General features: G+C 53.3%; 53 protein-coding genes, 1 pseudogene and 1 riboswitch (2 of these 55 only partly in view). Of the genes and pseudogenes, 26 read left to right on the forward strand and 28 right to left on the reverse strand.

Annotation, left to right across the window (positions count from 1 at the left end):
• Positions 1-469 carry the 5' portion of an ABC transporter substrate-binding protein gene (locus DT73_RS14845; RefSeq protein WP_036110438.1) on the reverse strand. The gene continues 344 nt to the left of window position 1, outside the view, so the window shows 469 of its 813 coding nt (coding positions 1-469); the start codon lies at positions 467-469; its stop codon lies beyond the left edge, outside the window.
• Positions 470-658: 189 nt separating this feature from the next.
• On the opposite strand from DT73_RS14845, the gene DT73_RS14850 reads away from it, so the two are divergent.
• From DT73_RS14850 to DT73_RS14860, 3 genes are all read left to right on the forward strand, one after another.
• Positions 659-1,555 carry a GntR family transcriptional regulator gene (locus DT73_RS14850; protein WP_036110441.1) on the forward strand — a complete coding sequence of 299 codons (897 nt, stop codon included), beginning with the start codon at positions 659-661 and terminating at the stop codon, positions 1,553-1,555.
• Positions 1,556-1,626: 71 nt separating this feature from the next.
• Positions 1,627-2,412 carry an SDR family oxidoreductase gene (locus tag DT73_RS14855; protein ID WP_036110445.1) on the forward strand — a complete coding sequence of 262 codons (786 nt, stop codon included), beginning with the start codon at positions 1,627-1,629 and terminating at the stop codon, positions 2,410-2,412.
• 362 nt (positions 2,413-2,774) lie between these two features.
• Positions 2,775-3,857, forward strand: coding sequence for a GGDEF domain-containing protein (locus DT73_RS14860; protein WP_200874791.1), 1,083 nt, complete (start codon positions 2,775-2,777; stop codon positions 3,855-3,857).
• A 17-nt stretch (positions 3,858-3,874) separates the two neighbouring features.
• Here the strand turns inward: DT73_RS14860 and DT73_RS14865 are convergent, their stop codons facing one another.
• From DT73_RS14865 to DT73_RS14880, 4 genes are all read right to left on the reverse strand, one after another.
• Positions 3,875-4,957 (reverse strand): MBL fold metallo-hydrolase, encoded by a 1,083-nt coding sequence (locus DT73_RS14865; RefSeq protein ID WP_036110453.1) that lies wholly within the window; start codon positions 4,955-4,957, stop codon positions 3,875-3,877.
• Positions 4,958-5,090: 133 nt separating this feature from the next.
• Positions 5,091-6,107 carry an ABC transporter substrate-binding protein gene (locus DT73_RS14870; protein WP_036110456.1) on the reverse strand — a complete coding sequence of 339 codons (1,017 nt, stop codon included), beginning with the start codon at positions 6,105-6,107 and terminating at the stop codon, positions 5,091-5,093.
• Positions 6,108-6,115: 8 nt separating this feature from the next.
• Complete coding sequence (locus tag DT73_RS14875) at positions 6,116-8,248, reverse strand: TonB-dependent siderophore receptor (RefSeq protein WP_036110458.1); 2,133 nt, start codon at positions 8,246-8,248, stop codon at positions 6,116-6,118.
• A gap of 224 nt (positions 8,249-8,472) precedes the next feature.
• A complete protein-coding gene (locus DT73_RS14880; protein WP_036110479.1) occupies positions 8,473-9,327 on the reverse strand; it encodes a helix-turn-helix transcriptional regulator in 855 nt (284 codons plus the stop codon).
• Between the two features lie 107 nt (positions 9,328-9,434).
• Here DT73_RS14880 and DT73_RS14885 point away from each other — a divergent pair, with 107 nt between their 5' ends.
• The 3 genes and pseudogenes from DT73_RS14885 to DT73_RS14895 all read left to right on the forward strand — a co-directional run bounded on the left by DT73_RS14885 (position 9,435) and on the right by DT73_RS14895 (position 11,629).
• Positions 9,435-10,877 (forward strand): MFS transporter, encoded by a 1,443-nt coding sequence (locus DT73_RS14885; RefSeq protein ID WP_036110864.1) that lies wholly within the window; start codon positions 9,435-9,437, stop codon positions 10,875-10,877.
• 87 nt (positions 10,878-10,964) lie between these two features.
• Positions 10,965-11,213, forward strand: a pseudogene (locus DT73_RS14890) (type II toxin-antitoxin system HigB family toxin); the annotation flags it as partial.
• The gene (locus tag DT73_RS14895; protein ID WP_036110482.1) at positions 11,210-11,629 is read left to right on the forward strand and encodes a type II toxin-antitoxin system HigA family antitoxin; all 420 of its coding nucleotides are present in this window, start codon (positions 11,210-11,212) and stop codon (positions 11,627-11,629) included. The pseudogene DT73_RS14890 and the gene DT73_RS14895, both read left to right, overlap by 4 nt.
• Positions 11,630-11,705: 76 nt before the next feature.
• Here the strand turns inward: DT73_RS14895 and DT73_RS14900 are convergent, their stop codons facing one another.
• Both DT73_RS14900 and DT73_RS14905 read right to left on the reverse strand, forming a co-directional pair.
• On the reverse strand, positions 11,706-12,980 hold the full coding sequence (locus DT73_RS14900; protein ID WP_036110485.1) for an MFS transporter: 1,275 nt from the start codon (positions 12,978-12,980) through the stop codon (positions 11,706-11,708).
• A complete protein-coding gene (locus tag DT73_RS14905) occupies positions 12,977-14,401 on the reverse strand; it encodes a M20 family metallopeptidase (protein WP_036110487.1) in 1,425 nt (474 codons plus the stop codon). The genes DT73_RS14900 and DT73_RS14905 overlap by 4 nt, the downstream gene beginning before the upstream one ends.
• Before the next feature lie 169 nt (positions 14,402-14,570).
• Here DT73_RS14905 and DT73_RS14910 point away from each other — a divergent pair, with 169 nt between their 5' ends.
• From DT73_RS14910 to uca, 7 genes are all read left to right on the forward strand, one after another.
• Positions 14,571-15,506 carry a LysR family transcriptional regulator gene (locus DT73_RS14910; RefSeq protein ID WP_036110871.1) on the forward strand — a complete coding sequence of 312 codons (936 nt, stop codon included), beginning with the start codon at positions 14,571-14,573 and terminating at the stop codon, positions 15,504-15,506.
• Positions 15,507-15,709: 203 nt separating this feature from the next.
• A riboswitch (guanidine-I (ykkC/yxkD leader) is annotated at positions 15,710-15,804 on the forward strand.
• Between the two features lie 60 nt (positions 15,805-15,864).
• The gene (locus tag DT73_RS14915) at positions 15,865-16,920 is read left to right on the forward strand and encodes a putative urea ABC transporter substrate-binding protein (RefSeq protein WP_036110490.1); all 1,056 of its coding nucleotides are present in this window, start codon (positions 15,865-15,867) and stop codon (positions 16,918-16,920) included.
• A gap of 14 nt (positions 16,921-16,934) precedes the next feature.
• Positions 16,935-17,747 carry an ABC transporter permease gene (locus tag DT73_RS14920; protein WP_036110493.1) on the forward strand — a complete coding sequence of 271 codons (813 nt, stop codon included), beginning with the start codon at positions 16,935-16,937 and terminating at the stop codon, positions 17,745-17,747.
• A gap of 24 nt (positions 17,748-17,771) precedes the next feature.
• Entirely contained in the window at positions 17,772-18,545 is a 774-nt protein-coding gene (locus DT73_RS14925) for an ATP-binding cassette domain-containing protein (RefSeq protein ID WP_036110514.1), read from the forward strand.
• Positions 18,546-18,566: 21 nt separating this feature from the next.
• A complete protein-coding gene (locus DT73_RS14930; protein WP_235234510.1) occupies positions 18,567-19,280 on the forward strand; it encodes an urea amidolyase associated protein UAAP1 in 714 nt (237 codons plus the stop codon).
• A 2-nt stretch (positions 19,281-19,282) separates the two neighbouring features.
• Positions 19,283-19,918 (forward strand): urea amidolyase associated protein UAAP2, encoded by a 636-nt coding sequence (locus tag DT73_RS14935; protein WP_036110519.1) that lies wholly within the window; start codon positions 19,283-19,285, stop codon positions 19,916-19,918.
• A gap of 80 nt (positions 19,919-19,998) precedes the next feature.
• Positions 19,999-23,580, forward strand: a complete 3,582-nt coding sequence (gene uca / locus DT73_RS14940) for an urea carboxylase (RefSeq protein ID WP_036110523.1) — start codon at positions 19,999-20,001, stop codon at positions 23,578-23,580.
• 57 nt (positions 23,581-23,637) lie between these two features.
• Here the strand turns inward: uca and DT73_RS14945 are convergent, their stop codons facing one another.
• Genes DT73_RS14945 through DT73_RS14960 form a run of 4 tightly spaced genes read right to left on the reverse strand, consistent with a single transcriptional unit; the run spans position 23,638 to position 28,462 of the window.
• Positions 23,638-25,185, reverse strand: a complete 1,548-nt coding sequence (locus DT73_RS14945; RefSeq protein ID WP_369792624.1) for an FGGY family carbohydrate kinase — start codon at positions 25,183-25,185, stop codon at positions 23,638-23,640.
• Positions 25,186-25,220: 35 nt separating this feature from the next.
• Positions 25,221-26,639, reverse strand: a complete 1,419-nt coding sequence (locus DT73_RS14950; protein WP_036110525.1) for an L-fucose/L-arabinose isomerase family protein — start codon at positions 26,637-26,639, stop codon at positions 25,221-25,223.
• A gap of 52 nt (positions 26,640-26,691) precedes the next feature.
• Positions 26,692-27,639 carry a transketolase family protein gene (locus DT73_RS14955; RefSeq protein ID WP_036110528.1) on the reverse strand — a complete coding sequence of 316 codons (948 nt, stop codon included), beginning with the start codon at positions 27,637-27,639 and terminating at the stop codon, positions 26,692-26,694.
• Positions 27,632-28,462, reverse strand: a complete 831-nt coding sequence (locus DT73_RS14960) for a transketolase (RefSeq protein WP_036110531.1) — start codon at positions 28,460-28,462, stop codon at positions 27,632-27,634. Before DT73_RS14960 ends, DT73_RS14955 begins: the two co-directional genes overlap by 8 nt.
• Positions 28,463-28,764: 302 nt before the next feature.
• On the opposite strand from DT73_RS14960, the gene DT73_RS14965 reads away from it, so the two are divergent.
• The 6 genes from DT73_RS14965 to lpxC all read left to right on the forward strand — a co-directional run bounded on the left by DT73_RS14965 (position 28,765) and on the right by lpxC (position 35,485).
• Positions 28,765-29,715, forward strand: coding sequence for a sugar-binding transcriptional regulator (locus DT73_RS14965; RefSeq protein WP_036110534.1), 951 nt, complete (start codon positions 28,765-28,767; stop codon positions 29,713-29,715).
• Positions 29,716-29,972: 257 nt separating this feature from the next.
• Positions 29,973-30,914: a D-ribose ABC transporter substrate-binding protein gene (locus DT73_RS14970; RefSeq protein ID WP_036110537.1), complete on the forward strand. Its 942-nt coding sequence runs from the start codon at positions 29,973-29,975 to the stop codon at positions 30,912-30,914.
• Positions 30,915-30,929: 15 nt separating this feature from the next.
• A complete protein-coding gene (locus DT73_RS14975; RefSeq protein WP_036110539.1) occupies positions 30,930-31,541 on the forward strand; it encodes a DUF2291 family protein in 612 nt (203 codons plus the stop codon).
• Positions 31,538-33,064, forward strand: a complete 1,527-nt coding sequence (locus tag DT73_RS14980) for a sugar ABC transporter ATP-binding protein (protein WP_036110541.1) — start codon at positions 31,538-31,540, stop codon at positions 33,062-33,064. Before DT73_RS14975 ends, DT73_RS14980 begins: the two co-directional genes overlap by 4 nt.
• A 1-nt stretch (position 33,065) precedes the next feature.
• Complete coding sequence (locus DT73_RS14985) at positions 33,066-34,157, forward strand: ABC transporter permease (protein ID WP_036110544.1); 1,092 nt, start codon at positions 33,066-33,068, stop codon at positions 34,155-34,157.
• Between the two features lie 371 nt (positions 34,158-34,528).
• Positions 34,529-35,485, forward strand: a complete 957-nt coding sequence (lpxC, locus tag DT73_RS14990) for a UDP-3-O-acyl-N-acetylglucosamine deacetylase (RefSeq protein WP_051691415.1) — start codon at positions 34,529-34,531, stop codon at positions 35,483-35,485.
• Positions 35,486-35,539: 54 nt separating this feature from the next.
• Here lpxC and DT73_RS14995 read toward each other — a convergent pair whose 3' ends face one another.
• Complete coding sequence (locus DT73_RS14995) at positions 35,540-36,406, reverse strand: NAD(P)-dependent oxidoreductase (protein ID WP_036110545.1); 867 nt, start codon at positions 36,404-36,406, stop codon at positions 35,540-35,542.
• 808 nt (positions 36,407-37,214) lie between these two features.
• Here DT73_RS14995 and DT73_RS15000 point away from each other — a divergent pair.
• The 4 genes from DT73_RS15000 to DT73_RS15015 all read left to right on the forward strand — a co-directional run bounded on the left by DT73_RS15000 (position 37,215) and on the right by DT73_RS15015 (position 41,470).
• Entirely contained in the window at positions 37,215-38,870 is a 1,656-nt protein-coding gene (locus tag DT73_RS15000; protein ID WP_036110547.1) for a methyl-accepting chemotaxis protein, read from the forward strand.
• Between the two features lie 201 nt (positions 38,871-39,071).
• Positions 39,072-39,530 carry a MarR family winged helix-turn-helix transcriptional regulator gene (locus tag DT73_RS15005; RefSeq protein WP_036110550.1) on the forward strand — a complete coding sequence of 153 codons (459 nt, stop codon included), beginning with the start codon at positions 39,072-39,074 and terminating at the stop codon, positions 39,528-39,530.
• Positions 39,531-39,577: 47 nt separating this feature from the next.
• On the forward strand, positions 39,578-40,819 hold the full coding sequence (locus DT73_RS15010; protein WP_036110554.1) for an MFS transporter: 1,242 nt from the start codon (positions 39,578-39,580) through the stop codon (positions 40,817-40,819).
• A gap of 102 nt (positions 40,820-40,921) precedes the next feature.
• Positions 40,922-41,470 carry a GNAT family N-acetyltransferase gene (locus DT73_RS15015; RefSeq protein ID WP_160173972.1) on the forward strand — a complete coding sequence of 183 codons (549 nt, stop codon included), beginning with the start codon at positions 40,922-40,924 and terminating at the stop codon, positions 41,468-41,470.
• Here DT73_RS15015 and DT73_RS15020 read toward each other — a convergent pair.
• Genes DT73_RS15020 through speB (DT73_RS15035) form a run of 4 tightly spaced genes read right to left on the reverse strand, consistent with a single transcriptional unit; the run spans position 41,439 to position 45,781 of the window.
• Positions 41,439-42,974, reverse strand: a complete 1,536-nt coding sequence (locus tag DT73_RS15020) for an amino acid ABC transporter permease/ATP-binding protein (RefSeq protein WP_036110557.1) — start codon at positions 42,972-42,974, stop codon at positions 41,439-41,441. The two genes, DT73_RS15015 and DT73_RS15020, sit on opposite strands and share 32 nt — an antisense overlap.
• 37 nt (positions 42,975-43,011) lie before the next feature.
• Positions 43,012-43,836, reverse strand: coding sequence for an ABC transporter substrate-binding protein (locus DT73_RS15025; protein WP_036110568.1), 825 nt, complete (start codon positions 43,834-43,836; stop codon positions 43,012-43,014).
• On the reverse strand, positions 43,833-44,819 hold the full coding sequence (gene speB, locus DT73_RS15030; protein WP_036110571.1) for an agmatinase: 987 nt from the start codon (positions 44,817-44,819) through the stop codon (positions 43,833-43,835). The genes DT73_RS15025 and speB (DT73_RS15030) overlap by 4 nt, the downstream gene beginning before the upstream one ends.
• A complete protein-coding gene (gene speB / locus DT73_RS15035; RefSeq protein ID WP_036110574.1) occupies positions 44,816-45,781 on the reverse strand; it encodes an agmatinase in 966 nt (321 codons plus the stop codon). The genes speB (DT73_RS15030) and speB (DT73_RS15035) overlap by 4 nt, the downstream gene beginning before the upstream one ends.
• Positions 45,782-45,936: 155 nt before the next feature.
• On the opposite strand from speB (DT73_RS15035), the gene DT73_RS15040 reads away from it, so the two are divergent.
• Positions 45,937-46,845, forward strand: a complete 909-nt coding sequence (locus DT73_RS15040) for a LysR family transcriptional regulator (RefSeq protein WP_036110577.1) — start codon at positions 45,937-45,939, stop codon at positions 46,843-46,845.
• A 30-nt stretch (positions 46,846-46,875) separates the two neighbouring features.
• On the opposite strand, the gene gap is transcribed toward DT73_RS15040, so the two are convergent.
• The 3 genes from gap to cfa all read right to left on the reverse strand — a co-directional run bounded on the left by gap (position 46,876) and on the right by cfa (position 50,192).
• Positions 46,876-47,886 (reverse strand): type I glyceraldehyde-3-phosphate dehydrogenase, encoded by a 1,011-nt coding sequence (gene gap, locus DT73_RS15045; protein ID WP_036110580.1) that lies wholly within the window; start codon positions 47,884-47,886, stop codon positions 46,876-46,878.
• A 65-nt stretch (positions 47,887-47,951) separates the two neighbouring features.
• Positions 47,952-48,947 carry a GlxA family transcriptional regulator gene (locus DT73_RS15050; protein WP_036110582.1) on the reverse strand — a complete coding sequence of 332 codons (996 nt, stop codon included), beginning with the start codon at positions 48,945-48,947 and terminating at the stop codon, positions 47,952-47,954.
• Positions 48,948-49,040: 93 nt separating this feature from the next.
• Positions 49,041-50,192 (reverse strand): cyclopropane fatty acyl phospholipid synthase, encoded by a 1,152-nt coding sequence (gene cfa, locus DT73_RS15055; protein WP_036110584.1) that lies wholly within the window; start codon positions 50,190-50,192, stop codon positions 49,041-49,043.
• 113 nt (positions 50,193-50,305) lie between these two features.
• Here cfa and DT73_RS15060 point away from each other — a divergent pair, with 113 nt between their 5' ends.
• Positions 50,306-51,094, forward strand: a complete 789-nt coding sequence (locus DT73_RS15060) for a helix-turn-helix domain-containing protein (protein WP_084172290.1) — start codon at positions 50,306-50,308, stop codon at positions 51,092-51,094.
• Here DT73_RS15060 and DT73_RS15065 read toward each other — a convergent pair.
• Positions 51,088-51,447: a hypothetical protein gene (locus tag DT73_RS15065; RefSeq protein ID WP_036110587.1), complete on the reverse strand. Its 360-nt coding sequence runs from the start codon at positions 51,445-51,447 to the stop codon at positions 51,088-51,090. The genes DT73_RS15060 and DT73_RS15065 overlap by 7 nt on opposite strands.
• Before the next feature lie 346 nt (positions 51,448-51,793).
• Between DT73_RS15065 and gspS the strand changes: the two genes are divergently transcribed.
• Complete coding sequence (gene gspS, locus DT73_RS15070; RefSeq protein WP_084172291.1) at positions 51,794-52,210, forward strand: type II secretion system pilot lipoprotein GspS; 417 nt, start codon at positions 51,794-51,796, stop codon at positions 52,208-52,210.
• 27 nt (positions 52,211-52,237) lie between these two features.
• On the opposite strand, the gene DT73_RS15075 is transcribed toward gspS, so the two are convergent.
• The 8 genes in view from DT73_RS15075 to gspG are tightly spaced (at most 6 nt apart) and all read right to left on the reverse strand, a layout consistent with a single transcriptional unit that may run on beyond the window.
• Positions 52,238-53,026: an A24 family peptidase gene (locus DT73_RS15075; RefSeq protein WP_036110588.1), complete on the reverse strand. Its 789-nt coding sequence runs from the start codon at positions 53,024-53,026 to the stop codon at positions 52,238-52,240.
• Positions 53,016-53,468 (reverse strand): hypothetical protein, encoded by a 453-nt coding sequence (locus DT73_RS15080; RefSeq protein ID WP_036110589.1) that lies wholly within the window; start codon positions 53,466-53,468, stop codon positions 53,016-53,018. The genes DT73_RS15075 and DT73_RS15080 overlap by 11 nt, the downstream gene beginning before the upstream one ends.
• Positions 53,465-54,583, reverse strand: a complete 1,119-nt coding sequence (gene gspL, locus DT73_RS15085) for a type II secretion system protein GspL (protein ID WP_036110590.1) — start codon at positions 54,581-54,583, stop codon at positions 53,465-53,467. Before gspL ends, DT73_RS15080 begins: the two co-directional genes overlap by 4 nt.
• 6 nt (positions 54,584-54,589) lie before the next feature.
• Positions 54,590-55,501: a general secretion pathway protein GspK gene (locus tag DT73_RS15090; protein ID WP_036110592.1), complete on the reverse strand. Its 912-nt coding sequence runs from the start codon at positions 55,499-55,501 to the stop codon at positions 54,590-54,592.
• Entirely contained in the window at positions 55,501-56,109 is a 609-nt protein-coding gene (gspJ, locus tag DT73_RS15095; RefSeq protein WP_036110594.1) for a type II secretion system minor pseudopilin GspJ, read from the reverse strand. Before gspJ ends, DT73_RS15090 begins: the two co-directional genes overlap by 1 nt.
• Positions 56,106-56,465 carry a type II secretion system minor pseudopilin GspI gene (gene gspI / locus DT73_RS25165; protein WP_051691403.1) on the reverse strand — a complete coding sequence of 120 codons (360 nt, stop codon included), beginning with the start codon at positions 56,463-56,465 and terminating at the stop codon, positions 56,106-56,108. The genes gspJ and gspI overlap by 4 nt, the downstream gene beginning before the upstream one ends.
• Positions 56,462-57,001: a prepilin-type N-terminal cleavage/methylation domain-containing protein gene (locus tag DT73_RS15105; RefSeq protein ID WP_036110595.1), complete on the reverse strand. Its 540-nt coding sequence runs from the start codon at positions 56,999-57,001 to the stop codon at positions 56,462-56,464. Before DT73_RS15105 ends, gspI begins: the two co-directional genes overlap by 4 nt.
• Positions 56,994-57,098, reverse strand: partial view of a type II secretion system major pseudopilin GspG gene (gene gspG / locus DT73_RS15110; RefSeq protein ID WP_036110596.1) — the 3' end only. 321 nt of this gene lie beyond the right edge of the window; the window shows 105 of its 426 coding nt (coding positions 322-426); the start codon falls outside the window, past its right edge; its stop codon occupies positions 56,994-56,996. Before gspG ends, DT73_RS15105 begins: the two co-directional genes overlap by 8 nt.

Here is a 57,098-nt window from a genome sequence, read left to right on the forward strand (position 1 = left end):
CCTGGCTCTCTTCAATGCCGCCCAACGTCACGGCGATATTTTTGCCGCACAGTGAGAGGTCGCGCCCGGTAATACCTGCCGGGTTGCCTTTACGCACAATGACCTGGCTGCCGATTTTCAGGTAGGGAACAAAATCCACCTGGGCGGCACGCGTGGGGTTGACGTACATCGCGGAGTTAATGATGTCGAGGCGCTTGCCCTGGAGTGCGGGGATAAGCCCTTTAAACTCCATCGGCATCGCCACCGGGGTGAGTTTTATCTCTTTGCTCAGGGCGTTAATCATGTCGATATCAAACCCGGTGAGCTTGCCATCTTTCATAAATTCAAATGGCATAAATGTGGCGGCTGTGCCGTAAGTCAGTTTGCCTGGTGTAACAAATTCACTGGCCGCCTGGCTGCACAAAGGCAGTGAAGCATTGAGTGCAACCAGAACTGCGGCAAGGCGAATACGTGGATTGTGTCTGGACATACGCGTCTCCTGAATCTTTCAACGATTGGATTTGTTGTGTCAATAAATACAATTAAAAGCGCAAAACAAAGTGATCATTTTGGTGCGCCCGCCCTCAAAAAGTGCGCTAATTGCTTTATTTCGTTCCGTCTGGCTTCCTGTGATATTGTATATTACGACCACAATAATGCATTTCAGGAAGCCACCAGCATGCAATCTCCTTCTACAGCAAGCAGTCGCCGGATAGCCCGACAAATACTTGACCTGATAACTGAAGCAAGATTCGATCCAGGTCATCATTTGCGCGAGCAACATTTAGCCGATGCACTGGGTGTATCACGCACGCCAGTGCGCGCCGGGCTAAAAGAGCTGACCCAGCTTGGCGCGGTGGAAGCCCGGCCAAATCAAGGGTTTTACTTGCTTAAGAACGTAGAAGAGTTGCAGGCGTTAACCATTGAACAACCCAAAACCACCGACCAGAATCTTTACGAACAATTAGTCCATGACCGCATAGCCGGGTTGCTGCCCGCCTCTTTTACCCAAACCGAGATTGCCCAACGCTACGAAGCAGACCGGGGCGTTCTGACCCGCACTTTACTGGGGCTCGCGGAAGATGGCCTGATTGCCCGCAACCCAGGCCATGGCTGGCGTTTTCTGCAAACACTGAATACTGATGTTGCCCTGAGAAATGGCTACGGCTTTCGCCTGATGATTGAGCCAGGCGCCCTGCTTTCTCCGCATTTTCACCTCGACCGCCATGCCTTAAAACGGATGCGCGCCCGCCATTTATGGCTGATTGCTCACCCGGATATCACCCAGGTTCCCCCTAAAGATATTTTTGAAACCGATGCCTCTTTCCATGAAATGCTGGCGGAAGCCAGCGGCAACCTGTTTGTATTACAGGCTATCCAGCAACAAAACCGCCTGCGCCGCCTGATGGAGTTTGGCAGTTATCACAATAAACGGCGGGTTAAAGAGTGGTGTGAAGAACATGTCGCTATCCTTGATGCCATTCGGCTGAACAACCGGGAAGAAGCCGCCAGCCTGATGACCAGCCACCTGCAATATGCTTACGATCAAGTTGCCAGCAAAGTACCCAAAGCCTGAACGGCATCATTTTTGCATTTATTGAACCTGAAAATACAAATCAGCAACAGCAATACAATCAGGAGAAGTGAATGCATTTGCAGATAGAAAACCGTGTCGCACTGGTAACAGGCGCCGGAAGTGGTTTGGGGCGCGCAATGGCGCAGGCGCTGGCACAAGAAGGGGTAAAAGTGGCTGTTACCGGGCGTAACCTGGAAAAACTGGCGCAAACCGTAGCATTAATTGAAGAAGCAGGCGGCAAAGCACGCGCCTGGCAACTCGACCTGGCCGCGCCAGAACAATTCGACACCACGCTCAATGCTATTCGCCAGCACTGGGGTGATATTGACATCCTGGTCAACAACTCGGGTGGCCCGCCGCCTGCACAGGCACAGGGCGTGGCAGAGGAAACCTGGCACAAGCAGTTTTCATTAATGGTTGGCTCACTGATTCAACTGACAGATAAGCTGCTGCCCGCCATGCGCGCACGGGGCTGGGGGCGGATTATTACCAGTACGTCTTCTGGTGTTATCACGCCAATTCCGGGTCTGGCACTTTCCAATGCACTGCGCATGAGCTTACTGGGCTGGTCCAAAACACTGGCCAGTGAAGTGGCGGCAGATGGCGTTACCGTGAATGTGCTGGTTCCGGGGCGTATCGCAACTGACCGGGTCGCGCAACTGGATGCTGCGAAAGCGGGCCGGGAAAACAGCACACCGGAAGCAATTGCCGAGAAAAGCCGCCTGAGTATTCCGGCACGGCGTTATGGTAAACCCACAGAATATGGCGCGGCGGCGGCTTTCCTGGCAAGCCAGCAGGCCAGTTATATTACCGGCACCGTGATGCGTGTTGATGGCGGGCTGATTCCGTCCATTTGATATTAAGTTTATTGCGGGCAGGCCTGATTCCTGCCCACAATACTTTCCCTCGATACTTTCCCGCAATACTTCCCAGACAAACATCACAGCCAGCCAATAACCGCCTGTGTGAATAAAGGGTATTCCCGGATATATTTTCATTGTATTTTTACTCTGTACTGTTAGCCTGAATAAAAAACACACAGCAGAATACCAACAGGATACCTGGGTCTGATGACAAACCTCATGGTCACACAGAACGAGAGAATGTCGCCTAATAAAAAACCTGGAAAATCAATTTATTGATTTTCGGCTGCTAACTAAAAAGAAGGAAAAACCACGCTTTTTCCTTCTTTTTCATCAATCTGAGGATACCTGCAACCTTGTTAAGTGTATCGCCTGAGAGTATTGCTCTGCGTGAACCCTGGCAGCAAGGGTTCCAGCAGTGGCATTTACGCAGCAAAGTGCCACAAATTCGTTATATGGCATTTCTTACTGCCATGCTGTATTTCCTTTATGCATCAATTGAATACAACATGGCGCTAAACTTCAGCGAAATACGCTTGCTGGTACATGGTTTCATTGTACCTGGCACGTTGCTGGTAATCAGCGCAATGAGCTATTACCCCAGGCTATATACCTGGATGCGCCTGCTGCTGACTATTGCGCCAGTCTGTGCCATGGCGACTAATTTATGGCTGAATCTGGGCAAACCCGATTTTGCTTTTTTTGCCCCAGAAATATATTTATGTATTTTTTGGACCTTTACGGTTTCCGGCCTGACGCTTAAATACGCAATCAGTGCAGCATCAGTCAATGTGTTGATGGCATTATTGATGACAGTAAACCGCGGTGTTAACGCTGTTTTTATCGACCTGCACCTGTTATGGATAACATCCGCTTTCTTATTTGGGCTGTTAGGCGGGATGGTCATGGAGAAAGCGCAAAAAACGCTGTACCTCCAGCAAATGGACCTGGCCTGGAGTGCCTCGCGCGACAGCCTGACAGGGTTGTGGAACCGGGCAAAAATGGCAGCGTTATTCGAACAGGAAAAAGCACAGGCCCTTGACAGCCCGGCACCGTTATCTCTGATTATGCTGGATATTGACCACTTCAAACAGGTTAACGATACCTTCGGCCATGCCACAGGCGACGAGGTGTTGATTCAGTTTGCCCGCCTGCTGCGCAACGTTACACGCCCGCAGGATAACGTGGGCCGCATGGGCGGCGAAGAGTTTGTTATTTTGCTGCCACACACCCGCCTTGCCGAAGCCTGTAACCTGGCCCGGCAATTACAGGCGAAGATCCACGCCTGCAACTTTGGAGCATCGGGTAGCGTCACAGCCAGTTTTGGCATTACGCAGTTTCGCCCGGCAGAAACCTTTTGCGATATCCTGGAGCGCGCAGACCGTGCGTTATATGAGGCAAAAAAACAAGGCAGAGACTGCCTTGTTTCCCTTACGTAGCACCGGCCAACAGGGTTTTACTGGTTACGCCACCAGTCTGTAAACACTTGTTGTGGGTCATCAATGTTTATGCGCTCACCAATGCGTGGTGTTTTTAGCTGCCAGTTGTGGTGCCGGCTTGCGGCAGAAATACGCTCCAGTGGTTCATACCAGGCATGGTGCGCCAGCTTAAACTTACTATTGTGAGATGGCAGCAACGCTGTACTGTGCAAATCAGATGCTGCCCGTGCCGTTTGCTCCGGTGTCATATGAATACGCGGCCAGTCGTCGTCGTATTGCCCACACTCCAGCACGCTGATATCAAACGCGCCCACCCGTTGGCTGATTTCCTGAAAATGCGGGCCATAACCACTGTCGCCCCCAAAATAGAGGCGATGATGCGGCGTAATAATGGCAAATGATCCCCACAGGGTTGGGTTACGTTTAAATAAACGCCCGGAAAAATGTTGGCTGGGCAGAATATGCAGTGTTAAATCGCCCTGTTCAACGGTGCTGAACCACTCCCCTTGTGTAATAACGCTTTCAGGAAAACCCCATTTTCTAAAATAAGATCCCACGCCAGTCGGTGTTACTACATGGCGAATTTTGTCGCGCAGTTGGGAAACAGTGGGGTAATCCAGGTGATCCCAGTGATCATGAGTGATAAGCAGGTAATCAATCTCCGGGATATCAATGGCGTGGTAAACATTGCTGCCTTTAAAGGCCCGGTTGGTTCCCGGCACAGGAGATGCCTCATCACTGAACACCGGGTCAACCAAAAACCGCCGCCCGTCCACCTGGCAAAAATAGCTGGAATGCCCCATCCAGATAATCACGTTATCGGTAATGGGCAGCGCATGCAGGTCTACTTTAACCGAAGGCAATGCCTGCTGCGGTATGGCGTCTTTTGGTTTGTAAAACAAAAAACGGTACCAGATAGCCAGCACACCTCTGGAGCCACCCGAATTAACCGGCGCGGCCGCAACAGGGTTACTGAACTGGCCGTCACGGTACAGCACGCTTTCGCTTCCGGCATCACGCTCGGGTGCAACATACTGGGGCTGTTTTAGCCAGACAAACACACCAAATACAACGATTGCCACCACCAGCAAAACATACATAAGCCACCCACTTTAGCTGAGAAAAGAGAGGCGGCAGAAGCCCGGACAGCCACTGCCACCTTTCCATTTACTGGTGGCAATGTAACCACTTTCAAGCCTGAAAAGATGTAACAATCTGTGCGGGACTGGCGTGTTATTTCTCTGGCGGTTGTGCATGCAGAATGCGTTGTGCCTGCGCGGTTGTCAGTGTGTAGTCAAAGAAGCGCTGGTAAAAATCCTGCGTTATCTGAGCCATATTGGTGGCAGTAAATAACTCAGGATGCAGCTTGTGAGCAGCCCACTGGATTTGCAGTGCGCTTTCCGTGCCGTAACGGTCCCAGGGGAAAACCCCCGCCGGGTTTTGCCACACGCGCCCTTGTTTCACTGCATTTAACCCGGCAAACAGGCTGGCATAGCGTGAATGGGCAAAATCACCGCACCCCTGGCCAAGAATGATGACATCCGGTTGCCAGTACAACACCATTTCCGGCGAGACTTCTTTCATATTGCCCTTCACTTCCGCCGCCGCATTTCTCCCTCCTGCGAGGTGAATCCAGGTATCAATCAACGTACCGCTGCCATCCACCTTGAGTGGGTTAAGGGACTGTATATGCAGAACCCGCGGGCGTTGTGCATCAGTCAGTGTGGCAGTTTTGGCAGAAATGCTGGCAACCGTTTGGTGCAGGTAATCAACCCAGGCCTGCGCCCGGGCTCGTGCTGTGGCCGTACCAATAACATTAGCCGTGGTGGTTATTGAACGCGCCATCGACGGGTAATCGGTGAAGGCCATTTCCAGGGTAGGGATCCCCGCCTGGCGGTACCCGGCAACATCCGGGTTGCCTTTTGCCACAAACAGCACATCTGTATGGCGTGTCACCAGGCTTTCACTGTTAAAGGTAATGCCATGAACCTGCAATGCCTGGTTAAGTGCCGGGTCAATTTTAAACATCCACGGGTGGCTGTCGGGGTGATTTACCGTTGCCACGATGTCATTTCCCACCCCCAGCGTCATCAGCATGGAGTGATGGGCAAACCACCCATCCGCAATATGAGTAACGGTATCCGGTACTGTCACGGTATTACCGGCGTCATCCACTACCTGCCTGCTGGCGTGGGCTGCCCCGGCAAGCCAGGTGAGACACAAAAGAAAGGCTGCCACCCGCTGTTTCATCATATCTCCTAGAAATCAATTTGCATGGAAAGCTCGGCCTCACGCGGAGCACCCAACTGCGCACTGGCATAGCCAGCGCCGGAATACCCGTTTAGCCCACCTGGCACAATATTGGTCCAGTAATGGCGGTTGGCCAGGTTAGTGATATCGAACCGGAAAGTAGTTTTGGTGCCAAACAGGCGGGTACGGTAACTACTGCCTACATCCATGGTGGTGTAACTGCCAACCCAGGAGTCATTCGCGTTGTCTGTAGGGCGGCGGCCAACATAGTGCAGATTGGCGTCCACATCGATATTTTGAAATTGCGGGAGGGTATAAACGGCCAGTAAGTTGGCGGTAAAACGGGCCAGGCCAACGACCTGCTTACCTTGCGCACTTTCACTGGCGGTATTGTGCAAACGCGGGTCAAGCCAGGTTGCGCCACCAAATAAACGCAGGTTCTGCGTGACATGCCCATCGGCCATCAGTTCTAACCCACGGTTTTTCTGTTTACCATCTTCGACATAATCACCACTGTCGTTAGTCCAGGCAAAAGGTCGTTTTGCCTGAAACAGCGCGGCAGAAAGTAATATATCTTTGCCGGGCGCATATTTGACACCGGCCTCAATCTGGTGGCTGCGGTAAGGGGAAAGGATCTGCCCGGCATTATTGGCATCGCTCGGTGCGGTATCACCCTGTTGCAGGCTGTCGGCCCAGGTAGTGTAGAGCGTAATGTTGTCGACGGGCTTGTACATCAGGCTGGCGGAACCACTGGCACCACTGTCATCGCTGTTACTGGTCTGGCTCCCTGTCTTGCTGTAGTTACTGACTGTAAACAGGTTTTCACTACCAGACAGCAACAAACTCCACTGGGGTGAAAAATGCAGCGTGTCACTCATCAGAAACGCATGTTGTGTGGCGGTGGCTGAATGGTAACGGTTTTCGAAGTCCGGGTAATCCGGCTCATCGAACGCCTGTGGGTTATCCAGCGAAGCACTGCCCAGGGTTAACCTGCTGCCATGGCGTGGGTTGTAATTTTTCCAGACAAAACCGCGCACGCCAAAGGTGAGGTCCTGCTGTAGCCACCCGGTTTGTACATTACCACTCAGGTTTGCCAGGTAACTGTTAATGGTAAAACGGCTGGCTGTGGTATTTGATGAGGTGGTGGTGTAGTCGCCTTTATTATCGGTGAAGGTGTTGGTCACAGCGGTAGACTCACGGTCGGCAATTTGGCGCAACACGCCGACATCCAGCAACCAGTTACCGTCGAAGTCATGTTTCAGGTGCATACTGGCGGTCGTGGTGTGGTCATCATGCCCGGCATAATACTGGCCGTATTTGCTGTCTGTGGGGTTCATCGCCGAAGGGAAATGGGTTCCCTGTGCCAGAGCAAAGGTACCCGGCAGGCCTTTATCGTAATAGTGGTAATAGCTGAAGTTCGTTTCCAGAACTGTTTTATCCGTTAACTGGAAATCCAGCCCTAACCCGGCATACTGGCGGCGAACCCGGCTCCCGGCGGTGTAACCACGCCCTTCATCATTCATCAAATTGAGGCGGTATTTCACCCGGTCTGCGCTGTCCAGTGGGCCACTGAGATCCAGTGCGCCTTTCACGCCACTGGCCGTTCCACCACTGACTGTCACACGGTGTAATGGGGTATCTGTTGGGCGTTTAGACACCAGGTTAAACATGCCTGCCGGGTTAGCCGGGCCATATAATGCACTTGCCAGCCCATTAAGCACTTCAATGCGCTGGAATTGCTCAATGGGGTATTCCGTGGTCGATACCGCATTCAGGCCATCAATCAGGTTGTTTTGCACCACACTGCCCTGCATGCCCCGGGTTTGCGGCCTTGCGCCATCACCCTGTACAGAAGGCATATACCGGTACACATCTTTTATACTGCTCAGTTGCTGGTGCGTCATCAGGTCACTGGACATGCTTTGTACCGACCAGGGAACATCAATCAGTTCGCGTTTACCCAGGTTACCGGCGGTTACTTTTTTTTGCGCTGCGGGAGTGGATTCATCGAGGCTCGCGGGAGCTGGTGTGGCAGTGACCACCACGGTATCTTCCGCATGGCTGCCTGGCACAATGAAAAAAAACGATGAAAACGTCAGAACTCCCAGTGTGAAAGGCACACGTTGGTTATCCAATAGCATCATTCTGTCTCAATAAGTCATTAAAGTGATGGCGGGAGAAGGGCTCCGCCGCAATGAAGGGAACAGCTTATTTTTGTATGACAAATATGCTCGCAGATTCGCTATATAAATCAATATATATCGCCTGGCAATTTGTGCTATTTAACTGCGAGAGGGGGAAAGTCAGACAAGTTAGAGACAGAAATGGAAGTGCTCCGGCGGATTAACGCCGGAGCAAAAGAGGCTCAGACAACTACCTGTGGGTGCGTCATGGCAGCCTGCAGGCGGGCTTTATCCGTATCGTTTTCTGGCAGAAAGACCTGTAAATCACCAGAAATATTCCCGCTGGCATTCGCCCAGGATTGTTTCACCAGCCGCACCTGGCCTGCCCGGCAATGGCGGTAGTGGCGCACAATCTGTTCTTTTGCCTTAACCCGGTGGTTGGCCCACACTTCACGGAATATTGGCCCTGCGGCCATGAGTTGATCCAGGCGAAGCTGCCACTCTTCTTCACTCACTCTGCTGGCGAGTGCTGCGCGCACCCGCGCGGAAGCGTTGAGCATACAATTGGTCAGTTCTTCTGGTGAGCTGACATTCAGCCAGTGTTGCCACTGTGGGTGGTGCTCCAGCAGCCAGAACGTATTGCGCTGGTGCACAGGCAGCGCGTTCACATCGAACCCCACCATATATTCAAAAGCCTGGTTAACCTGCAGGATGTCGTAAAAGTCATTACAAAACAGTGCCGGAACCGGGTTGAGCGCTTCAAGCAAATTTATACTGGCTACAGACAATTTGTTGCAGGTTTCAATACGCCCCACACCATCCTGGTAACCGGCCAGTTGCAGCAAATAGCGGGTTTCGCTGTCGTCACACCGCATCGCGCGCGCAATACCCAGCAATACCTGGCGGGAAACGCGCTCTGCTTTTCCTCGTTCCAGCTTGGCATACCAGACAGTGCTAATCTGGGCCAGCTCCGCCACATCTTCCCGGCGCAAACCGGGAGTACGAGACCGCAAAGCTTTACCTAACCCCACGCTTTCCGGGGCAATAGTGTTACGTTTCAGGCGGAGAAATTCGCCCAGCCGTTCCGGGTTTGTCATTGCAGGTTTTCCTGTAACAGATACTGCCAGTACACGTCTTAGTGGTTTCTGGTACACCTTTTGTTAAGCGCTAATATAGCATGACCTGTTACTTTTCGGAGCACTTCATGAACCAAACGTCCCCGGGGCGCCACACATTGACCATGGCTGGTCTGCTGTTGTTGGTTGCGGGGCAATTGATGCCACAAATGGATTTTTCAATTGTTAACGTTGCGCTGGAATCAGTGAGTATTTCGCTGCATGCCAGTAAAACTCAGTTAGGCTTAATTGTTTCATTATATGGGCTGGCATTTGCTGTAAGCCTGGCGTTAAGTGGGCGGCTGGGCGACCGCTACGGGCGGCGGCGGCTCTTTATGCTGGGCATTGCGCTGTTTGCCATTGCATCGTTTTTTTGTGGGCTGGCAACCACCATTCACCAGCTAATTGTGGCCCGCATTGCTCAGGGTGTGGCTGCGGCACTGTTGATGCCACAAATTCTCGCCACTATTCACGTTTCACTTTCCGGTACCCGCCACTCGCAGGCAATTGGCATTTATGGCTCAGTTGGCGGGTTGTCATTTGTTATTGGCCAGGCGCTGGGTGGCTGGCTGGTGTCGGCAGATTTATTTGGCCTGTCATGGCGCGCCGTGTTCTATATTAATCTGCCTGTCTGCCTGGTGATTCTCTATTTCGCCCGCAAATTTATTCCAGAAACCCAACAAGACGGGCAAACCATATTTGACTGGTACGGCACCGCACTCCTGGCGCTGGTGATCACGCTGATTTTAACCGCCATATCCTGGGGCCCGGACTGGCAATGGGGCTGGCCGGTTTGGCTATGTGCAGCAGCAGTTATCGCACTGTTGCCCGGGCTGGTACGGGTAGAAAAAAGACTGGCAGGGCTCGGCAAAACACCGCTGCTTCCACCAGCGCTATTGCAGCGCCGCACTTATCTGGCTGGCGTGAGCAGTTTAGTGCTCCAGGTGGCGTCTTATGGTGGTTTTATGTTTGTGGTTGCCCTGACACTGCAGTCGGGGTTTCAGTGGTCATCTGTTGAATCTGGTAATGCGTTTATTGCGCTGGGTGTTACGTACTTCATTACCTCGTTGTATGCCGACCGGGTGGCTAAATGGTTTGGGCGGCTGTCTTACTCTGGTCTGGTCATGTGTGCCAGCCTGATTAACCTGTCCGGTTACTGGTTGTTATTTGATCTGATTACAGCGCAGCAAGGGGCGCTAACCCCCTGGGATCTGATTGCGCCAATGGGAATTACGGGGATTGGCAACGCCTTTTCCGTTAACTGTTCGGTGCGTATTGGGTTAACCGACTTGCCAGCCCAGTTTGCTGGTGCCGGAAGTGCCCTGATGACCACCATGCAGCAAACCGCTATTGCTCTGGGTACAGCAATGGCGGGAGCGATGTATATTCAGCACCTCGCCAGTGATGATATTCACCAGTTAAGTGCGCTGAAAGCTGGCCTGCTGGTACTGGGATTCATGATGTTGCTGCAATTCGCGTTGCATGCCGCAAGTGTGGTTCGCCTGTTGCGGGCAGCACCGGCACGCACCTGAGCAGGGTTATCACCCGGGTTGTACTGCTCTGGCCGCAGTGCGCACGTAGCCGGTCAGGGCATCCAGCGCCTGTGAATAGAGATTCCGGCAATACTGGCACTGTACCGCTTAGTGCGTGAAATAGATTTCTCTTCTCCGGCTGAGATGAGAACACTGATTCCAGGCCTGGACACTTTTAAGTACCGGAACAAATGGTGGGTTTTGGACGTGGGAGGCAACAACCTGCGGGTTGTCGCTTACATTAACTTTGTGAATAAACGCTTTTACGTCAAGCGTATTACAACCCACGCTGAATACGACAAGTTGACCCGCTATTACAGGGAGAACAAAGAATGATAACCAACGCCGCAAAAGCCATTGAAGCTACCAGGCAACTCGTAGACGCAGTCCCTTTTCTGGGAAATAACGCTTCAGAGAGCGATTACCGGGAAGCACTGTCATTGGTAGATTATTTGATCGAGAACGATGATGAGAACCCGCTTATTGACTTCCTGGCGAGCAAAATAGCTGACTATGAGGATAACAGCGACCGTTTCGCCAGGTTCAATAAAGCCCAGGCTGAGATGCCGGTCGGCGTAGCGCTGCTGCGAACACTTATTGACCAGCACAAACTCACCTATTCAGACCTGAAAGAAGAGATCGGTTCAAAATCGCTGGTAAGCCAGATTTTATCCGGCCAGCGCTCTCTGACCATTACGCACATTAAAGCGTTATCCGCCCGCTTTGGCGTAAAACCTGAGTGGTTTCTTTAAACCGCATTTACATTAGGCCAACCACTTTAATGGCAGGCAAGGCACCGGGAAACACCAGGTGCCTTGCCTGTTATTATCAGCGTTGTTTTTTCTGCGCCTGCCACAGAGCCAGCACACTCAGGAACACTGTTGCCATCAGGTAAAAACCAGGGGCAAAGTGAGACCCAGTAGTGCGAATCAGCAGCGTACAAATGAACGGCGCAAACCCACCAAAGACCGTGACGGCAACGTTATAGCTTACCGCCATGCCGCTGGCCCGCGTGCTGATGGGGAAAATATCCGCCATCATTGAGGGAATCGTCGAGAAGTAGACCGATTTCAGCAGTGCCATCCAGCCCACTAATAATATCAACGACCAGGCAGTGACATCCCGGCTCATTAACCAGAATGCCGGAAGAATGGTGAAGCCCAGAAGCCCCAATGCACTCCATAACAGGCGTACACGCCCAAAACGCTCGGCTGCCAGCCCGGCAATCGGCGTAACTACGGTGAGGATAATCCCGGCGACCAGTGTGGCGGTATACGCAGTTGACGCTGGCAGCCCCAAAGTGCGGGTTGCCCATGTTGGCACATAGTTGAGCATGTAGTTAATGGCGGTAGAGACCACCATCAGCCCAATAGCCACTGCGATAAGGCGTTTTTGCCTGCCAAAGAGCGCCCGCACCGGGTGTGCGCTTTTCTCCGCCTGGGCATAACGTTGCGGTTCATGCACATGGCGGCGAATGTATAACCCAATCGGGCCAATGATTAACCCAAATGCGAAAGGAATACGCCAGCCCCACGCCATAAGCTGGTCCGTGGACAGGCACTGAGCCAGCCCCAAACCAAATGCCGAGGCCAGTAACGTGCTTGCGCCCTGGGTGGCAAACTGCCAGCTGGCAATAAACGCTTTGCGCTCCGGGAAGTGCTCAACCAGAAATGCCGTAGAACTGCCGAATTCACCACCGGCAGAAAAGCCCTGAATCAGCCGGGCGACCAAAATCAGCAGAGGTGCTGCCAGGCCAATGGTCTGGTAGCCGGGCATAAAAGTAATTATCGCCCCGCCCAGCATCATCAGGTTGATGGACAACAAAAGCGAGGCTTTGCGGCCATGTTTGTCTGCATACGCACCCAGCACAATGGCCCCTAATGGGCGGATTAAGAACGCCACACCAAAGCTGCCAAATGTCAGTAACAATGACACTGACGGGTCGGTTACCGGGAAAAAAGCATGAGCAATATAACTGGCAAAAAAGCCGTATACCGCAATATCAAACCACTCCAGCGCATTACCAATACAGGTGGCAAATAAGGTTTTGTACAGGCTGGGGCGCACGCTAATAGTGCCGTTCTCACGGGCAATACTGGTCATCGCGCACCTCCGGCCTGGTACTGGCGGTGAGCATCAAGCAGAGCATTGCCGTTTTCGCCCAGCTCCCAGAACAGATGCGTCATAATCGCCAGGCCTTCACGGGCGACAGAAACCGGCAAATGTTCGTCTGGCGCATGCTGCCCACAAGCCGGGTAAGAGTGAGGAACCCACAAGGTGGGCAACCCGAGGATCCCGGCGAACACATCGTTTGGCAGGGATCCGCCCAGGTTGGGCAATAACGCCGGTTTTTTCCCCGTGGTGTGTTCCATCGCACTCAGCGCCCAGTTCACCAGAGGGTCACAGGGGTCGAAGCGGGTTGCCGGGGTTCCCCGCACCTCACTGATTTCCACCATGGAAAAACCGCAGGCGTCCAGGTAAGCACGCACATGGGAGGCCAGATTTTCCCAGTCCGTTCCCACCACAAAGCGTAACTGGCAAACTGCAGTGGCCTGGCCGGGAATCGCGTTCATGGGTTGTGCCGGGTTCCCGGTCAGAAAAGCCAGCACTTCAAGAGTATTCCAGCCGAACAGTTTTTCTGCCGCGCTTAAACCGGGTTCGCCCCAGTTAGCGTCGGTCTGCGGGTCGCCCGGGTTACCGGCAGGAGTGACATCCGCAAGAATAGCTTTGAGCGAATCCGTTAAAGCGGGTGGTTTCAGGCCTGCAACCTGAATCGCCCCCTGGCCGTTCACCAGGCAGGAAATAGCATTAGCCAGTTGGGTGCCCGGGTTGCTGAGCAGCCCACCCCAGTTGCCAGAATGGTAGTCTTTCGCACGGGCGTTAATACTCAGACGAAAGTTGATACACCCGCGGGACCCTAAAAAAAGTGTCGGCCGTTCTGCGTTAAGGCGAGGGCCATCGGACGCGATAAACAAGTCGGCGTTAATGCGGTCTTTCAACTGACTGCACACTTGCGCCAGCCCCGGGGAGCTAATCTCTTCCCCCATTTCACACAACCACACGCAGTTAAAACCAAGTCGCCCTTCACGGGCACGCCACACCTGTTCCAGTGCAGCCAGGTTAACGCTGTGCTGGCCTTTGTTATCTGCACTCCCGCGCCCGTACCATTTACCGTCTTTTTCGACTAACTGCCAGGGCGACAACCCTTCACTCCACCGGGCATCATCACCAAAAACCACATCACCATGGCCGTAACACATTACGCTGGGGAGTGACGGGTCTTCCTCGCGTACCGCCAGTAAAAATGGCCGGGCCGGGTTAACCGGGTTAGGGATGATTTCTGTAGTGAAGCCCATCTGCGTGAAAGCAGGAATAAAAGCGTCATCATAATAACGGCGCAGTTGCTCATCGCGGTCTGTTCGCTGGCTCTCACTAGCAATTGCCACACGCTCTGCCAGCAGTGCTTTGAAATGCCCGCTGTCGAACCAGTCCAGTGCCTGGTTAACCACCTGTTGTGTTTTCATGTTGTGTACCCTGTCCGGTATCAGCCCACTGCATTTGCGCAGGCTGTTGTTGTTGTCTTTTCGTTCTAAACCAGACCAGAGCATTGCCACAATAATAATAATTGCAATTATGCATTGCCTTTTTTATAACGCTAATATGCACACTTTTGGCGCACTGGCAGGAACCACGATGTTAAATAATGAGTTACGCTACTTTTTGGCTGTTGCCACCACGGGTTCATTGAGCCAGGCCAGCCAGCAACTGTATGTGGCGAGCTCGGCAATCAGCCGCCAGATCCACAAGCTGGAAAGCCGTATGGGCGTCACACTGTTTCAGCGCCATGCGCGGGGAATGGTCCTGACGGATGCCGGGCAAATACTGGCGAACCATGTACGCAAAAGCCTGCGCGATATGGATAACGCGGTGGCAGAAATTCAGGGCCTGAAAGCCGTGCGCAAGGCGCTGGTCCGCCTGGCCTGTACCGATGGCATGGCGTTTGATTTATTTCCCGGGTTGATAGCCCGTTTTCGCCGCCACTACCCCAGTGTGAGTTTTGATTTACAGGTGGGCACAGCGCAGGCTGTTGCCGAATGGGTGCGTAAAGGCACCTGTGATGCGGCCTGCCAGTTCAGCCTGGCGCCAGAACGTGATGTGGATATTGTGACGACCTGGCCGGCACCGGTATTGTTGCTGTTACACCCGGGTCACCCCCTGGCGCAGCAGGACAAAATTGCCATCAGTGACTTACAGGATTACCCCGTAGCATTGCCAGAACCCGGCACGACCATTCGCCAACTGTTTGACCTTTCCTGCCGCCTGGCCGGAACATTTCTGGAACCGGCACTGAGCTGCAATAATTTCGCGACACTTTATGGTGCGACACGCCAGTTACCCGGTGCAGTAACGGTATGCAGCCATTTCAGTGTGTTGTGGCGTGCAGAACAAGATGGAATGGTGTTAAAACCCATCGACAGCCCCACATTAAGCCAGCGCACCCTGCAGTTACAAACCCCGGCAAGCCAGAACCGCTCAGCCGCCCTGAATCTGTTTTTAGAAGAGACGGTGGCAACACTTACTCAGGCACATCACAGCCATTTTCCTCCGGCAAGCCATGCCCCGAAATAACTCAGAATTGCGCCAGCTCAGTGCACCCGTTGCGGGCATTGCACCAAAATCACTCACAGAATACAGGGGAAATAATGCTCAAAGGCGAGCGTTATCCATCTGTTTTTAAAGGTTTTTAAAAATATCAGCCAGACTGGCACCATTCTTGCCTTGCTAAGCAGGCAGGGGTGACAAGCGGGTAACCGGTGTCGCCAGACAATCTGGAAATGGATCACTAGGGTTCCGGTCTTTTGACGCAGGTCCGAGAGTGATCGACCGCCCTCTGGCGGTTACACGGCGGGATAAAAGCCCGGGAGGATAAGCGACCATTACGCGCCGCCCTCCTGCTTTTATTTACTCCAACGTCAGAGGAAATTTCATGCTCACAGCCTGTAAACGCGCCCTGCTCCTGGTCACGCTCGCCCTGTTCACCACAGGCGCACTCGCCGCCACACCAACCTTTAAACTGTGCTGGTCCATTTACGCGGGCTGGATGCCGTGGGATTACGCTCAACAAAGCGGCATCCTGAAAAAATGGGCAGATAAATACCATATCAATATCAAATTCGTGCAGGTCAACGACTACATTGAATCCGTTAACCAGTACACCGCTGGCGGGTTTGATGGCTGCACCATGACCAATATGGATGCCCTGACTATTCCGGCCGCAGGCGGTGTGGACAGCACTGCACTGATTGTCGGGGATTACTCCAACGGTAACGATGGCATTCTGTCGAAAACCGCTAAATCCATTAAAGACCTGAAAGGCCAGGACATTAACCTGGTGCAGTTGTCGGTTTCCCATTACTTGCTGGCCCGTGCCCTGCAACAATCCGGCATGAGTGAAAAAGACATCAAAGTCGTGAACACTTCTGATGCCGATATCGTCTCTGCATTCACCACGCCAGAAGTTAAGTCTATTGTCACCTGGAACCCGTTACTGGCAGAAGCCGCCAAACAACCGGGCGCCAAATCACTGTTCACCTCAGCCCAGATCCCGGGCGAAATTCTCGACTTGTTGGTGGTGAATTCTGCCACCCTGAAAAAACACCCTGAGCTGGGTAAAGCGCTGGTGGGGGCCTGGTTTGAAACGCTGAAAACCATGGAAGGCGACAGTGCCACGGCGAAAGCGGCTCGTACCCAAATGGCAACGGCTTCCGGTACTGATCTGGCCGGGTTTGATGCCCAACTGGCCGATACCTGGTTGTTCGACACACCGAAAAAAGCACTGGACTTCACCACCAGCCCGCAGTTGAAAACCACCATGCAAAAAGTGGCCGAGTTCTCTTTCGCCCACGGCCTGTTAGGCGATGCAGCGCCTTCTGCAGATGTGGTGGGTGTTGCGACACCGGCTGGCAACTGGGGTAACCCGGGCAACATCAAACTGCGCTTTGACGATGAATTTATTCGCATGGCTGCCAGTAACCAACTGTAACCCGGAGGTGCCCAATGCAAAAGATCATTAACTACCAACCCCAGCCGATGAATCGCCTGCTGCTGGGCACCCTGCCACTACTGGTGGTGCTGGTTGTCTACCTGGTCGCGTCTGATGCGCGGCTGGCCGCCAACAGCGCCGACAAGTTACTCCCCGGTTTTAATGCCATGGGTGACGCCATTATGCGCATGGCGTTTACCCCCAGCCCACGCACCGGGGAATACCTGTTATGGGCCGACACCAGTGCCAGCCTGGCTCGCCTGCTGATGGGCACAGCGCTCAGCGCCCTGCTCGCGCTGGTCTTTGGGTTGTTCTGTGGCGCGCTGCCAGTGGTTCGTGCGTTTCTTTCACCGTTAATCACCGTGATTGCGCTGGTGCCACCACTGGCAATTCTGCCCATTCTGTTTATTTGTTTCGGCCTGGGGGAGCTGGCAAAAGTCGTGCTGATTATTATCGGCATCACGCCGTTTATTGTGCGTGACCTGCAACTGCACGTGATGTCGATTCCTGAGGAACAGTTAGTGAAAGCCCAAACACTCGGCGGGCATTCCGGGCAGATTTTGTTGCGCGTGGTATTGCCGCAATTACTACCACGGCTGATGGATTCTGTGCGCCTGTCACTGAGTTCAGCCTGGTTATTTTTGATTGCCGCAGAAGCCATTTCCGCAACAGACGGTTTGGGTTACCGCATCTTCCTGATGCGCCGTTATATGGCAATGGATGTGATTTTGCCTTATGTCGCCTGGATAACACTGCTGGCGTTTGCGCTCGACTTCGCCCTGCGCTTTATCAACCGCCGCTGTTTCCCCTGGTACTACGCAAAATAACCCCCGGCCACTTAAGGAACTGTTATGCCGTTAATTGAACTGAAAAACCTTGAGAAACACTACGACGGGCAGGTCGTGCTGGAACGGCTGAATGTCAGTGTTGATGAAGGCGAGTTTGTGTCCATTGTCGGGGCATCTGGTTGCGGTAAAACCACCTTTTTAAAAATGCTGTTGGGCACGGAATCCCCAAGCAAAGGCGAATTACTGCTGGCAGGGAAACCGCTGGCGAAAGAGCCGGATGCCAACCGTGGCGTGGTTTTTCAGCGCTACTCGGTATTCCCGCACCTGACCGTTCTGGGCAATGTCATGCTGGGGGAAGAATTCAGTGAATCCCGCTGGCTTGGCAAAGTCTTTGGCCGCCGCCGTGCTGCCATTCGTGAACGGGCGCGCAACATGCTCAACCAGGTTGGGTTACTGGCGGCACAAGACAAATACCCTCACCAGCTTTCTGGTGGGATGCAGCAACGCCTGGCTCTGGCACAGGCGCTTATCAAACAACCGCGTATTTTATTGCTTGATGAACCTTTTGGGGCGCTGGACCCGGGCATTCGGGCAGAAATGCACACGCTGATAAGCGAGCTATGGACCCGGCATCAGCTCACCATTTTCATGATAACCCACGACCTCAAAGAGGGGTTCTCACTGGGTTCACGCCTGTGGGTGTTCGATAAAGTGCGCCACGACCCACACGCCCCCGATGCCTTTGGCGCAAGCATTACTTACGACATCCCGCTGGATCGTTCTCCGGCGGGCTCTCCTGCTGCCGGGCCAGCTCCGCTGGTTAACCGTGCAGCCTGATACACCTGGATGGAGATAACCATGACAACCCTGAACTACCACACGGTTTTGCCTGCGGGCAGCCACTGGTCACTGGTGATGCGCCGTGGTACGGCACTCACCCTGACCGACATCGACGGCGGGGCAAACGCAGCCGTGCTGTTTTACAACCCGGAGAACTTACTGGAGCGGTATAACGCACCAGATACGCTGAAATGCCAGCATACGTTCCGCCTTGGCCGCGGCCACTGCCTCTATTCCGATATGGGGAGAATCTTCTGCGCCATAGAAGAAGACAGTTTTGGCTGGCACGACACAGTCTGCGGCAACAGCAACGCCGCCCTGGTTGCTGAGCGCTTCGGTGCGCTGAATTACCAGACCGCCCACAATGAACGCCACCAGAATGGCTACGACAGCTTCCTGGTTGAGCTGGCGAAATACGGCCTGGGGAAACGCGATATGGCCGCCAATATCAACTTTTTCACCCAGGTAACGGCGGGCGCAGACGGCACTTTACACCAGGGGCCGCACAGCAAGCCGGGTAGCGAAGTACGCCTGCGTTTTGCCATGGACACACTGGTACTGCTGCATACCTGCCCACACCCGTTGCATGCAGGCGGCGATTACCCGCGCGCTTCTCTGGGGATCACCCTTGATGGTGAGCGCAAACCACTGGCAGAGCACTGCCTGGTACGGGAAGAGAACCAGCGCGGCCTGCGCAATAACCAACTCTATTACCTGAGCGAAGGAGTCTGAACATGTTGCAAACCAGCCCACGAGTAACCAGCGATGCACTGTACCGCATGGCTGTACCGGCCGGTGATTACTGGCTGTACCGGATGGAAGCCGGGCAAGTTTTACGGATTACGGACCTGGAAGGCAACCAGGCCGCCGACACCCTGTTTTTTAACGCCGACGACACTGCCGAACGCTACAGCGTAACCGACACACTGCGCGGCCAGGGGAACCTGTTTCTGACAACTGCCAGTGTGTTGCGATCCAATGAAGACCGCCCGATGCTGACCATTGTTGCTGATACCTGCGGCCGCCATGACACCCTGGGTGGCGCCTGTGCTACCGAAAGTAACACTGTGCGTTACGACCTGGAAAAACGCCATATGCACGCCTGCCGTGATTCCTGGATGCTGGCGGTTGCCGAACACCCGGAATACGGGCTGACCCGGCGAGACATCACCCATAACATCAACTTTTTTATGAATGTCCCCGTTACTGAACAGGGTGACCTGACGTTTGCCGATGGCATTTCCGCACCCGGAAAATACGTTGAACTGGAAGCACACATGAATGTACTGGTGCTGATTTCCAACTGCCCACAACTTAACAACCCCTGCAACGGTTATCACCCCACTCCTGTTGAAGTCGCGGTCTGGTAAGGTTGGGCGCTGCGGGACGACCCGCAAGGACGCGCCAGGATTGAAGCAGGACGACCTGCATAGCCTGAGGCCAGTGATTTATGTTAACCCGAATTCTTATTGCCAACCGTGGCGCAATCGCGGTGCGAATTATCCGTACCCTGAAACAGATGGGTATTACCGCCATCGCGGTGTATGCCGAAGCAGATAAGCATGCAGGCCATGTGCGCCTGGCCGATGAAGCCTGGTCGCTGGGTGATGGCAACGTCCGTGAAACTTACCTTAACCAGGAAAAGCTCTTTGCCATTATCCGTGAAAGTGGCGCCCAGGCGGTGCATCCGGGTTATGGTTTTTTAAGTGAAAATGCCGAATTTGTTGCCGCCTGCGCAGCCTCCGGTGTGCAGTTCCTTGGCCCCACCACCGAGCAAATGGCCGCCTTTGGCCTGAAACACCGGGCGCGCGAACTGGCGCAACAGCAGCAGGTTCCGCTGTTGCCCGGCAGTGCATTGCTGACGAACTGTGACGCCGCACTCCAGTCAGCGCTGGAAATTGGCTACCCGGTTATGCTGAAAAGCACCGCTGGTGGTGGTGGTATCGGTATGCAGCGCTGCAATGACGCCAGTGAACTGCAGGCCGCCTTTGAACGGGTAAAACGCCTGGCAGGCAATAACTTTGCCGATGACGGTGTTTTCCTGGAGAAATTTATTGCCCGGGCGCGCCATATTGAAGTACAGGTATTTGGCGATGGCCAGGGCAATGTACTGGCGCTGGGTGAGCGTGACTGTTCCGCACAACGGCGTAACCAGAAAGTTATTGAAGAAACCCCGGCGCCGCACCTGAGCGAACCAACACGCCAGGCACTCCAGCAGACCGCCATCCGCCTGTGCCAGGCCGTGAAATACCGCAGTGCCGGTACTGTAGAATATGTCTACGACGCCGAAGCAGACCGTTTCTATTTTCTGGAAGTGAACACCCGCCTGCAGGTAGAACATGGCGTGACTGAAATGGTGTTTGGCGTGGATATTGTGCGCTGGATGGTGGAACTGGCACAGGGAACACTCGCGCCATTAAGCAGCCTGAAAACCCAACCCCATGGTCATGCCATCCAGGTGCGCCTGTATGCCGAAAACCCGGCAAAAGATTACCAGCCCGTTGCCGGGTTATTAAGCGATGTCAGCTTCCCCACTTCGGTTTCTGGCGCAACGCTACGCATCGACCACGGGATTGCGACCGGCACCGAGGTTTCTCCGCTGTACGACCCAATGCTGGCAAAAGTCATTACCCATGCGCCAGACCGCGACACTGCGCTGAACGCTCTGAACACCGCCCTGGCGGATACCCGGTTATATGGCATTGAAACCAATCTGGCGTGGTTGCAGCATATTCTTCAGCAGCCTGCCGTGCGTGACGGGCGCATGCTGACTTCCACGCTGAGCCAAATCCACTGGCAACCCAACACGCTGGATGTACTAAGTGGCGGAACGTTGACCACAATTCAGGATATGCCGGGCCGGACAGGCTACTGGCATGTGGGCGTTCCCCCATCCGGCCCTTACGATTCACGTTCATTTCGCCTGGCAAATACCTTACTGGGGAATGCCCCGGATGCCGCCGGGCTGGAAATCACCCTGCGCGGACCGGTGTTGAAATTTAACCAGCCCTGCTCCGTTGTACTGACAGGGGCAACTCTCGATGCCACACTGGACGGCACCCCCGTGTTGATGGGTGAAGTAACCCGCGTCGGACGTGGCCAAACCCTGAGCCTGGGGGCAATTAACGGCGCGGGTTGCCGCAGTTACCTGGCGGTTGCCGGTGGCCTGGATTGCCCGTATTACCTGGGTAGCCGCAGCACGTTTACCTTAGGTAAATTTGGCGGGCACGCCGGGCGGGCACTCCGTACCGGAGATGTGCTGCACCTGGCCGCCCCCGCAGTGCGAAGTAACGCGACACCAACAGATATTGCCATGCCAGAACTCAGCAACAACTGGCAATTAAGGGTGATTTATGGCCCGCATGGCGCGCCCGAATTCTTTACCCCGGACGACATTGCCGCGTTTTTTGCCGCACGCTGGCAGGTGCACTATAACTCCAGCCGTACCGGTATTCGCCTGATTGGCCCGAAACCAAACTGGGCAAGACCGGATGGCGGTGAAGCGGGTATGCACCCGTCAAACATTCATGACAATGCTTATGCTTTTGGCTCCGTCGATTTCACCGGTGATATGCCGGTTATCCTTGGCCCGGACGGCCCTTCATTAGGTGGGTTTGTCTGCCCGGCAACGGTTATAGATGCAGATTTATGGATGCTCGGGCAACTTAAAGCCGGGGACAGCGTGCAGTTTGTACCGGTGACACTGAGCACGGCAGATGCACTGAGCGGAGTTGGCGCAATGCCCACCGGGCAAGAAGCCAGCCCCGACGCACTGCCTTCCCCCATATTGCTGCAGGACCCGGCACGCGACGGTATGCCAGAATTAACCCTGCGGGCAGCAGGTGACCGCTTTTTACTGGTGGAATATGGTGAGCAACGCCTGGACATTACCCTGCGTTTTCGTGTCCATGCCCTGATGCAGGAACTGGAAAATGCGCCACTTGCCGGGCAACTGGAGTTAACACCGGGTATTCGCTCGTTGCAGATTCACTTCGACCCGCACAAGTTACCGCGCGACAGGCTGATCAACGCCATTACAGCCGCAGACGCAAAACTGGGCGACCTGCGCGACGGGCGCGTACCTTCGCGCACCCTGTGGTTACCTTTAAGCTGGAATGACGAAGCCTGCCAGAAGGCCATCGATCACTACACCCAGTCTGTTCGCCCAGGTGCCCCCTGGTGCCCAAGCAATATTGAGTTTATCCGGCGCATCAACGGCCTGAAGCATATTGATGAGGTGAAAGACATTGTGTTCAACGCCCGTTACCTGGTGATGGGGCTGGGGGATGTGTATCTCGGTGCTCCGGTTGCCACCCCACTGGATCCACGCCACCGCCTGGTGACCACTAAATATAACCCTGCCCGCACCTGGACGGCGGAAAACTCGGTGGGTATCGGCGGCGCTTATATGTGTGTGTACGGCATGGAAGGCCCGGGGGGCTACCAGTTTGTTGGCCGCACAATTCAAATGTGGAACCGCGACCGGCAAACACGCGAGTTTACCCAACCCTGGCTGCTGCGCTTCTTTGACCAAATCCGTTTTTACCCGGTCAGCCACGATGAACTGATGCAGTTGCGCGAACGCTTCCCCTGGGGGGAAGTACCGCTGCGTATCGAAGAAGGTGAATTCAGCCTGGCGGAATACCAGCAATGGCTGGCAAGTGAAGCCCAGAGCATTGAAGACTTCCAGGCGGTACGTCAGGCCGCTTTCGATGACGAACTGGCTCGCTGGCGGGCTGACGGACAGTTCACCTATGTTGCCGAAGAAGCTCCAGCGATGGCAGACGATGATGCAATACCGGAAGCCTGTTATGGCGTGGAAAGCCAGGTGGCAGGCAGCATCTGGCAGTGGATGGTTAGCGAAGGCGACAGCATTGAGACCGGCCAGGTGATTGGCCTGCTGGAATCCATGAAGATGGAGATCCCGGTGGTTTCCCCGGTACAGGGTAAGGTTCGTAAAGTGCAGCGCCAACAGGGCCAGCGGGTGGATGCCGGGCAATTACTTGCCATTATTGAACCTGAGGACTGTTAACTGGAAGGTGTTCCCGCCAGGCTGCAACAGCGCAAACCTGGTGGGAACATACAGCAACTACCGCGGGCAGGATGCAGCCGGCGTATTCTGCGGCTGGCGGCATGCCCACAGCGTGCTCTCTACGGCCTGGTGCCATTCCTGCCAGCGCACCTGCAGGCGCTCATGGCGCGCCATATCTGGCTGGAACGCAATGTGCTCCGGCAAAAATGCCCGCAGTTCCTGGGTTGCCAGGTTAAGCAGGGCTTTCCTTGCCATCAAGGACACACCCATTGCCGATAACTCCGCAATATTGCTGCGCATAACCGGGCACCCGAGTAAATCCGCCTGGTATTGCATTAACCAGTCATTTTTAGTCGGCCCGCCATCCACCATCAACGTATGCAGTTGGAAGCCCGGGCACTGTTGCATGGCATCAATCACATCTGCCACCTGGTAAGCGATAGATTCCAGGGCCGCCCGAATCAGGTGTGCTCGTTTAACCCCGCGGGATAAACCCTGAATCAACCCACGCGCCCGGTCATTCCACCAGGGTGCGCCCAGGCCCGTCAGCGCTGGCACAAAATAAACACCGAGCGTTGAATCCACCGTTGAAGGTAAGTGGTTTAATGCGTCGCGCACCTCCTCTGCCGGTAACTCACTTAACCCGGTACTTTCGGCCATCCAGGTCACCGCATCCCCGGTATGGGGAATATTCCCTTCCAGGGCATAAACCCGCTGGCTGCCATCATGCCAGGCAACAGTGGTTGCCAGGCAGGCCACATCTGCACCGGGCTGGTTAACCGGCGCCATCACGGATGAACCCGTACCGTAGGTGGCTTTCACACGCCCGGGCTCGCCCAGAGTATGAGCAAACAGTGCAGCATGGGAATCACCCGCCATAGCCAGAATGGGAATGCCGTCAGGTAATACACCCGGACAGAGGGTATAACCAAACAGCCCACTGGAAGGCTTCACTTCCGGTAAAGCGCCACGCGGAATCGAAAAAATACTCAGTAACTCGTCATCCCACGCTGCGGTATGCACATTGAAAAGCTGGGTACGGGAAGCATTGGACTCATCGCAACAAAATGCCTGCCCGCCAGTAAAATGCCACAACAGCCAGCTATCTACTGTGCCCAGACAAATCTCTCCCCGGGCTGCACGCTGTTCGCCATCCGGTACTGACTGGAGCAACCAACGCATTTTAGAACCAGAGAACAGTGGGGCGACAGGCAGCCCGGTCAGTTCCCTGATTCGCGCTTCCAGCCCGTTATCCCGCAGGCTGTGGCAAAACCCGGCACTGCGCGAACACTGCCAGGTAATCGCCGGGCCAATGGCTTTGCCGGTTGCCCGCTCCCAGCCCAGTGCAGTTTCTCGCTGGTTGCTGATAGCCAGAGCTGCAACATTCTCACTACCGACCGCCTGGCAAACCTGGGATACAACATCGAACGATGCCTCAATCAATAATGCACCTGATTGTTGTACCCAGCCTTCATGGGGGGTTTCGATGCTCAGCGCGCGCGACGCGCTGGCAACAATCTTCCCCTGTGCATCAATCGCAATTGCTTTGGTATTGGTGGTCCCTTCATCCAGTGCAATGATGACACCCTTATTCACCGACATGATGCGTCTCCAAATCAAATGAATACCGGCACGCCTGGTTATTGATGCAGGTAAGTATTCACACCCAGATAGCGGGTGAACGCCTCCACCAGTACTGCACTGCTTGATGAGTGGTTCATCGCAACATGGTGTTCAAAGCCCTGGCGGCAAATCCAGGCCAGCAACGTTTCAAGGTGAGGAACCTGAATAACTGCGCGGCACCCTGGGGTATCAAGTGGGTCATTCACTGATTGCGCTTCACCCACATAGGCTTTCACTTCACCAGTCAGGTCATCGGTGCTCAACCGGAAGTAGGTCAGTGGGCCCGCTTTCAGGCGGCCATGAACGGCACCGCAGGTATTCTCCTTCCCTACAGTGGTGCCAATGATATCGGCGGTGCCCATTTTGGGTGATTCCAGGCTGGCTGCAGCGAAATTGCCGCAGTGAAACAGGACACATTTATCCCGGTCTTCGCCGAAGTTGTTATTCCAGTCTGCAATAGAAGCCGGGTTGAGGTTACAACTGGCAAGGGCATACATAGACAACGCGCCCATCACATCCACTTCGCAGGCTGAGGGCATCAGTTGCCCGGACATCACACTCATAATAGAACATACGTTGATGCCGAGATTTTCCTGGAGTGATGTCCAGCACTGAATGGCGGTGGTATCAATATCGTTTGCTGTGGTCCATTCGCTGATCACGACAAACAGTTTTGCCATGGTGAGCATTTTATCTGCCGGGATGGCACTGGCATCGGCGTTATCAAGCAGGATACGGCGTTTTTCATCAACGCGAATATCGTCATCACGCAGTTGCCCAATACGGGTGAAGACTTCTGACAAATCGAGGGTTTCAACCGCGATCCCCATACGTTCCAGTAATTTTTCACTATAACGCACGGTGTTAAAGCCAGCCGGGCGGGCGCCAATCGCGCCGACGCGCACATTACGCATTGCCGAAACTACCCGGCAGACCTGTTCAAACTGGCGCAGGTCACGGGCGAATACCTCACCATCCAGCGCGCAGACATGCTGCGTAGTCAGCGTAAAGGGAATGTTGTACTGGCGCAGGTTATTACAGAGTGAGATTTTCCCGCAGAAGCTGTCACGGCGGGTTGCCAGCCCCATTTTATCCAGATTATCTTCCTGCGCCTGGACAAGCACCGGTACATTCAGGCCCGACAAACGAATAGCTTCAGCGATTGCTTTTTCATCACCGAAGTTAGGCAACAACACGACTATGCCCTGAATCGTGTCTTTGTGCGCTTTAAGTAATTCAGCGCACACTTTCGCATCCTGGCGGGTTTCAACGCCGCCTAATTCAGTTTGCGTGTCGTCCAGCATCACGGTGCTGATACCGAGGCGCGCAAACAGCGCCACCGCCTGTTCGCGAGCTTCTGCCACCAGGTAGCTGGGGAAAAACCCCCGGTTACCAATGATAACGCCCATCGTAATTTGTTGTGCAATTCGGGACATAGCTTTCTCCAGTAAGAGTTCTGTTCGGGGCATGCGCCCACTTGTTATTGTTTTAGCGCTGCTGTGCCAGCAGAGCGGTGGCATGGCGCACGATACCCGCCGCGTCAATTTCATGGTAGGCACGCGTGGCTTTGCGGTCTGCCGCAATCGCGTACTGGCCATCTTTAATTCCCAGGCGGCGCAGCGGTATTGCACAACCACCTTCGGCCAGTACTTCAGCCACCAGGCTGCCCACGCCGCCATTGATGTTGTGCTCTTCAGCACTGACAACAGCCTTGCAGGAACGCAGTATCTTCAGTAATTGTTGTGTATCACATGGGCGAACAGACGGAATACTGACGACACAGGCATGAATCCCCTGTTCCGCCAGGTGCGCTGCCGCCTCAACGATTTCATAGACTGTGGAACCCATAGCAACCAGCGCGATATCGGTGCCTTCCTGCAGCACATCAATGCGTCCTGGCTCGAACTGGTAGCTGTCATCGTGTAATTCCGGCAATGCCTTACCATCCAGGCGAATATAAACCGGGCCTACATGCGCCAGCGCATAATCGATAATCTGCCTGCATTCCCGTGGGCTTGATGGTGCATAAATCTCAATATTTCCGAAACCCCGCAGAACAGCGATATCATCAATACTGTGATGTGTGCTGGCTAATGGCCCGTAACTTGCCCCGGCATTCAGGCCGAACAGTTTCACATTGGTGTTGTTGTAACAAACATCCACCTTTATTTGTTCGTTAGCGCGCGAGATAAGAAATGGTGCAGCATTGCAGGTGGCGGCAACTTTCCCCCCCAGTGCCAGCCCTGCGGCGGCACCCACCAGCGTTTGTTCTGCGATGCCAACATTCACCAGGCGCCCCGGGAATTTTTGAATAAAAGGCGCAATTTTTGCCGTCGAGGTTGAATCTGCCACAACCGGCACCAGGTCTACCCCCCGGTCAACGGCGTCAATAAAGGCGTTAACCATTACCGTGGCTAAATGTTCACTATTACTCATCTTTTAACTCCTCAAGTGCCAGTTGGATCTCTTCGCCTTTTGGTACACGGTGGTGCCATTCAGCCCGGCCCTGAATAAAAGAAATCCCGGCACCTTTCGTGGTATTAGCAATAACGACATGGGGTTTGCCTTCTGGCTTTAATCCTTCCAGAGTCGCGACAACATCAGCCATGTCATTCCCCTGGCACGAAGTCACAGCCATGCCAAAGGCACGCCATTTCTCATCCAGCGGGTCGGTATTCATGATTTCTTTGGTTGAACCTGCGAGCTGCAGGTTATTTTTGTCATTGATGATAATCAGGTTATCCAGCCCGTAATGAGCCGCCACCAGCGCCGCTTCCCAGTTACTGCCTTCCGCCAGTTCGCCATCACCAGTAACGACAAATACCCGGCGCGGGCTGTGGCTGCGTTTGGCAGCTAACGCCAGGCCCACCGCAACGGGTAAACCGTGGCCCAGCGCACCGGTATTCAGTTCCACACCCGGCGTTTTATGGCGTACCGGGTGCCCTGGTAAATGTGAATCGGCGTGCTGGTAAGTTGCCAGCCAGTCAACCGGGATAAATCCGGCTTCCGCCAGAACACAGTAATAGCCACCAACCGCATGCCCTTTCGACTGGATATAAATATCCCGCGTCTCGCTGTCTTGCTGTGAGGGTGAACAGTTAAGAATGCGGAAATACAGCGCAGTCAGTAATTCCACCTGGGAAAGGTCTGCACCTGTATGGCCACCAGCCGGGCTTTCTGCATTCAACACAATGATTCGGCGGCGAATCGCCCGGGCCTTTTTCTCCAGCGCATCTACAGAGAGCTTAAAGGGGTTCATATCTGTACCTCGTGAATTTTTAGTCTTTATGGAATATTTATTCAAGGAAGATATAAAAAAGACGGTTTTCCCCGAACATATCCGTAAGACTTAAGTGAGAATGCCATTGAATATATATTCATACATGACTTAATATTCAATAACAGCGTATGCCGCTTGCTGGCATTTGTCTATCCACCAGCACGCGAAAGTTAGCAAAAAGAGAAAATGATCACATTTGAAAACGGGCCCGTTTTGGACAACGGCTTGTTATCTATGCAGCAATGAATAAAAATACCATCAAGTAAATCAAGGGGAATGCCATGTCGAAGCAGGATGATCAGCGTCTGCTGGTAAAAATCGCGACGCTTTATTACAGCGAGAATAAAAAGCAATCTGAGATTGCCTCTTTGCTGCACCTGTCGCAATCCTTTGTCTCGCGCGCCCTGACGCGCTGCCAGAAGGAAGGCCTGGTGAAAATCACCGTAGTTCAGCCCACCAATATTTTTGTTGAGCTGGAAAAATCCCTTGAGCAGAAATACGCCCTGAGCCAGGCCATTATTGTCGATGCAGGTGAAGAGGCCACCGCCGCTCAAATTAAGCATGCCATTGGTAGCGCTGCCGCGCACTATGTAGAAACCCGTATTCGCCCGGAAGATATGGTGGGCATTTCTTCCTGGAGCAGCACCATTCGTTGCATGGTTGATGAAATGCACCCGCAAAGTGTTCGCGCTCAGGGGGTTATTCAGCTACTTGGGGGCGTAGGGCCAAATGGCAATGTTCAGGCAACTATCCTGACCCAGCAACTTGCTGCGCATCTCTCCTGCCCCGCCTGGTTACTGCCTTCTCAAAGTATTGAGCATTCAGTGGAAGAGCGGGCACGGTTGATGAGCAGCCCCGATGTCGCCGCAGCCGTGAGTAAATTTTCTGCCGTTGATATCGCCATTGTTGGCATTGGCGAACTGGAACCCTCGCAGTTATTGAAAAACTCCGGAAACTATTACAACGAAGAAATGCTCCAGTTACTGGCTGCGCGCGGGGCCGTGGGGGATATCTGCCTGCACTACTACGATGCCGATGGCAAGCCAGTACTGTCACCAGAGGAAGACCCGGTGATTGGCATGGAACTGAACCAGGTGCATGCCTGTAAACATGTGATTGCGCTGGCTGGAGGGCCAGAAAAATGCCATGCCATTCGTGGTGCATTACGCGGGCAGTACATTGACGTACTGATAACCGATTTTGCCACAGCCAGAGCGCTCTGGCAGGCCTGATAACCGGCCTGCTGCCCTTCCCCGGGGCGGCGGGCGGCCAAAACAACCACTCTATCAATCTGTTTTAATTCATAAAAAATCAAAAACCTGCCTGCCTTAACGGCATTAATGCCAGCGTCTGGTAATCCCCGGATCGTGATCCTTTTCTCTTTTTAAGAAATTCGCGCTGTAAGTCAGTAGACAGTTTTTAAACGGCGAATTATGGTTACCTTGAATAATAAATCATTATTGAATATATATTCAATGTGGAGATAAAGATGAAACTGACCCTACGTACTACCCTGATTATGGCTGCTCTGATTGGCGCTTCAGGCCTGGCTCACGCTGCAGATAAAGGCCTTATCGCCATTATTACCCCTTCTCACGACAACCCCTTCTTCAAGGCTGAAGCAGATGGTGCGGCGGAAAAAGCCAAAGCACTGGGTTACACCACCCTGGTTGCCTCTCATGATGATGATGTAAATAAACAAAACCAGTTAATTGAAACCGCTATTGCCCGTAAGGCCAAAGCCATCATTCTGGATAATGCCGGGGCAGATGCCACTATTGGGCCGCTTGAGAAAGCAAAAGCGGCAGGCGTTCCGGCATTTCTTATTGACCGGGAAGTAAATAAAACTGGCGTAGCCGTTGCCCAAATTGTTTCCAATAACTACCAGGGCGCGCAGTTAGGTGCAGAGAAATTCGCCAAACTGCTTAATGGTAAAGGCGAATATGTTGAGCTGCTCGGCCGTGAATCGGATACCAATGCCCACGTCCGTTCCCAGGGTTACCATGACGTGCTGGATGATTACCCGGACATGAAGATGGTGGCACAACAAAGTGCTAACTGGAGCCAGACAGAGGCCTTCACTCGCATGGAATCCATTCTGCAAACCAACCCCAATATTGTGGGTGTGATTTCCGGTAACGACACCATGGCGCTGGGTGCTGAAGCGGCACTGAAAGCAGCCGGGAAAACGAATGTCATCGTAGTTGGGTTTGATGGCAGCGACTATGTGCGCGACTCCATTGTCAATAATGGCAATATCAAAGCAACCGTGCTGCAACCTGGCTGGCAGCAGGCACAAATGGCTGTTTCACAGGCCGACTATTACCTCACTCATGGCAAAGCGGAAAAAACAGAAAAGCAATTGATGGACTGCGTTCTGATTGATTCCTCTAATGCGAAAAAACTCAGTTTATTCAACCTGAGCAAATAACCGGGTGGAGGTTTTATGTCACTCAAACGATGGGGAAATGTGCTGGCAGCCTGCGCAATCCTGTTACTGACAGCCTGTGATGTAGTGAAACTGGATGCCAATGGGAACCCCATGTTGCCAAAAGCCGCAGACAGTGCGCCTGGGTATGACAACATGACTCCCCAGCAAATTGCTCAGCAAACCTGGCAAAGCCGTGTAGTGCAGGCGGCACAGGACAAGGCTCTGGATACACCGGCATTCATCTCCAGTTTGTCTGCTTCGCCGGGCAGCAAGCAGAGTTATTTCTTGCGGGTGACAGGACCGGTAACTGGTGAAGACACCCAGAATGAGCGGGAGAAGAAGATAACCATTATGGTCGATGCTAAGCCTCTTCTGGTGCAAATTGGCCCGGTTATTCGCGGTAACACTATCCGTGATGCGGCAGGGTTCCAGTTTGAGGATTTCACAAATCAGGTGCAGTTCGCTCAGCTTTCCAAAGCCTATAACCGTGAAGCCGCAAGCCACTTACCGCAGGTAGATACGGCATGGATGGGGAAACAGGTTAGCGCATTGCTGGCTGTGACCATTGCTCAGGGTAAAGTCACGGACGCAGTGGCGCTCAGCTTAACTGAAGAGGCCGCGCAATGAACGCATTACACCAGGATGACATCATTTTACGCACCCGGGGTATCTCCCGGGTTTTCCCTGGCACTATTGCCCTGGATAACGTCAATTACAACGTCTGGCGCGGTAAGGTCAATGTGATTATTGGCGAAAATGGTGCCGGGAAATCAACACTGATGAAGATCCTTGCCGGGGTTCAGCCACCCAGTGCCGGGGAAATATTTCTCAACAACGAACCGGTTCACTTCGCCAACACCCGGGATGCCGCCGCCAAAGGTATTGGTATGGTTCACCAGGAGCTGAACCTGTTTGAAAACCTGACAGTGGCGGAAAACATTTTTCTCGGCCGCGAACACCAGTCCGGGCTGACCCCTATCCGGGAAGCAGAACAGGAGGAGATTGCTCAGCAATTACTTGCGCGCCTTGATCAGCCTATTTCACCGCGCGAACTGGTCGGGAACCTGAAAGTTGGCCAGCAGCAACTGGTGGAAATTGCCAAGGCACTGGCAGAAAACGCGGATATTTTGATTCTGGATGAACCCACCTCGGCGTTGAGCAAAACAGAAGTCAGTATTTTGTTCCGGGTTATCCGTGAACTGACGCGCCAGGGCGTTTCCATCATCTATATTTCCCACCGCCTTGAAGAGCTGATGGCGATTGGCGATGTCATTACGATTCTGCGCGATGGAAAATTTCAGGCGGAAGCGAAAGTTTGCGACATCGACGTACCATGGATTGTGCGCGAAATGCTGGGAAGTGAGCCTGTATCACGCTTTTTGCCGGAAGAAAGAACCTTTGGCGCGCCGGTGCTTGAAGCGGAGCATATTACCTGCGTCAATTCTCTGGGCCATAAAGTGGTGGATGACGTCAGTCTGTCGATTAAGGCCGGGGAAATTGTCGGTATTTATGGCCTGATGGGCGCAGGAAGAACAGAGTTGTTCGAATGCCTGCTGGGCGCTGAGCGCACTTACCATGGCAGGCTCTGGCTGGACAGTAAACCCGTCCCCCAGCGGCTCAGTACCGCAGAGCGTATTCGAATGGGAATGAGCATGGTGCCTGAAGACCGGAAACGAACCGGTATTTTCCCGGTGTCATCGGTAGCAACGAACCTGACTATAGCCAGCCTGTGGCGTCGCCTGCAAAAACACTTCGCCATTGCCACTAAAGAAGAAGCCGCGGTGGTTGCCAGTACCATTGGCAATTTATCCATTAAAGTTTCTTCTCCGGAAGTAGAAATACAGGCACTGAGCGGAGGAAACCAGCAAAAAGTGGTGATTGGCCGTGCCTTGCTGACCAACCCCAAAGTGCTGTTACTGGATGAACCCACACGCGGGATTGATATTGGTGCCAAAGCCGATGTCTTTCGCATGATGGTCAACTTATCTGAACAGGGTATCGCGGTTATCTTCTCAACCTCTGATCTGAAAGAAATCATGTCTGTGTCAGACCGTATTCTTGTTATGTCCGGTGGCAAGCTTACTGCCAACATTCCCCGCAATCAGGCTGAAGAAGCAGCTCTGGTTAGCGCAAGTGCTCAGGGGTTCTGAAATGAAAACAACATCTTCCGAAACATTAGCCACACCAACACTTTCACCTTCCCGCTCCCGTGAAGGGTTACTGTTACTGGCACTGAAACTGCGCACGTTTATTGCGTTGTTTTTAATTGTCGGCTTTTTTACGTTAACCGTACCTGGCTTTCTGGCAACCGGCAGCCTGGTCATTATGATTAAGCATATTGCTATCAATGCGTTTCTGGCTCTGGGGATTACCTTTGTCATCATCACGGCGGGCATTGACCTTTCCATTGGTGCCACTCTCGGTTTGTGCGGAATGATAGCTGGCTGGCTGATAACCAAAGGTATCGTTCTGCCAATGTTTGGCATTGCTATCTTTCCCAGTGTCTGGGTCATCGTCCCTGTTGTCTTACTGATTGGTGCATTTATTGGCGCAATTAATGGCTGGATAATCACCCGCTATAATGTCGCGCCTTTTATTTGCACGCTGGGCACTATGTATGTGCTGCGTGGTGCGGCTATGCTGACCTCGGGTGGGCAAACCTTCCCGGGGCTGGAAGGCAACCCGTTGCTGGGCAACACAGGGTTTGACGAAATCGGCTCTGGCACATTACTGGGTATTCCGTGGGCCATCTGGATAATGATTGTTCTTGCCATCGCCATTGCTTACGTGGCCCGCCGCCTGCCCTTTGGCCGCCATGTCTATGCTATTGGCGATAATGAACGCGCAGCCGAGCTCTCTGGTGTTAAAGTCCGCCAGGTAAAAGTGTGGGTGTATACCTTATCGGGTTTTTGTGCAGCCATCGCCGGGATTGTGGTCTCCGCCCAATTACTGGCCAGCCACCCAGCAAACGGGACAGCGTTTGAAATGAATGCCATTGCCGCAGTGGTACTCGGGGGGACATCGCTGGCAGGTGGGCGAGGTACCATTCTGGGTACGTTAATTGGCGCGTTTGTTATTGGTTTTCTCGCTGATGGCCTGGTAATGATGGGCGTCAGCGAGTTCTGGCAAATGGTGATTAAAGGCCTGGTCATTATTATTGCGGTCATTATCGACCAGATGCAAAACCGTATGCAGCAAAAAGCCGCGGTGGTTGCCCAGCAGGCGGTAATAAAAGCCCCCTGATTCAGTCGGCGCGATGACCAAACCGGTGTTGGGAAAAATAAGCGGTGTGGCTGTGAAGCTCAGCTTCAGCCTGCACTGCTTATTTTTTACCCGCCACAGTCTGTTAGCCATTGATTGCTGTTTGAAAACCACCCACACACAGCCATTCCTTGTGCTGCACCCGGCGTAAAACCATAAAGTACCCGGCGCGAAAAAAGTGGCATAATCTACACGCTCACTGCAAATTTCCCTCATAATCATGGCCTATTCTTAATGCTCCGGCGGGTAACCCTGTACAGGCCTGGTGGTTATTGTGCTCCACCGAAAAAGTGATGTTCCCAGGGATATCCTTAATTGCGTATAATGACGTTTTCGTGCATTGCCAAACTGCCATGTTAAAACAAAAAACAATTAGCCAGCATATTGAAACCACTGGGATTGGTCTGCACAGTGGGAAAAAAGTGCATATGAAACTCTCTCCGGCACCAGTTAACACAGGTGTTGTGTTTCGCCGTGTCGATCTTTCCCCTGCCGAAGAGATCCCGTTACGCGCACATCGGATTAAAGATGCCGTTCTCGCTACCAATTTATTCAATGATAACGGTGTACGCATTTCGACTATCGAACACCTCTCTTCCGCCATTGCCGGGTTAGGTATTGATAACCTGTATGTCGAACTGGATGCCGCCGAGGTGCCGATTATGGACGGGAGCTCCAACCCGTTCGTGTACCTGCTGCTCCAGGCCGGTGTTCAGGACCAGCAGGAAGCAAAATCCTTCCTGAAAATTACTAAACCTGTGCGAGTAACAGATGGCGACAAATGGGCCATGCTGGAACCTGGCACCGGTTTTAGCCTGGATTTCACCATTGAGTTTAACCACCCGGCCATTGCTGCCGATACCTGCCAGTTTGCATTACAACTGACTCCGGAACGTTATGTGGCTGAACTGTCACGGGCACGTACCTTTGGTTTTATCAAAGATATTGAATACTTGCAGAAACAGGGGTTGAGCCTGGGAGCAAGCCTGGACAACGCCATTGGTCTGGATGAATTCAAGGTAGTAAACCCGGATGGCCTGCGTTACCCGAACGAGCTGGTGCGCCATAAAATGCTGGATGCGGTGGGCGACCTGTTTGCCGGTGGGCACAACCTGCTGGGCCATTTCAGCGCGTATAAATCAGGCCATGCACTGAATAATGCGTTGATTTGTGCAGTACTGGATACCGCCAATGCCTGGACACTGATTACCAGTGAAGACCCGGGGGTTAATGGGCAAGAAAATTACCGTGCTGTGCCAGCAGTTACGCGCTCCAGTTTCCCGTCTTTGGCATTCCGTACGCACAATTGATATTCACCAGCCGGGCCGGTGGCACTGGTGTGCCACCAGGTTAATGCGCCTTGCTTATTTCACGAATAAACGCACCACGCCGCTCATATCCTCTTCACCCAGGCCTTGCGCCATGGCTTCACGGAACGCATCACGCGCCCCACTGATTGCGGGCATTGCCGGGGCTTGTTCATCGGCCGAGCGCAACATGTAATCCAGGTCTTTTTCTATCAGTTCCACCGGGAACAACGGGGCAAACTGCTGGGCCAGCATAGACTGGGCGACCCGGCCAGCCATTGGGCTCCAGGAAGCCGTGCCTGCAACAGCATCCAGCACGCGGGCAACATCCACCCCTTCACGAATCAGAATAGCGATAGTTTCCGCCAGCGCGGCAACCTGCACCCCCATCAGCGTGTTGGTCGCCAGCTTACTCATTGCCGCCGCACCGTGGCTCCCGACATAAAATACATCGGACCCCATTTGTAATAATAAAGAACGGACATGATCGACATAGCCTTCATAGCCGCCCACAAAATAGATAAGGCTGGCATTATCGGCCTGGGGGCGTGAACCGGAAACCGGGGCTTCAAGAAACGGGCGGTCGCGGGAAGACATTATCTGTGCCAGTTCACGCACCCAGGCCACAGTCAGCGTGCTACTTTCAATAGCGATAGCACTGGCAGGCATACCCGCAAGTGCGCCCCATTCGGGGTTAAGCCACACTTCCCGGGAAGCGTCATCATCACGCAATACCGAAATTATCACACCAGCCTGTTCAACGGCTTCTCGTGGCGTAAAAGCCTGGCAGGCCCCGGCATCAACTAAAGGTGCTGCGGTTTCCGGGGTGCGGTTCCACACCGTTACATCATGCCCGGCTTTCAGTAAGTTCATTGCCATACGGCTACCCATTGCCCCGGTGCCAAGAAATGTCACTTTCGCCATGATGGTTACCTTCTCAAGATTCAATACGCGGCGGTGACTGGTACGGGAGGGAACCGCCGGGAAATGCCGGTTTGCCTGTTTACAACCAGGCTCGCCCCGCGCCGGCTAAATGGGCTCAGGTATCTGACGCTTTCTCTGTGCAGGTTGCAAGCAAGAAATACCTTAAGGGAGATAAATTAGCAGAAATCGCAGTAAGCGTATCCCGGCTACGGTCAAGTTAGTGCTATTTTTCACCCCCATGTGAATACCCTCCCCCCCTGCCCATGAGAAATATCTCCAGGCTGTGGTTATATTAATTATTCCGGTATTATTTATTTGCGTTAAGTAAAAAATAAACCACAATAAAAATACCAGTATTAATACAATTATAAAAAGAACAGCACGCATACACTGAAGTATTAACAGGATACCTCTGGAGGGGTACACGCCATTACTTATAACAGATCAGATCAAAGCAATCCCATTAATTTTATTAGTAATTATTTAAAAAATAAGCGAAGAAAACGTGATCAATACATTTAAATGCTACAAATAAATTAAGACTATTTTAAGTAATCCAGGGTATATTAATCACCATGCAGCAAGGAGTACCAAACACACTTTATTGTTGTATTTAGTGACCTTTGACATATTTAATTGCGACTGAATTTTATTACCAAAACCTGTGTCTGGCTTAATAGTAAACTACTCTGCGTAACACACATGACAGGATATTTTTGAAATTGAATTTCAAATAACGCAAAGCCAGTCTCATGTTGGCCATTTATTTTCCACTGTGGATAACCACACTGATTATCCGGAGCCAATTATGCAGATCTTAAAAGATATTACCGTCAGAAAAATGTTGTTGATTATCCTTGCCGTGTTCACCTTAATTTGGGGTGTGGCAACCACGTTAACCCTGAAAAACTTTACTGATGTAAGCCACTTACTGGAACAGAACTCGGTACAAAAACACACTTATGCCATGCTGGTTAAAGGCAATGACCAGTACTTCCGTACCATGACGCGTATGTTACGCGCGGTAGACTTCCGCCAGTCTGGCGATGAGGCAAATGCAGAGAAAACCTTTGTTTCCGCAGGTAAGGCACTGAAAATCAGCCAGGATATGCTGGCACAGTTTCGCCAGAGCCAGCACCCGGGTATAGATGACGCTCTGGTACAGCAGATGGTTAATGACTGGGAAACCCTGCTTAATACTATCGCCCCTATGTTGCAAAATGCCCAGGCGAATAATATGGACAGTTTCCGCCAGACATTTCGCCACGTATACCCACCATTGAGTGTGCAGTTTGGCGCTACTGCTGAAAAATACACCCAGGCCATTCAGTCAGGTGGCATGGTTCAGCAAGCTCAGGACCACATTACCAATAACCGCTTTATTCTGCTGGCTGCCCTGGTGGCGGGGATTATCACACTGTTTCTCACTGACCGTTACCTGGTCGCTTACCTGGTGCGCCCTGTTGGCATCATCAAACGGCACCTGGAACGTTTAACTGCAGGCCAGTTGCAACATAATATTGATGACTTTGGCCGCAACTGCGCCGGGCAACTGATTCCCTACATTCGCAGTATGCAAGACAGCCTGCGCGATACGGTTACCGTAATCCGCGACAGCTCTGGAACCATTTACACCAGCACCAGCCAGATCCGCAAAGGTAACGAAGAACTCTCTGGCCGTACCGACCAGCAGGCAGCGGCGCTGCAACAGACTGCCGCCAGTATGGAAGAACTGACTTCCACCGTGAAAAACAACGCGGAAAACGTACACCAGGCACGCCAGTTAACCGATGAAGCCCAGGGGATTGCCCAAAAAGGCGGTGAAATCACCAATACTGTGGTGAAAACCATGGCAGGGATTTCCGAAAGTTCGCAAAAAATCGCTGATATCACCAGTGTGATTAACAGCATCTCGTTCCAGACCAATATTCTGGCACTGAATGCGGCTGTTGAAGCAGCCAGAGCAGGTGAACAAGGGCGTGGTTTTGCCGTCGTCGCCAGCGAAGTGCGCTCTCTGGCCCAGCGCAGTGCGCAGGCTGCAAAAGAGATTGAAGGCTTAATCAGTGAATCTGTCAGCCGGGTTACCGCCGGTGCAGGCCAGGTACAGGAAGCGGGTAAAGCGATGGAAACCATCATTGCTTCTGTCAGCCGGGTTCGCGAATTGATGGGCGAAATCTCCGTCGCCTCTGATGAACAGTCTCGCGGTATCGACCAAATTGGCCAGGCGATGAACGCGATGGATAGCGTCACCCAACAGAACGCTGCCCAGGTTCAGCAGGCTGCCACCAGTGCCGCTGCGCTGGAGATGGAAGCAGAACATCTGACTGGTGCGATTGCGGTGTTTGACCTTGGCAGCAGCTATACCGCCAAAACGAATTCTGAAGTGAGAAAGCCGGCGCTAAAACCGACCCAGGGCGTGAAGGCGATTACCGCCAACACCGGGGAAAACTGGGAAACATTCTAATAATAACAAGTCAATAACGCAGAGCTTTGCCGGGAAAATCACAGGTTTCCCGGCCTTTTTACATTATCACGCCCAAAACCGCATGAGGCATTCCGTGCGGTTTTGTTTTTTTATACAGGTAAACTCTTCAGTTTAGCTGTACAGTTTAGCTGTAGATAATTTGAAGTATGAAGAACACAACTAACTGACAGTGAAATACACATGAATACACCCATCCCTTCAGAACAAAGCGCCATGCTGGCCCAGTCTCTGCAAACGGCAATGCGCAAACTCCGCCGCCGCTTACGCCAGCAATCCACTTTGAGCGAGCTTTCTGCTTCACAACTGGCCGTACTGCATCACCTGGAAAACGAGGGAGCAGAAACCGTTTCTGCGCTGGCCCGTTCTGAAGGTATCCGACCACAATCAATGGCAGCCATTGTTAACAGCCTGATGGCAGCCGGTTTCATCACCGGCAGCCCGGACCCAAATGACGGGCGCCAGACATTACTTTCGCTGACTGATGCCTGGTATGAGTGGGTGATGCCGCGCCGGGCACTGCGTAAGGACTGGTTAACCCGTTCGATTTCAGCGTCTCTCAGTGCGGATGAACAAGAAACGCTTTCCCAGGCCATCAGCCTGATTAACCGGCTGACCGATGATGCCAGTGACGGAAAATAATCAACCGGCCTTCTTCCCCAGAAACTGATTGCTAAGTACAGGTCGCTATGTCAGTCACCACGATTTTTCGTTCATTTCGCAATACCAATTACCGTATTTGGGCCTGCGGTGCCTTTGTGTCAAATATTGGCACCTGGGTGCAGCGTGTGGCGCAGGACTGGATAGTCTTAACGCAACTGACAGACCATAATGCTTCGGCTGTTGGCGTCGTTATGGCATTGCAGTTTGCCCCACCGCTATTGTTCCTGCCGTGGACCGGTTTTGCAGCGGATTACTTTAACCAGCGGAAATTGTTGCTGACCACCCAGGCGATTATGGGCATCCTGGCGCTGGGGCTTGGTGTGCTGACCATTACTGGCCTGGTTCAGTTGTGGCATGTTTATGTCTTCGCGTTTTTATTTGGTACAGCCAACGCGTTCGATGCCCCGGCAAGGCAAACCTTTGTTGCTGAACTGGTTGGCGATAACGATTTACCCAATGCAGTAGCACTCAACTCTACCTCGTTTAATTCGGCGCGGATGATTGGCCCCGCCGTTTCCGGGCTGGTGATTGCCGCGGTAGGCACCGGTTGGGCGTTTGCGCTGAACGGGCTGTCGTTTATCGCTGTGCTGATTTCACTGCTGTTTCTGCAGGCAGATAAGCTCTACCCCCAGGTGCGGGCAGCACGCAAGAAAGGCAGTTTTGTTGAGGGGTTGCGCTATGTAAAAGGCCGGCCAGATCTGAAAGCCATTCTGCTGATGCTGTTTTTTATTGGCACATTCGGCCTTAACTTTCCGATTTATATTTCGACAATGGCCGTCAGTGTATTTCATACCGATGCCCGTGGTTTTGGTTTGCTCTCTTCGGTTATGGCGTGTGGCACTCTGCTGGGTGCTCTGATGTGCGCCGGGCGCGAAAGACCGCGCTTTACCACCTTAATTCTGGGAGCCGGTTTCTTTGGCGCAGGTTGCATCCTGGCGGCTGTAGCTCCGGGGTACTGGTGGTTTGCGGCGATGCTGGGCATAACCGGGGTTGCCTCGCTGACCTTTATGAATACCTCGAATAGTCTGGTACAACTTACCACTGAATCCAGCATGCGTGGGAGGGTGATGGCACTGCGTATCTGTATTGCCATGGGCGGGACGCCGATCGGCGCGCCAATTGTGGGCTGGGTGGCGGACCACTATGGTGCGCGCAGTGCGATGGGAATCGGTGCGGCAGCCGGTATCATCGCCGCAGTCATTGGTATTGTGGTTTGGTTACGCCAGCACAGGGCGCAACTTTCCACCACAACTCACGATGTGCCCTAAAAAAACCGGGACACCACAACAACACAAGACCAACAACCGGGCAAACGTGGTATGGTGGCAGCGCTTTTTTTGCTTCCCATTACTCTGCCATGTGTAATTGCCATGATGAAAAATAAACTTACCACCACCAGGCTGGTACTGACGCCACTCAATGCCAATGACTGGCTATTTTACCTGGCGCTGCGCCAAAACCCGGACGTCATGAAATACATGGCGGAAATTGATAGTGAAGACGGTATTCGGCAAAGTTTTGAACGCCTGCTGAACCAGGAGCCTGGCTGCTATTTTATTATTCGTGAACAGCACAATCCTCAGGCAATGGGCGATATTGGCCTGAATATCAACAGGCTGGTGCCTGATACCGCGGCGGTGGGTTACAGCCTGTTGCCGGAAGCACGGGGCAAAGGTTATGCGTATGAAGCCCTGTCTGCGGTATGCCAGTTTGCTCTCAACCTGCCCGGCATAAAGAAAATCAGTGCGCTGGCACTCAAAGAGAACCTGGCTTCCATTCAGTTGCTGGAAAAGGCGGGGTTTCGCTGTGAAATAGTGACCAAACAGAGCTATTTACTGAATGGCCACTATTACGATGATTGTGAGTACCGCCTGTATGAAGAAGACTTCAGGCCACTTCAGCAGCATTCACACCCATAAACTGGCGAATGCGTTGTAAAGCGGGGTTGTTATCTCCGCAACGAATATGGGCCGGTGTGGCATCGGCCTGAATATTCCCCTGGTTCATCAGTACCACTCTGTCCGAAATTGCCAGGGCAAAATCCATTTCGTGAGTCACGATAACCATCGTCATGCCTTCCCGGGCAAGATCACTGATGACTTTCAGCACTTCACCCACGCGTTCCGGATCCAGTGCCGAAGTTGGTTCATCAAACAGCATGATATCCGGCGACAACGCCAGTGCTCTGGCAATTGCCACACGCTGTTGCTGCCCGCCTGATAACTGGTGTGGGTACTTATTCACATGTGCCAGCAAGCCTACTTTATCCAGCAACCACAGTGCCTGGGCACGGCGTACTGTTTCTTTTTCGGGTTGGTGGTGATAGCGCTGAGCCAGCATCACGTTCTGCAAAATGGTGTAGTGGGGAAACAGGTTAAACCCCTGAAAAACCATACCAATGCGGCGAATACCTTGCTGCTCCGCCTTGCGGTTACGGGCGTTACCAGGCTGAATAAACCCTTCACCGAATAACACCACCTCACCTTTATCCAGATTTTCCAGACCATTAATGGTGCGGATCAATGTGGTTTTTCCTGAACCAGACGGACCAATCACGCTGACCACTTCGCCGGGTGCCACCCGTAACTCGACACCTTTCAGTACTTCATGCTGGCCCCAGGCTTTATGGATATCCTTCATCAGCAGTGCATCAGGGCTGCCGTGCTGGGTTGCAGGCTGGCGCAATGCCAGAGGTTGAGCCTGCTCACGTAACGCGGCAAGCTGATCGTCTGCCAGGGTTTGTGGCGTTTTAGCCTGTACGTTTACCCGGCGCTCCACAAGCTGGAACAATACGCTGAAGACCGAGACTATCAACACGTAGTAAACCGCCACTGCCGCCAGGGTTTCCATCACCAGAAAGTTTTCAGCATATAACCGCTGGCCGGTCATCAGCAGTTCAGGCAATGAGATAACCGACACCAGAGAGGTTTGCTTCACAATGGTAATAAATTCATTGATAAGAGATGGCAGCGCAATGCGTAGTGCCTGTGGGATAACCACCAGGCGCTGAATGCCAACATAGCCAAACCCCAGAGCATGACCCGCTTCGTGCTGCCCTTTCGCCACCGAGAGTAACCCGCCACGGTGGATTTCCGCCATGTACGCGGTTTCCACCAGCACAGTTGCTATCAGGCCAGCCACAAAGGCGTTGCCCAAAATAGCGCCTGTGCCCGGGAACAGTTGCGGCAGGTTATAGACAAACACCACCAGCACCAGCAGGGGTACGCTGCGAAATAACCAGATATAGACCTGGCTGATACTTTTCAGCCAGGCCGGCCCGGACAGCCGGGCACTGGCCATCAGAAAGCCCAGTACCAGGCCTGCCAGCCAGGAGAGCACGCTTAATTCGACCACTGTGACACAGGCCTGCCAAAACGCATTCATCGAAAAAAGTGAAAAGAAATAGGCCCAGTTAAATGTCATATGCTGCTCTCTCCTGTCCGGTTAACACCACCTGCCATTAGCGGGCCTGGGTATCCGTAATGCCGTAACGGGCATATTTTTTCAGTAACGCGGTGTATTCCCCGTTCTGGCGCAGAGTTGCCAGGGCTTTAGTCAGGCTGGCTTTCAGCGCGTCATTGCCTTTTTTCACATAGATACCCAGAGTTTGCGGGTAAATGGTGTTGGGTGAGGTGATTTTCACCCGGCCATGGCTGCGTTCAGCAAACATGCTGACTGCACCGGCGATATCCACCTGGGCCTGAACATGTCCTGCCAGCAAGGCCTGCATGGTTTCTGGCGCGGTAGGGAATTCTTTCACCGTAATGGCGCCTTTACCGCTGGTTTTGCAGTAGCTGTCTGAAAGCTCACGCAGTTTTTTCACCCAGGAAGTGCCCTGCTGCAACCCGACAGTGACACCACACAGGTCTTTTTCTGTTTTTGGTTCAATGGTGCTGTCATTACGCACCATGATGTACGCGCCAGTGTCGGCGTAAGGAATGGCATCGGCCTGGGCTGTACGCTCTGGCGTGATATACAGTGCGGAAATGACTGTGTCATGGCGGTCGGCATTCAGCCCGAGGATCAGGCCACTGAATTTGGTATCTGCCAGTTGCAGTTTCAGCCCCATTTGCTGGCTGAGTAATTGTGCAAGCTCAGCATCGAACCCAACAATTTTATTGTCCTGCCAGGATTCAAACGGCGGGTAAGCGACTTCCACCCCCACTTTTAACACCCCCGGTTTCAATGTGCCATCGGCCGCACTGGCCGCTGAAGAAACCGAGCCCAGGCCCGCCATTAACGCCAGGGCCACACATACACCACGAAGAGAAACAGCCTGAGTCATCGCATTGCTCCTGTAGAAGTCATTCGCCGATGATGCGCATCGGCAAGCTGGCAAAGTAATTCAAACATCATGGTGGCACCGGTCATGCTGGTCAGGTTGCCCTGATCAAAAGGCGGTGCCACTTCCACAACATCAGCGCCCACTAAGTTCAACCCCTGCAACAGGCGCACACCCTGCTGTGCCTGAAGCGTGGTCATTCCACCGATTTCTGGTGTTCCGGTACCGGGTGCATAGACCGGGTCCAGCACGTCAATATCGAAACTGATATAGGTCGGTTCCATCCCGACAATGGCTCTGGCACGCTCCATTACAGTGTGCATACCTTCTTGCGCCACTTGTTCCATGGGAATAATGGTGATGCCATTGGCGCGGGCCCAGTCGTGGTCATGTTCACTGAACAGCGCGCCGCGAATACCAATCTGCACTGTGCGTTTGGGATCAAGCACGCCCTCTTCCACCGCACGGCGAAACGGCGTGCCATGGGTGAAGCGTTCACCACCAAAATAGGTATCGTTGGTATCGGAATGCGCATCAAAATGGATCATACCCACTGGCTGTTCCCGCCCCAGCGCCCGCAGAATGGGCAATGTAGTCAGGTGATCGCCGCCTGCTGTCAGCGGCATAACCTGCTGCTGATACAGAGTGCGGTAATAGTTTTCGATCCGCGCCAGGCTGTCCTGCACATCGACCGGGTTAACCTGCACATCGCCCAGGTCACCAACTCTTGCCAGAGAGTAAGGCGACTGATAAGTCACCGGATGAACCCGGCGCACCAGGCTTGAGGCATTACGTAACTCACGTGGCCCATGGCGGGTTCCCGCCCGGTTGGTGGTACCGCCATCCCAGGGCACGCCCACCACACCAATATCCAGCGATGCAATTTGTGCGCCAAATGGCAGGCGAAAAAAGGTGGGCAGCCCGCTGTAACGTGGAATGTCACCACTTTGGGGCTGCGGGTAATCCGTTGAAGTTAAAGTATTCACAGACGTGTTTCTCCTTGATAACGCACACCAGGCAACACACACAGCATTTCGTACAGCAAGTTGGCGCCAAGTTGTGCAGTCATACCGCTAATATCGTAAGGGGGAGAGACTTCGACCAGGTCGCAGCCAATCAGGTTTAACCCCCGGCAACCACGAACAATTTCCAGTGCCTGAATGGCGCTGAGCCCACCAACTTCCGGAGTGCCTGTGCCAGGTGCCCAGGCCGGGTCGATGCTGTCTATATCGTAAGAGAGGTACACCGGGCCCGCGCCCATCAGTTGGCGAACTTCCGCCATCAGGGGTGACAGGCTTTTATGCCAGCACTGCTCAACCGGAATCAGCCGGAACCCCTGGTCTACCCCCCACTGGAAATCACCACTGGCATAACCCTGGGCACGTTGCCCGATTTGCACAACACGCTGGCAATCCAGCAAGCCCTCTTCTACCGCCCGGCGGAAAGTGGTGCCGTGAGCGATTTTCTCGCCGAACATGTCGTCATTGGTGTCGGTATGGGCGTCAACATGAATCAGCCCCACCGGGCCGTGTTTTTTCGCCAGTGCGCGCAGAATGGGCAGCGTTAACGTGTGGTCACCGCCCAGAGTGAGAGGGATAAGCGGCCAGTCATTAAGCCGGGTATAAAAATCTTCAATGATGTCGACAGATTTCAGCAGGCTGTAGGTGTTAATCGGCACATCGCCAATATCGCCAACCTGCAAAGAATCAAAAGGAGCCGCTCCGGTCGCCATGTTGTACGGGCGAATCATCACGGATTCATTGCGGATGTTACGTGGCCCGTAGCGGGTTCCGGCACGTTGTGAAGTACCCACGTCCAGAGGGATCCCGACAAACGCAGCATCCAGGCCAGCAGGGCTGTCGCAGAAAGGCAGGCGTAGCATGGTGCCGCGCCCGGCAAAGCGTGGCATTTCATTGCCACCCTGTGGTTGGTTATACACTTTCTCCATGAGCACTTTCTCCTGGTTAGCGAAGCAGGCAACCCTGCCCCCGGTGTGTCTGGAAATAGTGCATCAGGGCGAAAGGATGAAAAAATAGCAAAAAGCAAAAAATTAGTTTAGAAAAAGGAAAACTAATTGATGGAATAAAACAGAGGTAATCGCTTATGGCTGCTGGGAAATTCCCCAATCTCAGGCTGGTGCATATTTTTGTTACGGTGGCCAAACACCAGGGGTTTGCCAATGCTCAGGGTGAGCTGAATTTAACCGTATCGGCTATCAGTAATTACATGAGTGAGCTGGAAGAAAAGCTGGGTTTTGTGCTGTGCCGCCGGGGGCGAGGCGGGTTTGCGCTGACAACCAAAGGTGAAGCCTTTTTACAGCAGAGTATGACGTTACTGAACACACTGGAAAATTTTGACCGCTACACAGCGTCACTGCGCGGAGAACAAAGTGGCACTCTGAACCTGGGCATTATTGACTCCACGATTACCGACCCAATGCTTCCTGCCAGTAAAGCCATTGCCCAGTTCAGTGAACTGTTTCCCCTGGTTCACCTTAACCTGCAAATCAAAAACCCGAATGCGCTGTTACACGGCATTCTGAATAATGAACTCGATATCGCTGTTGGCACCTTTTCGCTGCAAGGCAACAGCGTGGTGTCACACCCGCTGTACCGTGAACAACACTGGCTGTATTGCAGTGATCAGCATGAATTATTTACGGTGCGCCACCCAACAGTGGCGCATATTTCCCAGATGCGTATGGTCACACGCAGTTACTGGAGCGCGGCAGATTTGGGCAAAAAAGGGTTTAAACAGAGCCTTGCCAGCGTGGAAAGTATGGAAGCACAGCTGATGCTGATCCTCTCGGGAAAATACATTGGGTATTTACCAGAACATTACGCACTGAACTGGGTAAAGCAGCAACGGTTGCGGGCACTGTTACCCACCGATTATGGTTACCAGGCTCCTTTTTCCCTGATTTTCCGCCGCGGGCGCAGTAAAGAGATATTGATACGAACTCTGCGTGATTTGCTAAGAAATTCCGCGAAAAATAGCAAATCCCGGCGCTGAATGCACCGGGAAAAAGTAAGGATAAACCCGTTATAACCCAAGGCGCGCCATCATCAGTGCCAGGTCTACCAGGCGGTTTGAAAAGCCCCATTCGTTGTCATACCAGGCAAGGACTTTCACCATGCGCCCACCAATAACCAGGGTAGACAGCCCGTCGATAATGGAAGAGCGCGGGTCGCCCTGGTAATCGCTGGACACCAGCGGTTCATCACTGTAACCAAGGATCCCTTTCAGCGGGCCTTCACTGGCGGCTGCACGGAAAGCGGCATTCACTTCCTCTACGGTGACATCCCGTTTCAGGTTGACACTTAAATCGACAATTGAGACCACAGGCACCGGCACCCGCAAAGAGTACCCGGTAAGCCGGCCATCAAGCTCTGGGATAACCTTGCCAATTGCTTTTGCCGCGCCACTGGAATACGGCACGATAGACAACGCAGCGGCACGGGCACCACGCAAATCTTTTTCCGGCTGGTCGTGCAGTGCCTGGCTGTTGGTATAAGCGTGGGTAGTGTTCATCATGCCGTATTCAATACCAAACGCCTGGTTCAGTACCTGCACGGCGGGAGCCAGCCCATTGGTCGTGCAGCTACCGTTACTGACCACAAGATGCTTTTCAGGGTTATACAGGGTATCGTTTACCCCCAGCACGATGGTGATGTCATCGTTTTTTCCTGGTGCCGAGATAATCACACGTTTAGCGCCGCCGTGGGTGATATGCACTTCTGCCTTGCTTTTTTCGGTAAAAAAGCCAGTGGCTTCAATGACTATGTCCACATCCAGCGAATGCCAGGGGATCTCTGCCGGGTCGCGGTGGGCAAAAACCCGAATAGGTTTTCCACCCACCAACAAGTTATCACCTTCAGATTCCACGCTGACCGGAAATTTCCCCATCAGGGAATCGTATTTAAGTAAATGCGCCAGCGTGGCACTGTCGGTCAGGTCGTTAATTGCGACGACGTTGAAATCATCCTGGCCAAGAGCTGCGCGCAGTACATTGCGGCCAATACGCCCAAATCCGTTAATGCCTACCTTAACCATAAACACCTCCTCAGTCAGTTTCTGTTAACTACTGTACTGAGTACGGCGACTGGCGAATATGACATTTAACGATCAATTTCAGCCATCGTGCTGGCATAAAAGCGTTCGCGGTAAGTTGTGGGGGCAACCTGTAAATGGCGTTCAAAAACGCGGCGCAAGTTGATTCCTGAACCAAAACCAGTCTGTAATGCGATTTGCTCAATTCCTTCGCGCGTGCGTTCCAGGCACTCACGGGCAGCATCCAGCCGGACATGCTCAACATATTTTGCCGGGCTGGTGCCCGTTTCCCGTAAAAATACCCGGTTAAAGTTACGCGGGCTCATTGCCAGGGATTCCGCCAGCTTTTCCACAGACAAGTTTTCAGCCAGGTTGCCCTGAATCCAGTCCTGTAAATCGCGAATGGGCCCGGGCTTTGCGGCTCTGGCTGGCAAGTAGCGGCTGAACTGGCTTTGCCCACCCGGGCGGCGCAGGTACATCACCATATCCTGCGCCACTTCTCGGGCAATGGCATGCCCCATGTCCGCTTCCACCAGCGCCAGAGTGAGATCAAAGCCAGAGCTGACACCGGCTGATGTCCATACCGGGCCGTCCTGAACATATATTGGCCCGCGCTCAACAGTAATATCCGGCCAGGTTTGCGCCATATAATCCAGCAGCCGCCAGTGTGTCGTGGCCCGACGCCCGTTCAACACACCCGCCATCGCCAGGAGTAACGCACCACCACACACAGAAGCGATACGTTGTGTATACGGTGCCGCCATGCGTAACCAGCTGGCGACTGCATCGTCTTCCTCTGCATCCACACCACGCCCGGTGACCATTATCGTGCCGCGTGATTCCCGGGGATCCAGCTCTGTCAGCCGGGCATCAGCCAGCAATGTCAGCCCGGAACGGCCATGCACTGCTTTATGCATTTGGGTAGTGGCAATGGTGACCTGGTATGGCGCTTGCGCCAGGCCACTACAGGCACTACGTTCGTTGGCCTGCATCAGGATGTCGGTTACCCCGACAGATTCAAATAACATGCCCCCATCGGGAACAATAATTAGCACTGAGTTCATTGGCAGCCAGGGCGTTGTGGTAAATGAATTTGTCACTAATTATAGTCAGTAAACAAATTCAGACAACGCCCTGCAACTGCTGGGCGTACCGAATTAACGCGGTACGCGCAACCCACCTTCAGTGCCGTGAGTGAACACCACCTGCCATAACTGGATGTCACGGGAGCGGAAGGCGCCGGCACAGGCATTAAGGTAATAGGTGAACATCCGTTTAAAACGTGGGGAGTAGTTGCTGGCAATCTCCGGCCAGGCAGCGAGGAAACGCTGGTACCAGGCCATGAGCGTTTTGTCATAATCCGGGCCAAAGTTATGCCAGTCCTCCATCACAAAATGGGGTTCGCTGGCATCGGCTATTTGGCGCACAGATGGCAGGCAGCCGTTGGGAAAGATGTATTTATTAATCCACGGGTCAACATTCATATCCGTTTTATTGGAACCAATAGAATGCAATAAGAATAACCCGTCAGGTTTGAGATTACGGGCCACAACAGAGAAATAAGTGGCATAGTTTTTCGGGCCAACATGTTCAAACATCCCAACCGAAACAATGCGGTCGAATTGTTCGTTCAGGTCGCGGTAATCCTGAAGCAGGATAGTCACGTCCAGGCCGGCACAGCGCTGTTGCGCCAGTGCCTGTTGTTCACGGGAAATGGTGACCCCGTACACGGACACGCCATATTCCCGGGCAAGAAATTCAGCCAGCCCGCCCCAGCCGCAGCCAATATCCAGCACTTTCATTCCCGGGCGCAGTTGCAGTTTTTCACCAATCAGGCGCAGTTTCGCCTGCTGGGCGCTGGCAAGATCAGTCGCTGTTTTCCAGTACCCGCAGGAATATTGCATAAAGGGATCGAGCATGCGGGTAAACAGATCATTTCCCAGATCATAGTGTTCTTTGCCCACAATCCACGCCCGTTTGCGTGACTGGAGATTGACTGTCCGCGCCCATAAAATACGTAACACATCTTTCAGATGGTGAGGGATTTTAGTGTCCAGCCCGGCGTTAAGAATACGGGTAAAGAAGAGGTCAAGGCGTTCGCACTCCCACCAGCCATCCATATAACTTTCCCCCAGGCCAAGGGATCCTTGTTGCAATATACGCTTAAATACATTGGGGTTTTTTACCTGAATATCCGCAGCACCCGAGCCATTAATTGTGATACCGGCTTCATCAAGTAGTGTTTCGGCAATACGCCACCAGGCATCATGTTGCGTGGAAGACTCCACCGCGATAGAGGTATGACTCATTCTGGTTTCCTGCAGAAGTTTGAAAGGTTATTCGTCTGATTATTTTATGGAATTCCCCCATGGCAGGTATTACCATACAAAGACAATTTATATCGAAAACAGGACAACCTGCGATGCCACGCCCTGCCAGAGTTGAAGACGCAGCTGCTACCCGTGTGGCAGAAATCACCCACCTGCCCCGGCCGGTGTATTTCCGCAGTTACCCAATACCCAACAACCACTACGTTGCTCAGCACCAGCATGAGTTTGTTGAGTTTCTTTATGCGCGCAAAGGTGGAATGCGGGTTGAGGTGGATGGCAGGGCACTGTTTGTGCCGGTATTTCATGGTATCTGGATCCCACAAAATACGCCGCACCAGGTGCAGGCCAGCGGTGATACCCAGCTGGAAAGCCTGTATATCTCACCGGGAAAAATCACACTGAATCACGCCAGTTGCCATGTAGTGGTGGTGAGCCATTTTGTGCGGGAATTTATTCACCATGCGACAACTCATGTTCCGGCGCATTATGAAGAAACCGGGCCAAATGGCATGCTGGTTACGGTATTACTCCACTTACTGGAACAATTACCTGATGCAGGTTTCTCGCTTGCCTGGCCTGCTTCCCCGGCAATTATGCAGGTGTGCCGGGCTATTCAGGCTGAACCCGGGCACGCCCATACTATTGATGAATGGGCTGCTCACTGTGGCATGTCTGTTCGCACTTTTTCCCGGCGCTTCAAAAAAGAAACCGGTATTACATTCAGTGAATGGAAACAGAAAATGCGCTTGCTGGATGCCGTTATTTTACTGAAAAATAACCACAGTGTGACTCAAGTGGCACTGGATTTAGGCTATGCCAGCGTCGCGTCCTTTACTTATGCTTTTCGCCAAATGTTTGGCGTGCCGCCTTCGCGTTACTGAAGATCTGCCCACTTTTTATGCCAGGCAGCAACAAAAGCTTTTGAACGCCCGGTCATGCTCTGTACCTCAGGTGCACTGTATCCCTGGTTGAAATAGGCCATCACAAGCTTGCGGTCATCCACCAGTTGCTGGTGCCGTTGCGCTGCCTGCAACGCTTTCTCCATTCCCTGGCGGCGTTTTTCATCTGCTGAGATTTGCGGCTCACCTATCATATGCCAGGCGCGTTTACGGGCGGAATCGGGGGTTTCAGGAGAAGTGGCGATATCACGCAGTAAACGTGCAGCACGGCGGTGCATACCCGCAGCCAGCAGGCTTTCAGCACGGGTAAACAGCTGGTCAATTGAGTCGTACATCAGGGAGTCTCCACAACTGTTGCCAAATCTGCGTGTGACGGCAGATAAAAGTAAAGCAACGAACGAAAACGGCACAGACCGGTGCAATTACCCGGCTACGCCATGGAAAACGAACAGTTGTTTGATTATCCATCAAAATACGTTGTCCGTTATTACGTTCCTAAGACAGATGTTATTGAATAACGGACAATGTCATCCTGCATTACAGTAATACCCTGCAGATTGGCCAGGAAAACGCCCCTGCACCACGTCAACAGGCGGCATTTGCCCTGCATTTAAGGTATGATAACGGCACCATGCGGCACTGGAGCCGCAGGTTAAAAGTGGTATTTAACCCGGTTTGCGGATGGCAAACTGGCAACAACGCGAAGGAACGACAATGCGCTTTTCTCACCTTTCTTCCGCCATAGTCATGGCATGTGGTCTGGCTTTAACTGGCTGCCAGACATCTACCCAGGCAATGCCTGAACAGGCAGCTAACCCGCAGGTAATGGAACAGGTATCGCAACTGGCCTCTCTGGTTGCTGGTGCACAATACCTGCGCACGCATTGTGGGCAAACAGCCGTGCCGGATAACAACACGTTGTACTCCAGAGCCACCAGCCTTGCCCGGCAACGCAACTGGAATACGCATGCTGCTGAGTTTCGCCAACTCCCCACACTGACTACGCTGCGTTACCACCAGCTAGTGGAAGACACAGAGCCTGATGCCAGTAAATGCACCCGGCTGAGCGGTGTGTTATCTCGCTTTGTCAGCCCGTAACGACCGGGCCCCAGCAAGGCAGGCCATTCACCAAACCAGCGACTGGTGAATGGCGAACAACCAGGCCAGCCAGCCACTTACTGCCAGCCCCGGTCCAAAAGGTATGGCTTCCTGGAGTGAACGCTGGTGAATGATGCGTGCTGCCAGCATACAGGCCAGGGTTAATAATGCCGCCCCCAGCAAAACAGACGGGAGCATATGCCAGCCGCACCATGCTCCCAGCGCCGCCAGCAGTTTAAAATCCCCATGCCCCATGCCTTCTTTATTGCGCACCAGCAGCACAACCCAGTACAGCAGCCATAACACCAAATACCCCGTAACAGCCCCGACTACGGCCGATTCAAGGCTCACCGGGCCGGCTCCGGAAAGTGCCAATAACAGACCGCACCATAACAGGGGTTGCGTCAGCATATCGGGCAGCAACATATGCTCCAGGTCTGTTAGCAACAACCCAACCAGCAGCGCAGAAAACAACACACCGGCAGCGAGCAGAACTTCACTGCTCAGCAGGCAGGCCAGCAAAAGCGAGAGCATTGCCAGCCCTAACTCAGTCAGTACATAACGCCGGGCCAGTGGTTGCTTGCAACAGGCGGTACGCCCTTTCAGCAATAGCCAGCCCGCCAGAGGGACATTGTAATACCAGGCAACCGGCGTTTTGCACTGCGGGCAGTGTGAACGCGGCAGGCAGAGGTTGAAATCACGGTTATGGGGTTGTGCCAGCATTACCGGAATGCGCCAAACCAGAACATTAACCACACTACCGGCACAGGCACCGAGCACAGCAATAAGCGGCAGGAAAATAAGATCAACGGCCATTATCGGAACACCTCATGCCTGGTGACAACACAACATCAGCTTTACCGGCAGATACCTTTACGCTGTCTATCCGGTGCATCCCCTGGTGTTCAAGATTAACCAGCCAGTCCATCACCTGTAATTGCTGGTTATACGCGACAGACAGAGAGAGTATTTGCTCTGTGTTCTGGTGAGAAAGAAGTGTCAGGCCGGCAGGCAACGTTTTCTCAGCCTGGTTAAACAGCGAATCAGCACACCCCGTTCCGGCAAGGTAATAAGCAACTTTTTGAGCATCCACTTGCGCCGCAGTTAATGCCCGCTGGCTTCGGTTACCCAGCATGCTGCCGACATCAAAAAATACCCATTTAAATAACGCGCCACACACCATGACCAGGGCCAGCATTAACAGGCGTTTTTCCCTGGATGTTTTGCTTGCCAGAAAAGCCTGAATATATTTTTTCATGGGCGGCGCTCCCGTATAACAACCTGTGCTCCCGGAATACCGGGGTTTTCATCCTGAACCACTACCTCAAGGCTTCCCTGGCTGTGCTGCTGTGCCAGCACAGCTAAACCGGCAGGCACATCGACCAGGTGTAATTGCATTTCTTTGCCATCCCACAGCACAGATTCAACATGCCCATGAGGCAGGTTATGCAGAAAAGCGTTGCTGGCATGAAACACCTCTGTAAACCGGCTGCCCACCCGCCCGCTGCTCCCGCGTGCCCGGTTTTCCAGCCAGACTCCCGGAGGGATACCACGAGGTGTGTTTCCAAAAGTCATTTCGACCTGGCGAAGCGAATGCTGCTCCAGCCGCCATGCCTGCCAGTAACGCGCCCCGGCACTTAGCATGGGGTAAAAACAAAGCACAACCAGGCATAAAATGCAGGCAAAGGCCAATAACCGCCTGCCTGGCAGGCCTGACAACGACAGCCTGAGGTGCTCTTTGGCAGACTGGAACCCGCGGCCTTCAGGTAAGTTCCGGCTCAGGATCTGCATCACTGCAACCGGGTCGGCATCAGTATTCGGTACTTCCAGGCATGAGCTATGCTGCTGAGCAAGCCAGGCCTCACACCAGCTTTCCGGCAGTGTGGCAGCAGTGCCCGGGGTTGGACGAAAAACCCATTCGTCGCATAAACGAATGCAGTACCCCGGCTCCAGCCCGGCGCTATCGGGGTGGATAGCCCCGGGGCAGATCCCCCATTGAGCAAGTTGGTGTAACACCCGGGAGAGCCATTCCTTGTCTACCGCCTGAACATAGTGACCTGTTTGATCACTGCCAGTGATAATGGCGTGGAGTTGGCTCACGTCAGCCAATAATTCGTCTTCCACCTGCCACAGTAACACCTGAGGATCCGGGCGTTTCCAGCGCGAGTTAGCAGGCAACACACGAAAGATCACGCGCCCGGCAGGCAGTAACAGTGTTACCCGGCCGTCACGGCACCCTGCCGGAAGGTTGCTGCCATCACGTGTGGTGCCGCCCAGGCCTTCATCCCACCCGCGGGAGTAAAACCAGTGAAATAGTGCATCAGATTGATGGGAAGCTCTGAGAATTAAATGGCCTTGTGTATTCATCTTCATTGATGGTTATCCTTCCTCTGGACCATACAAACGGCGAAATACAGTAAAAGAACGGCCCTGGTTACGGACCTGGCTGCGTAATTGTGCAAATGGCTGCGAATCCATACGCAGGGTAAATTCATAAAAATCACTGCCGGTGCTTAAAAAAGGCGACAAGTTTTCTAATTGTTGCCTGAGGGCATCGTCTTCCAGCGATGCCATGAACTGATCAATACTCTGCCAGCCAGCCTGCGGGCGCAAAGCCAGCAGTGCACTGCCGCTCAGTGGTTCATCAGCTGCAGATAACAGTACGGCCAGCAGTGGCTCGTGGCGTTGAGTTAGCCCATTAAGGTTAATTTTCAGGTCCATTACCGGTAACACGCAGAGTTGTGAACGTAACCGGGTAACCTGGCTCGCAGGTAATCGCATGCTCAGGCGCAGTTCGCTGACATCAGCAAACCCTTTGCCTTCCTGTTGTTTTTGAGCCACCAGCGATGCCACTACCTGCCGGGCCGTATTGGAGTCGCTGCCTGTGGCAACCAGTAAATGGCGCAAAAGCTGTTGCGGTACGGTTTCTGCACCTGCTCCGGCGCCCTGCGCCAGTATGGCGTTGAGGTTAAAACAGGCCTGCAAATCCCGAACCAGAAACTGGCCATGCTGCCCATCCAGCTCCATAGAGTGCCAGCGAGTAAGCCAGGGGTAAGAAGGCTGAAGCACCGGGTTGGCCAACACCCGGCGATAGCGCGAAACCAGCACAGATTCCGCACCGGCCAGTTGCTGGCGCACCTCGCTGGCAGACTGAAAAGAAACGGTTCTCTGGAAAAAGCTGAACCAGTGCGTCTGGGTAAGTGACACACATACTGACATACTGGCGATTATCAACAGCACCATCAACAAGGCCATCCCCTGTTCATTTCTCCACTCGCGGCGCGGGTTCATTACACCCCCTCCACAATGGGAATGACCCGCTGTAATTGGCTGAAACGCGGCCCGGACACCGTGATTTCTACGGCCTGGGGAACTGTGTTGGCAGACAGCCAGTTTGGTTGCCACTGCGCACCATTAAAAACCCGGAGATGAAAACTGCTTACCTCCGGCAAAACAATTTGTGTCACGGGGTTTGGCTGTTCTGCGCCGTATGGCCAGCTTATGCGCACCAGTGCACCACTACTGATACGCCACTGCACCCACTCCATTGAGGCTCTGGGGAAACGGCCGCCTGGATTAAGCTTATTGCTGCGCAACAGTGTCACAATGTGGCTACCGTTGTCTGTTTCACTATCTCGCTGCAAGCGGAAATCCCCCGCACTACCTGCCGTACCAGAGCCTGGGAGCCGTGGCCGTGCTACTGCCTGGCTAAAGTCCTGATCCAGGCGCCACATTAACCGTTGCCATGCAGTGATATCCCCTGTGGCCTGTTGCACTTGCTGCCCGGCGCGCAAGGTACCCTGAAGTATCGCCAGGCCTGCCGCACTCATCACTGCAAAAACCGTGATAGCCAGTAACATCTCAAGAAGCGTGAAGCCACGCGAAGACTGTGTTGTCATGATGAATGCAAAAAAGACATGTCATAAAGCAGCGGCTGCGATGGCCCGGGGGAGCGAACACGCAAATGGAGTGAAACTACATTGGGCGAAGATGTGGCGGTTGCAGACCAGGTAATAATGAATGGCCGCCCGGCCATTTCGGTTGCCAGCGTATGCTCACTCCCTGCTGTGATACTTTTAGCAAGGCGTAAACGTACTGCCTGATTTTCTGCGACCCACAGCGCTAACTGGCGTTGCTCCATATGCTGTAAATGGCGATTTTGCTCGGCACCAGAACGCATCAATGCCAGCCCGGCCACAGACAGAATGACCAGCGCCAGCATCACTTCGAGCAATGTCATGCCACGGCATTTCATGGTTGCCTCCCGCTACGGTGCACAATATACCCATCAACCGGCATGACCAGGTAACGGGTAGCACCGTTGTGGTTGAGCGCAATTTGGAAGTCGCTGCTTTCTCCACCGGGGAAAAAGACCAGAACCGGATCACGGGCCGGGTGCTGAGGGTAAGGAGCGAGAGGAACCGGCTGGCCTTCAATGACCAAATCCAGCGACCAGCCTTCTGGTAACCGGAACGGGCGATTGCGCCGTGCCAGCGGGACTTTCTGCCAACGGTAGCCCGGCCAGGCATGGCTTTGTACCCCCTGGTTGGGTTGCAAAGACAACTGGTAAATATCCATGCCGTTGCTGTACAGGAAAGCGCCATAGAGCTGTCCGTCCAGCATTGCCTGTTCCGCCCGGCTGTCCAGCGATTTCGCCAGTGACAGCGCAAGCTTTTCGCTATCGTCATTGCCGGGGCGGGTGCCGACAGCCAGCATCGCCATCCCGGCAATCAAGACCACCACCAGCATGATTTCCAGTAGCGTGAACCCGGACGCAGAGGTTTTATTCATCCGCATCCCAGTTGCCAATCAGGTTCTGGCTGTTTTCGCCTTCCATCCCCCATGACCAGATATCAACCAGACCATGCTGGCCCGGGTGGCGGTATTG

Origin of the sequence: Mangrovibacter sp. MFB070, from assembly GCF_000705335.1 — a bacterium.
In the GTDB taxonomy this organism is placed as follows: Bacteria; Pseudomonadota; Gammaproteobacteria; order Enterobacterales; family Enterobacteriaceae; genus Mangrovibacter; species Mangrovibacter plantisponsor.

What these genes read in the sequence shown, in the direction of transcription:
- DT73_RS14850 (WP_036110441.1), top strand. Translation starts at nt 659, where the DNA reads ATGCAATCTCCTTCTACAGCAAGCAGTCGCCGGATAGCCCGACAAATA.
- DT73_RS14855 (WP_036110445.1), top strand. Translation starts at nt 1,627, where the DNA reads ATGCATTTGCAGATAGAAAACCGTGTCGCACTGGTAACAGGCGCCGGA.
- DT73_RS14865 (WP_036110453.1), bottom strand. Translation starts at nt 4,957, where the DNA reads ATGTATGTTTTGCTGGTGGTGGCAATCGTTGTATTTGGTGTGTTTGTC.
- DT73_RS14870 (WP_036110456.1), bottom strand. Translation starts at nt 6,107, where the DNA reads ATGAAACAGCGGGTGGCAGCCTTTCTTTTGTGTCTCACCTGGCTTGCC.
- DT73_RS14875 (WP_036110458.1), bottom strand. Translation starts at nt 8,248, where the DNA reads ATGCTATTGGATAACCAACGTGTGCCTTTCACACTGGGAGTTCTGACG.
- DT73_RS14880 (WP_036110479.1), bottom strand. Translation starts at nt 9,327, where the DNA reads ATGACAAACCCGGAACGGCTGGGCGAATTTCTCCGCCTGAAACGTAAC.
- DT73_RS14885 (WP_036110864.1), top strand. Translation starts at nt 9,435, where the DNA reads ATGAACCAAACGTCCCCGGGGCGCCACACATTGACCATGGCTGGTCTG.
- DT73_RS14895 (WP_036110482.1), top strand. Translation starts at nt 11,210, where the DNA reads ATGATAACCAACGCCGCAAAAGCCATTGAAGCTACCAGGCAACTCGTA.
- DT73_RS14900 (WP_036110485.1), bottom strand. Translation starts at nt 12,980, where the DNA reads ATGACCAGTATTGCCCGTGAGAACGGCACTATTAGCGTGCGCCCCAGC.
- DT73_RS14905 (WP_036110487.1), bottom strand. Translation starts at nt 14,401, where the DNA reads ATGAAAACACAACAGGTGGTTAACCAGGCACTGGACTGGTTCGACAGC.
- DT73_RS14910 (WP_036110871.1), top strand. Translation starts at nt 14,571, where the DNA reads ATGTTAAATAATGAGTTACGCTACTTTTTGGCTGTTGCCACCACGGGT.
- DT73_RS14915 (WP_036110490.1), top strand. Translation starts at nt 15,865, where the DNA reads ATGCTCACAGCCTGTAAACGCGCCCTGCTCCTGGTCACGCTCGCCCTG.
- DT73_RS14920 (WP_036110493.1), top strand. Translation starts at nt 16,935, where the DNA reads ATGCAAAAGATCATTAACTACCAACCCCAGCCGATGAATCGCCTGCTG.
- DT73_RS14925 (WP_036110514.1), top strand. Translation starts at nt 17,772, where the DNA reads ATGCCGTTAATTGAACTGAAAAACCTTGAGAAACACTACGACGGGCAG.
- DT73_RS14930 (WP_235234510.1), top strand. Translation starts at nt 18,567, where the DNA reads ATGACAACCCTGAACTACCACACGGTTTTGCCTGCGGGCAGCCACTGG.
- DT73_RS14935 (WP_036110519.1), top strand. Translation starts at nt 19,283, where the DNA reads ATGTTGCAAACCAGCCCACGAGTAACCAGCGATGCACTGTACCGCATG.
- uca (WP_036110523.1), top strand. Translation starts at nt 19,999, where the DNA reads ATGTTAACCCGAATTCTTATTGCCAACCGTGGCGCAATCGCGGTGCGA.
- DT73_RS14950 (WP_036110525.1), bottom strand. Translation starts at nt 26,639, where the DNA reads ATGTCCCGAATTGCACAACAAATTACGATGGGCGTTATCATTGGTAAC.
- DT73_RS14955 (WP_036110528.1), bottom strand. Translation starts at nt 27,639, where the DNA reads ATGAGTAATAGTGAACATTTAGCCACGGTAATGGTTAACGCCTTTATT.
- DT73_RS14960 (WP_036110531.1), bottom strand. Translation starts at nt 28,462, where the DNA reads ATGAACCCCTTTAAGCTCTCTGTAGATGCGCTGGAGAAAAAGGCCCGG.
- DT73_RS14965 (WP_036110534.1), top strand. Translation starts at nt 28,765, where the DNA reads ATGTCGAAGCAGGATGATCAGCGTCTGCTGGTAAAAATCGCGACGCTT.
- DT73_RS14970 (WP_036110537.1), top strand. Translation starts at nt 29,973, where the DNA reads ATGAAACTGACCCTACGTACTACCCTGATTATGGCTGCTCTGATTGGC.
- DT73_RS14975 (WP_036110539.1), top strand. Translation starts at nt 30,930, where the DNA reads ATGTCACTCAAACGATGGGGAAATGTGCTGGCAGCCTGCGCAATCCTG.
- DT73_RS14980 (WP_036110541.1), top strand. Translation starts at nt 31,538, where the DNA reads ATGAACGCATTACACCAGGATGACATCATTTTACGCACCCGGGGTATC.
- DT73_RS14985 (WP_036110544.1), top strand. Translation starts at nt 33,066, where the DNA reads ATGAAAACAACATCTTCCGAAACATTAGCCACACCAACACTTTCACCT.
- lpxC (WP_051691415.1), top strand. Translation starts at nt 34,529, where the DNA reads ATGTTAAAACAAAAAACAATTAGCCAGCATATTGAAACCACTGGGATT.
- DT73_RS14995 (WP_036110545.1), bottom strand. Translation starts at nt 36,406, where the DNA reads ATGGCGAAAGTGACATTTCTTGGCACCGGGGCAATGGGTAGCCGTATG.
- DT73_RS15000 (WP_036110547.1), top strand. Translation starts at nt 37,215, where the DNA reads ATGCAGATCTTAAAAGATATTACCGTCAGAAAAATGTTGTTGATTATC.
- DT73_RS15005 (WP_036110550.1), top strand. Translation starts at nt 39,072, where the DNA reads ATGAATACACCCATCCCTTCAGAACAAAGCGCCATGCTGGCCCAGTCT.
- DT73_RS15010 (WP_036110554.1), top strand. Translation starts at nt 39,578, where the DNA reads ATGTCAGTCACCACGATTTTTCGTTCATTTCGCAATACCAATTACCGT.
- DT73_RS15015 (WP_160173972.1), top strand. Translation starts at nt 40,922, where the DNA reads ATGATGAAAAATAAACTTACCACCACCAGGCTGGTACTGACGCCACTC.
- DT73_RS15020 (WP_036110557.1), bottom strand. Translation starts at nt 42,974, where the DNA reads ATGACATTTAACTGGGCCTATTTCTTTTCACTTTTTTCGATGAATGCG.
- DT73_RS15025 (WP_036110568.1), bottom strand. Translation starts at nt 43,836, where the DNA reads ATGACTCAGGCTGTTTCTCTTCGTGGTGTATGTGTGGCCCTGGCGTTA.
- speB (WP_036110574.1), bottom strand. Translation starts at nt 45,781, where the DNA reads ATGGAGAAAGTGTATAACCAACCACAGGGTGGCAATGAAATGCCACGC.
- DT73_RS15040 (WP_036110577.1), top strand. Translation starts at nt 45,937, where the DNA reads ATGGCTGCTGGGAAATTCCCCAATCTCAGGCTGGTGCATATTTTTGTT.
- gap (WP_036110580.1), bottom strand. Translation starts at nt 47,886, where the DNA reads ATGGTTAAGGTAGGCATTAACGGATTTGGGCGTATTGGCCGCAATGTA.
- DT73_RS15050 (WP_036110582.1), bottom strand. Translation starts at nt 48,947, where the DNA reads ATGAACTCAGTGCTAATTATTGTTCCCGATGGGGGCATGTTATTTGAA.
- cfa (WP_036110584.1), bottom strand. Translation starts at nt 50,192, where the DNA reads ATGAGTCATACCTCTATCGCGGTGGAGTCTTCCACGCAACATGATGCC.
- DT73_RS15060 (WP_084172290.1), top strand. Translation starts at nt 50,306, where the DNA reads ATGCCACGCCCTGCCAGAGTTGAAGACGCAGCTGCTACCCGTGTGGCA.
- DT73_RS15065 (WP_036110587.1), bottom strand. Translation starts at nt 51,447, where the DNA reads ATGTACGACTCAATTGACCAGCTGTTTACCCGTGCTGAAAGCCTGCTG.
- gspS (WP_084172291.1), top strand. Translation starts at nt 51,794, where the DNA reads ATGGCAAACTGGCAACAACGCGAAGGAACGACAATGCGCTTTTCTCAC.
- DT73_RS15075 (WP_036110588.1), bottom strand. Translation starts at nt 53,026, where the DNA reads ATGGCCGTTGATCTTATTTTCCTGCCGCTTATTGCTGTGCTCGGTGCC.
- DT73_RS15080 (WP_036110589.1), bottom strand. Translation starts at nt 53,468, where the DNA reads ATGAAAAAATATATTCAGGCTTTTCTGGCAAGCAAAACATCCAGGGAA.
- gspL (WP_036110590.1), bottom strand. Translation starts at nt 54,583, where the DNA reads ATGAAGATGAATACACAAGGCCATTTAATTCTCAGAGCTTCCCATCAA.
- DT73_RS15090 (WP_036110592.1), bottom strand. Translation starts at nt 55,501, where the DNA reads ATGAACCCGCGCCGCGAGTGGAGAAATGAACAGGGGATGGCCTTGTTG.
- gspJ (WP_036110594.1), bottom strand. Translation starts at nt 56,109, where the DNA reads ATGACAACACAGTCTTCGCGTGGCTTCACGCTTCTTGAGATGTTACTG.
- gspI (WP_051691403.1), bottom strand. Translation starts at nt 56,465, where the DNA reads ATGAAATGCCGTGGCATGACATTGCTCGAAGTGATGCTGGCGCTGGTC.
- DT73_RS15105 (WP_036110595.1), bottom strand. Translation starts at nt 57,001, where the DNA reads ATGAATAAAACCTCTGCGTCCGGGTTCACGCTACTGGAAATCATGCTG.